We start from the raw sequence: 57,671 nt of genomic DNA, 5'->3' as shown, positions 1-57,671 counted from the left end.
ATATGAGTAGGATAGGAAGAAGGGTGCCGGTGAGAAGAGTGCGACGGACGCAAACTTCTCACCGGCTCTTTTGTACAGGAAAGATGGATAAAGGATGCTGATGCATCCGGAGCAGGGGGAAATAGTGACTAACATCGCTTAATTGTATTAGCAATGGTGTCTGCTGTTCTCGCAACACCGTGTTTTCTGAGAACTTAAGGCCCCGTATGGAGAGATGATGAGGGTTCCATTGATACGCTGATGATGCCGCTCAACAGCTCCGGCATAAGTCAATTGAATGGCTAGGTTGGTTTTTTGATACGGAAATTTCTGTTAAGCACAATCCAATTCTGAGGAAACGGCATGCCTAGCACCCAGTAGCTGATTCCCCTTAGCTTATATAATTTAACGATATTGTATTTGGCCTGCACGCTTCGTACATCCTCGTACCATACGCTATGCTCACGTCCCTGCTCATCATAATAGTGGAAGTAGGGAGACTGCGATTGACTGTCATATTGAATTTCCGCCCCATACCTGGCTGCAATCTGAAGCGCGTCCGTGGGACTAACTGTAGCCGCCCAGCTGTCCTCTTGACCGGTGGGAAGTGTCCAATCATAGCCGTATATCGGCATCCCCATCACAACCTTACTCGCTGGAATAACAGTAAGCGCATAATTGAGCACTTTGACGACTTCATTCAGTGGAGCTATGGCAAGCGGAGAACCACCAGGCCAGCCCCATTCATAGGTCATGAGAATGACAAAATCAACAATCCGCCCATGTGCAGCATAATCCAGCGCTTCATATAAAGTGCCCTGCTGATCCTCTGTCAGCTTAGGAGCTAGCGCTGATGATACGAGAAAGCCATAGGGGTGCAGAGTATGGACTAATTGTTGAAGAAATAGATTGTAGAGGTTCTTCTCAGCAGGATATATATATTCGAAATCAACGTTAAGAACGAGGTAGCCTTTGGCAAGCATGAGCGCCAGCAGATTGGCAATAAGCCGATTCCGCAGCTCCGCATCGGTTAGAATCGCATGCGCCAGCTCGGAGCTGAACCCATCGCTTTCGAAGTTCGTTATAACCATCATGGGTGCTGCATGCTTCTGATAGGCAGCTTGGATGAGCGCATGATCATCAAGGGCGGTCAGCGAGCCGTCTCTGCCGACTTGATAGCTGAATGGACTGAGGTAGGTTAAGGATCCGCCTATATCTGCGACTAGAGCTGCACCCTCGCGGCTGAACATCTCCGTATAGCCATTCACTTCAATGAATGGTTTGAAGGGCTGGGGGATCTGCAGGATTTGACCAGGTCTAATGAGAGCTGGATTGTGAATATGATTGACCCTAGCGAGCTCCTGCAGCGTAGCGCCATATCTCTGGGCGATGGAATATATGGTTTCTCCGGGAGCTACACTATGATGAACAGCTTGAATTGGAATGATGAGGGGCTGCCCGACAACCAGATTGCCGGTATGGACTGGAGCTATGCTGTTGGCGGCTAGAATAGGGTCTACCTCTATTTGATATTGCTGTGCCAGACGCCATATGGTGTCACCTCTTCGCACAGTATGGATTATCATCTTCGGACCACCCCTCTTTTTCCGTCCCTTACGATTAATCTATTCAGCATGTAGAGGGAACTTAACTCAAAGTGGTCCTATTATTCGGGTACTCCTGCTTTTGAGCGTAGGTCATGGCCTTAACCAACTAAGAAGGTAGGGAAAGATGGTTATTCACTTAAGCGATTAGAGGCAGATTTTTGAACTTGAACGATTACGTTAATCCGTTAAAGGAATACAGCAAGAATCTACATTTTTAAACGAGCTGAGGTGTTATTTGGTTACAGGATGGTGCAGAGACGAACTTTTTTCAAATGATGTCAATTAAATGTTCGTATTTTATTCTTCTTTCATTGACAGTTATGAGGGGATTGGATAAACTAGAATAGGTTAAGGCGGAAGCTTCCGCCGCAATAGCTTAACACTCGTATATCCTCGGGGTTGGCCCGAAAGTTTCTACCCGAAAACCATATTTTTCGGACTACGAGCAAGCATGATGGAATGATATGACAGGTTGCCCTTCGGGGCAGCCTTGTGTTGTCTTCACTTCTGCAATTCAGAGAAGCGAGGCTGCACGCATACTGGTACACATTCCATCTTATGCAACGCATTTGTTCGTCCGCTCTCTGGACAACAGTCTTGCGTTTCTGCTCGAGTCCGAAGCAATCGTATGATATCTCTTCTACGTTGCTACCCGGGCTTTTTTCTGTTGGAGGACAGGCGGGCTTGACCACCTAGAGGACATTCACATTTTATAGATGAAAGAAGGTTTGAGCGCATGTCTGCGAAAGTAGGCGTCATCATGGGCAGTAAGTCTGACTGGGATACAATGAAACTGGCCTGCGACGTATTGGAAGAGCTGCAAATTCCTTATGAGAAAAAGGTTGTCTCCGCTCACCGTACACCTGACTTAATGTTCGAATATGCGGAATCAGCGGCAGAGCGTGGACTTAAGGTCATTATCGCGGGGGCGGGCGGAGCTGCGCATCTTCCCGGCATGGTAGCTGCAAAGACGCTATTGCCGGTTATTGGCGTTCCTGTTAAGTCCTCGAGTCTCAGCGGTCTGGATTCACTCTTGTCTATTGTACAGATGCCAGGCGGCATTCCGGTTGCTACGGTTGCAATTGGCAATGCAGGAGGCACGAACGCTGGACTGCTTGCTGCGCAAATGCTCGGTGCGTTCGATCCTGAAGTGCAAGCCAGAGTAGAAGCTCGCAGGGAGCGGATTAAGCAGGAAGTGCTGGAAAGCAGTGAAACGTTATGACGGCTGAGTTGGACAAGCAGCTGCTTCCCGGCAGTACGATTGGTATTCTCGGAGGCGGACAGCTTGGCAGAATGATGGCACAGGCAGGCAGCGCGATGGGCTATCGCTTCGTGGCGCTCGACCCAACACCAGATGCGCCTTGTGGACAAGTGGCAGAGCAGATCGTAGCTGCTTATGACAATCATGATGCAGCTAGACAGCTCGCACAGCGTGCAGACGTTATCACGTACGAGTTCGAGAACGTGGATGCCGATGTAGCCGCTATGCTGATGGCGGAATCCTACGTTCCGCAAGGCAGCGAGCTGCTATATACGACGCAGCATCGGCTGCGCGAGAAGCGGGCGATTGAGGCGGCAGGCGTGAAGGTTGCTCCTTATAGCGAGATTCGCAGCAGCGACGAGCTTCGGGCAGCGGCAGAGCGATTCGGGCTGCCATGCGTGCTTAAGACGGCGACTGGCGGCTATGACGGCAAAGGCCAGTGGGTGCTTCGCAGCTTCGATGAGATTGATGAAGCTTATGATACCCTCAGCCGTGCTGGAACAGAGCTGGTGCTGGAGCAATTCATCAAGTTCGACAAAGAATTATCCATTATTGCAGCAAGAAGCCCTCAGGGGGAGATAAAAGCGTTCCCTGCTGCGGAAAATATTCATATCGATAACATTCTTCATCTATCGATCGTTCCTGCTCGTATCGCTGCAAGCGTACAGCGGGAGGCTGAGCAGCTCGCAATTCAAATTGCGGAAGGGCTTGGTGTAGTCGGCCTGATTGCAGTGGAGCTGTTCTTAACGGCGGATGGAGAGCTGTTCGTGAACGAGCTGGCTCCTCGTCCGCATAATAGCGGGCACTATACGATGGAGGCCTGCCGGACCTCGCAGTTCGAGCAGCATGTGAGAGCGATATGCAACCTGCCTCTTGGTAATACCGAGCTGCTGACGCCAGTCGTTATGGTTAATGTGCTGGGACAGCATGTCCAGCCGCTGCTGACTAGAATGGCAGTCCGTGATGAAGCCGCGGATCGTCTGGGTGCTGCGCCTAAGATTCACCTGTACGGCAAGAAGGACGCTGTACACAAACGGAAGATGGGGCATGTGAATGTGCTGGCTGACAATGTAGACGCTGCTCTGCAGTGGATAGAAGAAACAACTATTTGGAAGGTGTGAACAGAAGCATGTTAGAGCGTTACAGTAGACCCGAGATGAGAGCAATCTGGACGGAAGAGAATAAATTCAAAGCTTGGCTGGAGGTTGAGCTATGCTCCTGCGAGGCTTGGTCCGAGCTAGGCGTTATTCCGAAGGAAGACGTAGAGGAGCTGCGCAAGGGTGCAAGCTTCAACATCGACCGCATTTATGAAATCGAGCTGGAGACGCGTCATGACGTTATTGCTTTCACACGTGCGGTTTCCGAGACTGTAGGACCTGAGCGCAAATGGGTGCACTACGGCCTGACTTCAACTGACGTTGTAGATACAGCTACGGGCTACTTGCTGCTGCAAGCGAATGCCATTCTCAAAAAAGACATCGAGCGCTTCATCGCAATTCTTCGCGAGAAGGCGATTCAATATAAAGATACAGCTATGATGGGCCGTACGCATGGCGTTCATGCGGAGCCGACGACATTCGGTCTCAAGATGGCACTATGGCATGAAGAAATGAAGCGCAACCTCGAGAGATTCGAGCACGCTTCGAACAATGTACAATTCGGTAAAATTTCCGGTGCTGTCGGCACTTACGCGAACATCGATCCTTTCGTAGAGGAATTCGTATGCAAGAAGCTCGGCATTACGGCAGCTCCAATCTCGACACAAACGCTGCAGCGTGACCGTCACGCGGAATACATGGCGACTATTGCTCTGGTAGCATCCTCGCTTGATAAGTTCGCAACTGAAATTCGCGCTCTGCAGAAGAGTGAATTCCGTGAAGTGGAAGAGCCGTTCGCGAAGGGCCAGAAGGGTTCATCGGCTATGCCGCATAAGCGTAATCCGATTGGCTGCGAGAATATCTCCGGCTTGTCCCGCGTTATTCGCGGACATATGCTGACGGCTTACGAGAACGTTCCGCTGTGGCATGAGCGCGACATCAGCCATTCCTCCGCAGAACGTGTCATCCTGCCGGATGCAACGATGCTGCTGAACTACATGCTGAATCGCCTGGGCAACATCATCAACAACCTGCAAGTGTTCCCAGAGAATATGAAACGCAACATGCAGCGCACGTTCGGCGTACCGTTCTCCGGCCGCGTTCTGACGAAGCTGATTGATAAAGGGCTCAGCCGTGAGCAGGCGTACGATACGGTTCAACCACGTGCGATGCAGGCTTGGGAAGAGCAGCGCCAATTCCGTGATATTGTGGAGTCAACACCGGAAATTACGAGCCTGCTGTCGGCTGAAGAAATTGATGATTGCTTCAATCCATCATGGCATCTGAAGCATGTGGATACGATCTTCACGCGTCTTGGACTTAACTAAGGGGGATTGGAACTAGGATGACTGCACAATCGCAAGCTTTGTCCACAGCTGCCGAATATATCAAAGCGCCGCTGCTGTACAAAGGGAAAGTACGTGAGCTATACGATCTTGGCGAGCATTACCTGATCGTCGTAACGGACCGGATCTCGGCATTCGACTACGTCCTCGACCCAGCGGTGCCAGAGAAGGGCAATGTCCTCAACAGGCTGTCGGCCTACTGGTTCGAGATGACGGCTGCTCTTGGTCCTAACCATGTCGTGCATACCGATGTGGAGAAGCTCGGAGCTATCATTACTGCGCCGGAGCTGCTGAAGGATCGGATTATGGTGACACGCAAAGCGGAACGCATAGACATTGAATGCGTGGTGCGCGGCTATATCACTGGCGGCGGTTGGAGACAATATCAACAGACGTCTGCGATCAACGGCATTGAGCTGCCAGCTGGCATGCGCAAGAATGAGCGGTTCCCGGAGCCGATCTTCACGCCTGCGGCGAAGAACGATGTTGGTCATGATGAGGATATCCCGTTCGAGCGGATGCAGGAGCTGGTAGGCGCTGAGCTTGCGGAAGAGCTTCGCGATCGCAGTATTAAGCTGTATGAGTTCGCTCATGCTTATTGCGCAGAGCGCGGCATCATCCTAGCCGATTGCAAATTCGAATTCGGTCTGATTGACGGTAAGGTTATTCTGATCGACGAAATCTTCACCCCTGACTCCTCGCGCTTCTGGGCGGAGAGCAATTATGCGCTGGATATCGAGATCGACAGCATGGATAAAGAGCCGGTTCGCACTTATCTGCTTGGTTCCGACTGGGATCGTGACAGCAAGCCAGCACCGCTTCCTGAATCCGTCGTCGCTGAGACAACAGAGCGCTACCTTGATATATATCGCCGTTTAACCGGCGTATAGAGCTGCTAATCCGCTACGCTATAGGGCGAAAAACAGTCTTAAAGCGGACGGTATTGTAACCGTGAATGGGAATAAGGCGGAAAACAGCCTTAAGCATGCGGCTAAGACGCAGCAAGCGAAGGAAAAAGCCGCTATAAGGCGGATAACAGCCTTAAATTGTACGAAGTTGCTGCTGGAATTAAGAATAAGGCGAAAAAAAGCCTTATTCTTGGACTCCTAAGCAGCGAAAAAGGCAGCAAGGTGCTGCGAACGAAGTAAGCAAGCCATGGTTCACATGCTTCACCGCTCACCCGGGGAAGGCTTTTGAATAGAGGAAAATGGAAAGCAAGGGAGCAAGGGGTATCTGACGGAGAGCGTCAGCGCTCGCCTTTGATCCAGGGAAATCACCTTATGTAGGTGTAATCAGATTTCCCTGGATCAACAGCGACGGAGTCAGATACTCCTGCGACCAAGCGACCGAGACATTTTCCACCATTCAACTCTTATCCGGAAAACTCACATTCTCAGGAGGCCACTATGAAAGCAATCGTCTACGTCACTATTAAAGAAAATGTATTGGATCCACAAGGTACAGCCGTTCAAGGCGCACTGCACACCATGGGCTTTAACGAAGTGGATAAGCTTCGCATTGGCAAATACCTTGAGCTGCAGCTTGACACGACTGACCGCGCTGAAGCAGAAGCACGCGTCAAAGCGATGTGCGAGAAGCTTCTCGCGAATACGGTTGTTGAAGATTACCGTTTTGAGCTGGAGGGATAACCGATGAAATTTGCAGTAATTGTATTTCCCGGTTCCAACTGTGATATTGACTGCTACAAGGCGGTAGAAGATACGATTGGCGAGCAAGTCGATTATGTGTGGCATACGGCAACGGATCTGTCCGGCTATGATGCGATTCTAGTGCCAGGTGGCTTCTCTTATGGCGACTACCTGCGCTGCGGCGCTATTGCCCGGTTCGCTCCTGTTATGAATGAAGTGATCAAAGCGGCAAATGAAGGCAAGTTCGTGCTTGGCATTTGCAACGGGTTCCAAATCTTGACGGAAGCTGGCCTGCTGCCAGGTGCGCTTATCCGCAACAACAGCCTGAAGTTCCGTTGTCATCAATCCCCTCTTGAAGTGGTTAGCAACAAAACAGCGTTCACGAATCAATATACACCAGGCGAGATCATCAATATTCCTATCGCTCATGGCGAAGGCAACTACTATTGCGACGACGAGACGCTTGCGAAGCTTGAAGCGAATGATCAGATCGTATTCCGTTATGCAGGAGACTCGAACCCGAACGGTTCAGTAGGCAATATCGCGGGAATTACGAATGAGCTTGGCAATGTAGTAGGCATGATGCCGCATCCAGAGCGTGCGATTGATCAATTGCTTGGATCGGAAGACGGCAAACGGATGTTTACATCGATTTTGAATGCATGGAGGGAACAACATGGCGCAGCAGTTAACAGCTAAGGAACCAACAGCGGAGCAAATCGCGGATCAGCGCATTTACACGCAATTCGGTGTTACAGATTATGAATTTGAGCTTATTTGCGGACATCTCGGTCGTAAGCCTAATTACACTGAAATCGGTGTATTCAGCGTTATGTGGTCAGAGCACTGCTCATACAAAAACTCCAAGCCGATTCTTAAGAAGTTCCCTATTACAGGACCACGCGTTCTGATGGGACCTGGCGAAGGCGCAGGCATCGTGGATATCGGCGATAATCAAGCGGTTGTATTCAAAATCGAGTCCCATAACCATCCTTCCGCCGTTGAGCCTTACCAAGGCGCTGCAACTGGTGTAGGCGGCATTATCCGCGATATTTTCTCAATGGGAGCACGTCCAGTCGCACTGCTGAACAGCTTGCGCTTCGGCAACCTGGAGAATGACCGCGTCAAATATTTGTTCGAGCATGTCGTTAGCGGTATCGCAGGCTATGGTAACTGTATCGGCATTCCAACAGTTGCTGGTGAGGTAATGTTCGATGACAGCTATGAAGGCAATCCACTCGTTAATGCGATGTGCGTAGGCTTGATCGATCATGACAAAATCCAGCGCGGTGTAGCCAAAGGTGTTGGCAACCCGGTATTCTATGTGGGCCCAGCTACAGGTCGCGACGGTATTCACGGTGCGACGTTCGCATCGGTTGAGCTGTCCGAGGAATCGGAAGAGAACCGTACAGCGGTACAAGTAGGCGACCCATTCATGGAGAAGCTGGTTATGGAAGCAACGCTTGAGCTGATCGATTCCGGCATTGTGCTTGGTATTCAAGATATGGGCGCAGCTGGTCTTACATGCTCTAGTGCAGAGATGGCTTCCAAAGCAGGCAACGGCCTTGAGCTGTACCTGGATGAAGTGCCACAGCGTGAGACAGACATGACTCCTTATGAGATGATGCTGTCTGAGTCGCAAGAGCGTATGCTGTTCGTCGTTGAACCGCAGCATGAAGCGCAAGCGAAGGAGATTTTTGAACGTTGGGGCATTATCTGTGCGAAGGTCGGCAAAGTAACGGATGATGGACGTCTGCGCTTGTTCCACAAAGGCGAAGAAGTGGCTGACATGCCGGTTACAGCGCTTGTTGATGAGTGTCCAGTCTATGAGAAGCCATCGCAAGAGCCTGCTTACTATGGTGAGAATGCTGCTGTTGATACAGCGGCTTTCCCTGAGATCACAGATTTGACTGGCGCTTTGGAGAAAGTTCTGGCATCACCTACTGTGGCAAGCAAAGAGTGGGTCTACAACCAGTATGATTACATGGTTCGTACATCCACTGCTGTACAACCGGGCTCCGATGCTGCTGTCGTGACGATTCGCGGTACGCGCAAAGGTCTTGCGATGACCACGGATTGCAACGGTCGTTATGTATACCTCGATCCAGAAGTAGGCGGACGGATCGCTGTTGCTGAAGCGGCTCGCAATATCGTATGCTCCGGTGCTGAACCACTAGCGATTACAGATAACCTGAACTTCGGTAACCCAGAGAAGCCAGAAGTGTTCTGGCAGATCGAGAAAGCGGCTGACGGCATGTCAGAAGCCTGCCGTGTGCTTGATACACCGGTAATCGGCGGTAACGTAAGCTTGTACAATGAGAATGCCAAAGGCGCCATCTACCCAACGCCAGTAATCGGTATGGTTGGTTTGGTGCATGATATAGATCATATTACGACGCAAGGCTTCAAGTCAGAAGGAGACGTTATTATTCTAGTTGGCGAGACGAAGCCGGAGTTCGGCGGCAGCGAGCTGCTGTACGTATTGAATGGCTCAGCGACTGGTCGTCCTCCAGAGATTGATCTTGCAGTTGAGAAAAAAATGCTTGGAACTGTGCTGAGCGCTATTCAACAAGGATTGGTTGCATCTGCGCATGACTTGTCTGAAGGCGGCCTTGCGGTTGCTCTTGCAGAATCCAGCATTAGCGGCGGCGGCCTTGGTGCAGTAGTGAACGTGACTACGGACCTTCGTCCAGACCATGTATTGTTCAGTGAATCGCAATCGCGTATTCTGCTCTCCGCGAAGCCGGAGCAAGCAGCTGCGCTGCAAGCATTGCTGAGCGAGCAAGGTGTAGTGAATACGGTAATTGGTAAGGTAGAGGGCAGCAGCCTGACCGTTAACATTAATGGCAAAGCCGGTATTCAGGCGCCGGTACAACAACTGGAGAAGGTCTGGAAGGATGCGATTCCATGTCTGATGAAATAAACCATCTGCGACTGTGGACGGGTAGTCATTATAACGAAGGTATCGGCCGTGACGATATTTTTGATAAATTGCGTGAGGAGTGCGGTGTGTTCGGGGTCTTCAATGTCCCGAACGCTTCGTCTTTATCCTACTATGGCCTACATGCTCTGCAGCATAGAGGTGAGGAAAGCGCCGGAATTTGCACAGTTGATACGACTGAAGGCAACCGATTCGCTTATCACCGCGGCATGGGACTTGTGAAGGAAGTATTCGATAAAGATCGGATCTCTTCCTTGACGGGTGACCGCTCGATCGGACACGTCCGTTATTCCACCGCGGGGGAGAGCAAGCTTGCGAATGCGCAGCCGCTTATTTTCCGCTATCGGGATGGCGATCTGGCTGTGGCGACGAACGGTAACATTGTGAACGCTCCGGAAATTCGCAAAGAGCTGGAGAGCCAAGGCTCGATCTTCCAGACCTCCAGTGATACCGAGGTTATTGCGCATCTTATCGCTCGTTCTCCGAAGGATTTCGAGACAGCAGCGAAGGAAGCCTTGCAGCGCATTATTGGCGGCTTTGCCTTCCTCATTATGACGAATGACAAGCTGCTCGTTGCTTCAGATCCGAACGGACTACGTCCGCTTGTGATGGGCAAAATCGGCGACGGCTATGTGTTCTCCTCCGAGTCCTGCGCATTCGAATCGATCGGTGCAGAATATGTGCGCGATGTTCAGCCAGGCGAGCTGCTGTATCTCGACAAAGACGGCATGCGCGAGGATCGTTATGCAGAAGTGACGCGCCGGGCAACCTGTGCGATGGAATATATTTATTTTGCAAGACCAGACAGCGATATTAATACAATCAATATTCACTCTGCACGCAAACGGATGGGTAAGCAGCTGGCGATGGAATCCTTCGTCGATGCAGATATCGTAACGGGCGTACCGGATTCAAGTATCTCAGCAGCTATCGGCTATGCGGAGCAGACGGGAATTCCTTACGAGCTTGGCCTGATCAAAAATAAATATACCGGACGGACCTTCATCCAGCCTTCGCAGGAGCTTCGTGAGCAGGGCGTTAAGATGAAGCTGTCCGCCGTTCGCAAGGTCGTTGAAGGCAAGCGGGTCGTGATGATCGATGACTCCATTGTTCGCGGCACGACGTCGCGTAGGATCGTCAACATGCTGCGTGAAGCTGGAGCGACTGAGGTTCATGTGCGGATTACATCGCCGCCTTTCAAGAACCCTTGCTACTATGGTATCGATACCCCTGACCGTAAGGAGCTGATTGCTTCCTCCAGAACGGTTCAGGAAATATGCGATATGATTAATGCGGACTCTTTATTCTTCCTCAGCAATGATGGCTTCGTGGATTCAGTAGGCGGCAATGACGGGGCTTATAACCGCGGTATGTGTCTAGCTTGCTTCGACAACGATTACCCAACGCCTGTTGATGAAGAATCGGATAAGAGCTGCAGCTGTTAATAGAATGCCCGCTGACAGGAATACTAGCGGTAATGATAAAAAGGGGTTGACTGAAGTGGCAGAAGCGTATAAAAAGGCCGGTGTCGACATTGCAGCTGGCAATGAAGCGGTCGAGCGGATGAAGAAGCATGTCAAGAAAACGTTCCGTCCGGAAGTGTTGACGGATCTGGGTGGCTTCGGCGGCCTGTTCGGCCTCGATAAGAATAAATACGAAGAGCCTGTACTCGTGTCAGGAACAGATGGAGTCGGCACGAAGCTGAAGCTAGCTTTTGCAATGGACAAGCATGACACAATCGGTATCGACGCGGTTGCGATGTGCGTGAACGATATTATCGTTCAGGGCGCTGAACCTTTGTTCTTCCTCGATTATCTGGCATGCGGCAAAGTCGTTCCTGAGAAAATCGAAGACGTAGTCAAAGGAATCGCGGACGGCTGCGTACAAGCTGGCTGCGCGCTCATTGGCGGCGAGACAGCAGAGATGCCTGGTATGTACCAAGGCGATGAGTATGATATTGCTGGCTTCACGGTTGGCGTAGTGGACAAGAAGAAAATTATCGACGGCACGACGATTGCTGCTGGTGATGTTGTGCTTGGCTTCGCATCAAGCGGTATTCACAGCAATGGCTTCTCGCTCGTTCGTCGTCTCCTCCTTGAAGAGAGCGGCTATGCGCTGGACCAGAAGCTTCCTGAGCTGGGGGATGCGGTACTCGGCGACGTTCTAATCGAGCCAACTCGCATCTACGTGAAATCAGCGCTTAAGCTGATTGAGCAAGTGAATGTAAAAGGCATGGCGCATATTACAGGCGGCGGCTTTATCGAGAACATCCCTCGCGTACTGCCAGAGGGCGTTAACGTGGACATCGAATATGGCTCATGGCCGATTCTTCCTATTTTCCAGCTGATGCAGGACAAAGGTGAGATTACGAACCGTGACATGTTCACGACTTTTAATATGGGCATCGGACTAATCGTAGTAGTCTCAGCTGATCAAGCAGAAGAGGCGCTTCGCATTGCCGCTGAGCTTGGCGAGCAGGCTTACCGTATCGGAACTGTAACGGAAGGAAGCCGAATCGTTACGTTCACGGGGGCGGAAGTGTAATGAGACAATTGCGTTTAGCCGTCTTCGCATCAGGGCAAGGAACGAATTTCCAGGCCCTGATCGATGCGGTGCAACAAGGAAGGCTCGATGCAACCATCGAGCTTCTTGTTTGTGATAAGCCATCCGCTCCAGTAGTCGAGCGGGCAAGGAAGGCTGGCGTGAACCTATTCGTGTTCACGCCTAAGGAATATCCGTCTCGTGAGGCTTATGAGACGGATATCCTGGCAGAGCTAGAGCGGCGAGGCGTTGAGCTGGTTGTGCTCGCGGGCTATATGCGGATCATCACGCCGGTGTTGGTCGAGCCCTTCTATGGCCGGATGATTAACATTCATCCATCGCTCCTGCCGGCATTCCCCGGCGTGAACGGCATAGGGCAGGCGCTGGATTACGGCGTTAAGCTGACAGGCATCACCGTCCACTATGTGGACGGCGGCCTCGACAGCGGACCGATCATCGCGCAGCGCGTTATTGAAGTGCTGGCGGGCGACACGGAAGCGTCGCTCGGCGAGCGGATCCATGCGGCCGAGCAGCAGCTGTTGCCGCAGGTCGTGCAGCATATCGCACATGGCCGCGTCCAGCTGGACGGGCGCCATGTGACGGTGCAAGGCAGCTAAGGCGTCTGCTGGCTGCCTGCAGGGTTCGCGTGCGGCAGCTTCGCGCCGTCAGTGCGCGCCAAGCGGTGATCTAAGGTCGAAAACGACCTTAGATCGCGCTGGAGCGAGCGAAAAGCGTCAACTAAGTCCGAAAACGACCTTAGTTGCGGTGTAACGGCTGCGCCGCGTGCGCCAAGCGGTGATCTAAGGTCGAAAACGACCTTAGATCGTGCTCGAGCGAGCGAAAAGCGTCAACTAAGGCCGAAAACAGCCTTAGTTGCGCCTTAATGGGCCGCAGCATTATTTTACAAATAGCAATCCCATATTGGGGCTTGAATAGATAACAAACAGGATGCAATTATTTCGAGGAGGGTAACGACTGTGGCAATTCGTAGAGCGTTAATTAGTGTATCTGATAAAACCGGCATTGTAGAGTTTTCCCGTGAGCTTGCCAATCAAGGCGTGCAAATTATTTCGACGGGCGGTACGTTCAGTCTGCTTGAGAAAGAGGGCATTCCAGTCATTGGCATTTCCGATGTAACCGGATTCCCCGAAATTCTAGATGGCCGCGTGAAGACGCTTCATCCGGCTGTACACAGCGGACTGCTCGCTGTACGTGATGATGAAGAGCATCAGAAAGTCATGCAAGAGCTTGGTCTTGATTACATCGATCTCGTTATCGTTAACCTCTATCCTTTCAAGCAGACGATCTCGAATCCGGAGGTTGCTTATGCAGATGCAATCGAGAACATTGATATTGGCGGACCGACTATGCTTCGTTCTGCGGCGAAGAACCATGCTTTCGTTACTGTTGTCGTAGATGCTGCTGATTATGCTTCCGTCCTTGAAGAAGTGAAAGCTGGTGGCGACACGACGCTTGAGACTCGCAAACGCCTGACTGCCAAAGTATTCCGTCACACAGCTGCGTACGACTCCCTGATTGCTGATTACCTGTCGAAGCAGGTTGGAGAGCCGCTTCCTGAGAGCTATACGGTTACTTATGAGAAGGTACAGGACCTTCGTTACGGCGAGAATCCGCATCAAAAGGCTGCATTCTACAGCAAGCCGCTGGCTGCTGCAGGCAATATCACGACTGCTGAGCAGCTGCATGGCAAAGAGCTGTCTTACAATAACATTAACGACGCGAACGCTGCGCTTGCTATCGTGAAAGAATTCGATGAGCCGGCTGTCGTAGCCGTTAAACATATGAACCCTTGCGGCGTAGGTATCGGCGCTGACATCCATGAAGCGTATCAAAAAGCATACGCAGCTGACCCTACCTCGATCTTCGGCGGTATTGTTGCTGCTAACCGTACAATCGGGGCGGATACGGCTGAGCTGCTTAGCCAGATTTTCCTCGAGATCATCATTGCGCCAGACTTCACGCCAGAAGCGCTTGAAATTCTGACGAAGAAGAAAAACATTCGTCTGATGAAGCTCGGAGAGCTGTCAGCATCTGCTGCTGAGCGCAAGCCGGAGTGGCTGCTTACGACGGTTGACGGCGGCATGCTCGTACAAGAGAGCGATGTACGCAGCCTCACTGAAGCTGATCTGCAATTCGTAACGGATCGCAAGCCAACCGATGAAGAACTGAAGCAGCTGCTGTTCGGTTGGAAGGTTGTGAAGCATGTGAAGTCGAATGCGATTCTGCTAGCTAAGAACAACATGACTATCGGTGTTGGCGCAGGCCAAATGAACCGCGTTGGCGCAGCACGCATCGCTATAGAGCAAGCAGGCGAGCAGGCAGTAGGCTCCGTACTGGCATCAGATGCCTTTTTCCCAATGGGAGATACGGTTGAGCTTGCAGCCAAAGCTGGCATTACGGCGATTATTCAGACCGGCGGCTCCATCAAGGATGAAGAGTCGATTGCCGCAGCTAACGCTAACGGGATTGCTATGGTACTGACAGGCGTAAGACACTTTAAGCATTAAGACTTGTAATTTGTAGCAGGAGGGGTATTTCAAATCATGAGGATTTTAGTAGTAGGCGGAGGCGGACGCGAGCATGCAATCGTCTGGGCGCTGAAGAAAAGCGAGAAGGCTAAAGAGATTTTTTGTGCACCTGGTAATGCCGGCATCGCTCAGTTAGCAGAATGTGTTCCGATTGAAGTGAACCAATTCGATGAGCTCGTTCAGTTCGCGAAGGACGCAGCGATCGACCTCGTCATCATTGGTCCAGACGATCCTCTTGCTGAAGGCATTGTCGATGCATTCGAGGCGCATCACATTCCAGTATACGGTCCGAACAAAGCAGCGGCTGAAATTGAAGGCAGCAAAATCTTCATGAAGGACCTGCTCAGGAAATACAACATTCCGACGGCGAAGTACGAGACGTTCACTGAATACGAAGCGGCGCTTTCCTATCTGCGAGAGCAGGCTTTGCCAATTGTTATCAAAGCAGACGGATTAGCCGCAGGCAAAGGCGTCACGGTTGCTGCAACGCTTGAAGAAGCGGAGAAAGCGCTGAAGGATGCGATGCTCGATAAAGTGTTCGGAGACGCTGGCAACCAGATCGTTATCGAGGAATTCATGGTTGGCGAAGAAATGTCTATTCTTGCCTTCGTTGACGGTGAGACAGTGAAGGTTATGGTGCCTGCACAGGATCATAAGCCCGTATTCGACGGCGATAAAGGACCGAACACTGGCGGTATGGGCACGTATTCCCCGCTTCCGCATATTGCGCAGTCTATCGTCGATGAATCAATCGAGAACATCATCATACCTACTGCAAAAGCGATGGTTAGCGAAGGGCGTCCGTTCCGCGGCGTACTGTTCGCAGGTCTAATGATTACGAAGGATGGCCCAAGAACGATTGAATTCAATGCTCGTATGGGTGATCCAGAGACACAGGTTGTCCTGCCTCGATTGAAGACAGACTTTGTTGATATCGTATTGGCTTCCTTGAACGGCAGACTGGATCAGCTTGATCTGGAATGGAGTGGAGAAGCAGCAGTATGCGTCATCGTTGCATCTGAAGGCTACCCAGCAAGCTATCCGAAAGGCCGCGTCATTGAAGGGCTTGAAGCTGCTGAAGCGCAAGGGGCGCTAGTATTCCATGCGGGTACAGCACAGAAGGATGGACAGATCGTCACGAACGGTGGACGAGTTCTCGGTGTCGTTGGCCGCGGTCAAGATATCGCAGAAGCACGTGCTCGTGCCTATGAAGCGGTAAGTGTCATTCATTTTGATGGGATGCACAGCCGATCTGACATTGCTGCCAAAGCACTCAAGGGTTAACCATTATAGTAGAATGCAGCGGTGCTGATTCTGCTGACCATAGACATTCGAACTAGCTTTGCTAGTTTGGGTGTCTTTTTGTCTAATGGGAGGAGTGGTTATGATTCGGATCGTTAAATAACGCAGGCTAATAGATTTCGTCTACGCTGCTAACGATTACGGATGTCGCAGCTCATTGTCAATATAAGACGAATTTTGCAGCAGGTGTAACTTATTTGTAACTCACTAACTCTATCAATCCTGTAGGATGAATCTATCAGCAGGAAATAGAAAGGTGAGAGTGATGGATTGGAGAAAAAGGAAGCTTCGTCGTCGTCGTATGGTTGGGGTCATGGTTATGGTTGTTGCAGCTGCAGTATGGTTGGGAGGCTACAGCAGCGGTTATTCGTTCGGAATGTCTTCACTGCTTCCCATATCGATAGGGAATGGTAAGGCTGTCAGCGAGAAGCCCGTTGATGTAGAGATAGAGGAAGGTGTGCTGGTGGATTATCCACGGCCGCCGGATAAGACGATTATCGCAGTAGACGACACGAAGCAAGAGCCTGATTCCAATCATCCTGATGCGGTCTCGCCACAGCCGACGCAGAAGCCGGGACAGACGGTGAAGCCGCAGCCGACAGAAAAGCCGGCGATAGAGGAGAAAGTTGTCGCACTTACGTTCGATGATGGACCAGATGGCCGTTATACACCTGCAATATTGGATATATTGAAGGATAAGGATGTGCATGCGACATTTTTTGTCGTAGGCCAGCAAATTAAGAAGGATCCTGACGTTCTGAAGCGTATTGTAGAGGAAGGGCATGCTGTTGGCAATCATTCGGCTAATCATAAAAATCTAGCTAAGCTTACTAATGCTGAAGTGTTAGAAGAGATCACTGAAACAGATGAGATGATTCAAGAAGCAGTCGGCTTCACACCAGAGCTGTTCAGAGCTCCTTACGGCTCCGTGTCGGACACGTTGAGGAACGTTCTGGATAACCTAGACAGAGAGCTCATAGGGTGGGATGTGGATACGCGCGATTGGGCGGGAACATCGATAGCCGATATGAGAGCGAACATTAAGAAGAATACGAAGCCTGGCAGCATTATCCTCATGCATTCCTTCGGCAGCAAGAACATAGCGCATACCGTTCAGATGCTGCCAGACGTAATCGATGATTTGCGTAAAATGGGTTATACATTCGTTACAGCCGATCAATTACGATAGGAGGCTGACCTTTTGATCATATCAAGAATAAGCAGGGTGGCTCTCGCGGCCGCCTTGCTTTGTCTATTCGCGACTGGATGCCGATATACGGCTGCACCGAGCGATCTATTAATGAAGCCGACAATGTCGCCGGATAAGGAAGCACTCATGGAAGTGGTTAATCATTCACTGCCGCAGTATGGGAAGCTTACACTGCCGCTGCGTGAGGACAAGCAGGGTGCGGTACGCCAAGCAGATCTGAACGGTGATGGTGTTCAGGAAGCCATCGTATCCTATTACAATGAATATAGCTCGCCGGAGCTGATGGTATTAAGGTTCGTCTCGGGAGTGTGGAAGCCTTGGGTGTTCATTCAGCAAGCCATGGCCCGTCAGATAGACTGGATACAGCTGGGCGATTTCAATAAGGATGGACAGATAGAGCTTGCGATTGGGTGGATAGGCGCTTATGAGAGTCCGAATCAGGTGGACTATTATTCTTTTCAGACGAAGCCTGAGCGCAATGAATATGGGAAGCTTGCGCTGCAGCCGATGAAATCTCTTCCGTACGTATATGCCGATATGGGTGACATCAATGGAGATGGGGAAGTGGAGCTGGCTGTTATATCCTCGGATGGCATGATCCAGGATATCGAAGCGCCGCGCTATCGGCTTACACTCTATGACTGGGAAGACGGGGAGCTTAGTCAGCTTCAGGAGCTGGAGCTGTATTCTTACGTGGATGGATATGATCGGATGCTGATCGGCCAGGTATCGCCCCGCCAGCACGGCATTGTCGTGGAGGCCTCGCTGGGAGCACACTCGATGTATACAGCCATGTACGCGTGGGATAACGGGAAGCTTAGACTAGTCTACCCTACAGCCATACCTCAGAATGAGCAGGAGGACGTAGAAATTTCGATTACCCCAGTTAAGAGTGAGGATGTCAACGGTGATGGCATTATTGAGCTTATGAAACCGCGAGAGGCACCCGGATATTCGGACTTATCCTATGCAGAGACGATCTTTATTAACGATTGGGTGCAATGGGATGGAAAGGGTGGATTTAGAGCTGTCAAAGAAGAGTATAGCAACTACGCCCATCGACTGAGCTTCACTATTCCGAAGCAGTGGAGCGGGCATTATACGCTGCGTGCCCCTCAAGTGGAAGAAGGCGAAGAAGATTACGGGATTGTAACCGTCGAATATTGGAATGCAGAGACAAGCTTCAAGACCGAGCTGGCGACTCTGTACGGTGTGCCCCAGCAATTATGGGGAGAGGTTGAGGCGATGTGGAAGGAGCAGGGGCGCTCTATTCATGTGCTGAAGACGGGCGGCGGACTCGTCTACTCGGTGAATCTTATAGCGGAGCCCCCGTCAGGGCTGTCAGCGACGGATCAGCAAGCGTTCGAAGCGATGCTGCAGGAGAAAGATAAGCTGGACCAATTATTCCATCTCATTCAAGAGTAGCTTTACTTAACGGACTAACGGGATGAAGCGGGTGAACTATGCGTATTTTATTGTTAGAGGATGAAGAGTCCATTCGTGGATTTATAAGAATTAATCTTAAGCGCAACGACATGGAGGTCATCGAGGCTGATCATGGAGAGGCAGCGCTGCTGCTTGCTGAGACGGAGGGACCATTCGATATAGCACTGCTCGATGTGATGCTGCCAACGATTAGTGGATTTGAGGTATGCGAGCGTCTGAGGCAGCTCTACCCGAGCATGGGCATTATCATGCTCACCGCCAAGTCACAGGAAGAGGACAAAATCCATGGGCTTGAGCTTGGAGCTGACGATTACGTTCAGAAGCCCTTCAGTCCAGGTGAGCTGATTGCCCGAATTAAATCGCTCCATCGCAGAATGAAGTCGGCAGATTCTTCAGTGCTCTCGCCATCATCAGCTTCAACCTCGATCTCGACCAATGCGGCCCCACAGGAGACTCCTATTCCTCAGCAGCATGCTCAGCAGGATGAGGACGAGCTGCGAATCGGCAGATTCAGATTGTCTGTCTCTGAGCGCAAGCTATGGAAGGATAATGAGGAGATTGTCCTGACTCCAACCGAGTGGACGCTCGTTAGGCTGTTGATGGAGCGCGAAGGCAAGAATGTGAGCCGTGATGTCATATTGACCGAGGTATGGGGCCGTTATTATGTCGGGGATTTGAAGGTTGTTGACGTGAATATCCGGCGAATTCGGCAAAAAATCGAGAGTAATCCATCGGAGCCTGCTTTTATAGAGACAGTATGGGGACTTGGATATCGGTGGAAACGGAGCGAGGGCAGATGAAAAGTCTGAAAACGAGAATGGTATGGAGCTATCTGCTGCTGATTGTTCTTGTCGTAGCTGTACTTGGCGTCCTATTCGTATCGCTCATATGGAATTATTATTACGGCAGTGCTCAGAGCACGGTGAAGCAGCGTGCCGTATCGGCGCTTACCGTTCACAGCCGCTCGTTATCCTCGCTTAAAGTGCATGACCAAGCTGAATATATGCTTCAGTATATGGTAGAGCGTGATGTTCAATTGCAATTGCTCGATAATGCCGGAACAATCCGAATGGATTCTGACGGGTTCACAGAAAATACGAAGTATTCGACACCTGATGTGCGAATGGCGATCAGCGGAGCAGCAGGCACTTGGCAGGGAGATGATCCGTATTATGGGGAGCGGGTAACCTCGGTTACGATACCGGTTTTCAATGATACCAAGGTCGTCTCTTTGCTGCGCTACTCAGCATCCTTGAGTCAGATCGATGCAATGGTCAATCAGCTGCTCCAAATGACGGTCTTCGTGGGACTCGCTGTTATTCTGCTGTTCTTAGGCCTAAGTCTATGGCTGGCTACGAAAATTGTCGGCCCGATACAAGAGCTTACTCGTGCAGCGCGATATATGGCGGATGGAGATTGGACAAGGCGGGCAGTGAAACGGAGCAATGATGAAATCGGTCAGCTGTCGGAGACGTTCAATACGATGGTCGTTGAGCTCAATAAGCGGGAGAAGCTTAAGAATGACTTCATCTCCTCCATCTCTCATGAGCTGCGAACACCGCTCACCTCCATCAAAGGCTGGAGTGAAACGCTCAAGGAAGGCGACCCTGCCAATGATGAGGAGATGAAGCTTGGACTTCATATTATAAGCAATGAAACCGAGCGTCTGTCAGGCTTAGTCGAGGATCTGCTCGATTTCTCCAAGCTGTCTGCAGGCAGTATGGAGCTTCATCCGGAGCTGCTGGATCTGAACAGTCCGGTAAGGGAGACGGTCCATCAGCTCGCTGTTCGTGAACAAAAGACGGGTGTACGTCTGGTGGCATCGATAGGGAAAAGCCCTATATTCGTTGATGGGGATGCCAATAGGCTTAAGCAGGTTATTATCAATCTGATTGATAATGCCTTCAAGTTCACGCCAGTCGGAGGCACGATACACGTGAGCACCACCATAGAGCTAACCTACGCTCTGCTAACGGTAGCCGATACAGGCGTTGGTATTGCTGCGGAGGATTTGCCTCATGTGACAGAGAAATTCTATAAGGCAAATACGGCGCTTGGCGGCAGCGGAATCGGGCTTGCTCTCTGCAAGGAAATAACGGAGCTGCATGGTGGAGAGCTGACGGTAGACAGCGAGCCTGGAGCGGGAACCGTGATTAAGATTAAGCTTCCGATTAGCAATAGCAATAGCAATAGCAATAGTGCGGAGTAGTGCAGCCTCTGCTGCTCTCCACACTTCTGCTAATCCTTGGAGAACAGCATATCGCGGTTGAACAGCACATATAGTGCAGCGATGACAGCGCCGGCAATGATCATAACAGACAGCCAATGATCAACTAACCATTCAATCCATAATGGCATGAGACGTAAGCTCCTTCGTTATAGGGTCGATATAATATCCTCGCCATTAGGGTGTTCTTGAGCAGGCTTGACTATTCACTTTACGGCAATGGAATGATTAATAGGAAATGGTGTTGACACATGAGGGTTGTCGATGCTATTCTATTTTTAATATAATTCATAGTATTCGGGTAGGAATTAATAATTATAAGATGAGCTTTTTACTGCAGGAGGTCATGTCATTGGAAAAACATTTGGTGCTGCGTCATGAAGGACTTGAGCTTGCTGCTACACTTCATTATCCTACAGACCATGCAGGGCAGGATGATAATACGAAGCGACAAGCAATCATTATCTGCCACGGTTTTATTGGCAGCCGCATAGGCGTAGATCGGTTATTCGTTAAATCTGCTCGGGCGCTTGCAGAGCAAGGCTCTTATGTTCTTAGATTCGATTATGGCGGATGCGGTGAGAGCACAGGCGACTACGGAGCCCTTGGCTTCGACAGTATGGTCGACCAGACACGAGCCGCGATTGATTATATTTCGAGCATGGATTGCGTCGATCCACGGAGGATCGTATTGCTTGGCCATAGCCTTGGCGGAGCGGTAGCGATTATGACTGCCGTGAAGGATAAAAGGGTAAAAAGACTCATTCTGTGGTCAGCTGTGGCGTACCCGTTCAATGACATCGTTCGGATTGTAGGCCGCTCCAGCTACGACGAAGCCGTGAAGACAGGCACCTCTGATCACAGCGGATATTCGTTGCAGCCGGTATTCTTCGAATCGCTGCTGCAGCATCAGCCATTCCAAGCGGCAACTCGCTTCGGAGGAGAGGTGCTTATTGTCCATGGTACAAGTGATGAGTTGATTCCCGTCGACTACAGCTTCCTCTATCAGAAGGTGTTCTGGACACGCAGCGAAGGCTTATGCGACAAAGAAATAATTTTTCAAGCGAATCACACTTATTCCTCCAGACAGCACCAAGAAGAAGCGATTCGTGTCACAGCGGATTGGCTGACTGGACTGGATAAGAAACAGCAGGAGTGGCATAACTGGAGCATCTAGCAGGAGCCTAAGACAGCAGAGCAACAATGGGGCTGCTGTCTTAGGTTCTTCGTTTGAATTTGCCGTTGTACAAAATATTGAGATTGATGTCGAGCTTCTCGATCGATTGCTCATTGAGCAGCAGATGCTGGCCATTATTCGTCAGCTTCTTCCACAAGCTAGGGTTACGTTGATACAGTGTTTCCTCTAGTCCATAAATATCGACGCCAAGCTTCAGTCCTGCTTGATAAGACTCCATTATACGGCTCCTAATGCTATCTTCAGCGATCTTCGTCATCCCTTCGTTAGAGATAGGCTTCAAGTATTCATACATAGCGGATATGTATTTGACCTTAATCCGAAACCTGACATCCGAGCCTTGGATGACCGGCTTTATTTTAATTTTAGGCTCTCCTATCGAGATTTCTCCGTACATGACGCCATCGCGTTCGATTTCTAATGGAGAACGATGCATAGTTTCTTGCATGAGATGGTACCCTTGAAGCTTGCTTGCGGATAGAAATCCCTTGGTCTGATTATTCGCCTCAAAAAAAGCTCCATGAATCGTAAGCAGCGTATGGCTCTTGTCATTCTCCGACCATTGACTGGTGTTGAGTGTTAAGCTCGGCAGGTAGGCCGATCTAGCAGGCTCGTTGACATTAGCTAAGTATTGGAAGAAAAGAAGAGGCGGGAACATGGAATACTGCTCGTAATTGTCCTGCGGACTATGCAGGATGGAGACAAGGGGGGACAGCTGGAACATCGGTGTTGCGCTAAGCAGCTTCTCGATCGATCCTTTTGTCGCATACACCCATGCGTTATACCGAACCTCTGGATAACGGTTGAGCATCTCCCCGACATTGTTGTCTTGCATACGGAGTACATTCTCTGACAATACGATGGCTGTGATATGGCCCCAAGAAATAGGAAGCTGGACCGTTTTATAGAGATCATTGACTGCCATATTGAACGTTGCGCCTCTGCCCTTGCCTACCCACACAGAAGCCTCTCCGCTAGTTCCGCCGCTCTGCATCTTCGCAATGCTTTTGAAATCCAGCATTTGCACATACACGACGAACTCATTGTTCACATGATCAATTCCGACGGCCGTCCCATATGCTTGAATTTGAATCTCTTTGCTGCTCCAGCACCCGGATAAAGTTAACAGGATAAGGATCGCAGCTAGTAGGTTAAGTATTCGGACATGCAACCCAATCACTCCTTCTTTCCTTTCTTGACGGGCTGTTGGGTCTTCAGATAGGCTGGACGACGTTTATGCTGCATGTAAGGCAGCTTGAACATCGTGAACAGTGCTTCCTTCACCTTCAGGGGGGCGAGTGGAGCAAGATAGGGTACTCCGAATGAATGCAGACTGGTGATGTACACCACGAACAGAATAACAGACAGAATGAACCCATACATCCCCATAATAGACGCCATCAAGAATGAAGCGAAACGCAGCAGAATGATCGAGCTTGTCAGCACCTGATTAACCAAGGTCGAGCCCGCGACGATGGTTAAGGCAGTGATGACAATCATAGGAGGAGAGACTAGGCCTGCCCGAATGGCCGCATCACCAATGATGAGACCTCCAACGACGGTTAGTGTCTGACCAATCGTCGTCGGCAGCCGAACGCCAGCTTCACGGAACAGCTCCATGAGTGACATGATGAAGAACATCTCTAGACTGGATTCCATAGGCAGTCCTGCTCGACCGATAGAGATAGTAGCCAGCAGGGCGAAAGGTACCTGATCAAGATGAAACGCAGTCAATGCAATATAAAAGCCGGGTAAAAAAAGGGTCACGACTAGACCTAGCATGCGCAGCAATCTCCCGACATTGACCCCAAGAGATGAAAAGTGAGCATCCTCAGGTGATTTGAGCAGCAGGAATAGATTGATCGGTGCGATAATAACGGTTGGGTTGCCGTCGACCAGAATGATGAATCTGCCGTTCAGAAGGCAATCCACTGCGAAGTCAGGTCTGCTCGTGTAGCTGGTTACTGGGAAAAATCCGCTTCTGGTGGAGGTAATCAGCTCTTCCATCTGATTGGTGGAGCCCAAGGCCTCGATGTCCATATGGTTAAGCTTCCGCTGTATGCGTCTTATAAGCTTAAGATCAGCTATATCTTCAATATACAACAGAGCAACCTTCGTCATGGTTCTTGCTCCGATCACATAGTACTCGCAAGCAAGCTTAGGTGACCGAAGACGTTTGCGAATAAGCGCTACATTGATGGTAACGAGCTCAACGAAGCCATCCTTTGGGCCGCGAATGGCGATCTCACTCTCAGAGCCGCTTGGCTCTCGACTTGGGAACTTGGCAATATCAATGGAGCTTAGCAGCTGCAAGGAAGGGATACATAGCAGGAGATGACCTTCAAATACCCGCGCAGCAATGATGTCACGATCGTATGATTTGGTTAATGCCTCTAGCGAAATCCACTGTACTTCCGACTCTCGAATAAGCTCCTCCTTACGAAGGAATTGGGTTTTGCGGTACACATCCTTGAGATCAGGAAGAATAACATCGTTAATGGTCTTAGTCTCAGTCATACCGCTGCAATAGATCAAGATAGCCTGCACAGTAGCAGGCGGAGTCCCGAAGTAACAGCTCTGGACGATGACATCATTACAGGTGCCGAACCATTCCTTGAACTTACGCTCATCTACATGGGTCTGCTTCATCTCTTTATCCCTGCTGGGCATCTTCATGAGAGCTAGTCTCCTTTCTGGTTGAATGGCGATGTCGGCTAATCAGGACAGTTACAATGAGCAAGAGAGTAATGAAGATGATAAATCCGAATGTGACGGGAAACTGAATATGCTGTAAATACGCCAAGGCCTGTTCATCCGAAAGTCGTAAGAATGCCAACGTACACATGGAGGCCGTTATAATCGTGACCGCCCAATAACGCTTGACAGGCTTCCTGATGTTCAACAAATCGGGAATAAGGTAGAGAGACAGAGCTACCCGGGCAAATGACCCGGACAGCCACTGATAGATGGACATGAAGTCCACATGCTGGAACAATTGGCCCAGCCTTAATATTTTCCACTGCTCGAATGCGGTATCGCTCTGCTTGGCCGCTTCCTGAGGGCCGAATTCTGTAATCGCTCCAATCGTAGGTCCAAGGGTCATCACGATCAGCAGCAGGCCTAGAAGCATAAGCTGCCACCAGCGGATACGGCTATGAATTTTGTGTTGGAACAATAGCAGCACCCATATCTCCATTAAACCAGCCAATGCGTAAAAGGCACCATGAATGACAGGGGTCCAGCCATCCTCCAGAATGGGCAGCATGAGGCTGTAATCTTTATATTTGGTATTGGCAGACATGACAAAAAAACCGAGAGCGATGACAACAGGCAGCAGGATACTGCTTGTCATAGCAACTGAGACCAGCCCAAGGCCAGCCGAAAGAGCAGAGACTAATCCCCCGGCGGCAACGATGAGCAGATACGGAGTCTGCTGCATATACGTCGTGGCAGCCCAGGATGCGGTGTTCAGCAGCGTATAACAGCCTACCCCGTACAATATAATGCACGCGCTAATGCGGAATATCCACGCGACGACGACACCAAGCTCCTGCTCAATCCAGTCGTTTATTGACTTGCCTCTTATGTGCTTCAATACGCCACAGATCAGGGCAAGCCAGATTAGAAATACCGCCCCTGCAAGAACATCAGAGAACCAGGAGGAGCGCCCGGCAATGCCTAGTATAACCGGTATTGCCATGACATGACTGGCAAGACCGCCGCTCAGCAGCAGGATGGAGAAGGCAAGCCACAGGCTGATCTGTCTGCTTCTGCTCATATGCGGGGCTCCTTTTCGAAATAAATGATACGGATAGAATGTGCAATTATGGTGGTTTTAGTCAGGAATAAAAAAATATCATTGGAGATGCATTTGTGATTAAATGGTAGATAGATGGAGGAGGAAGATATGAATAGACGATTACAGATGATGATGGGATTATTATTGCTGGTGGTCTTAATGCTTGCAGCATGTAGCAGCGGCAGTGAAGGAGCAGCGAATGTGGCTGCAGAAGTAACGAATGAGCCGACGGAAGCCCAGACCCCTGAACCAACACCGCTGCCATACCTTACACCATTAACGGGGATAGCACAGGAGACGGAAGCTCTAGCTAGGCCCGTTGCCGTCATGATTAACAATCTGGCACCTGCAAGACCGCAATCAGGCTTAACCAATGCGGATGTTGTGTGGGAAGTACTGGCAGAAGGCGGAATAACACGATTGATCGCTATATTCCAAAGTACTGATGCTCTGAACGATCCGATTGGACCGATTCGCAGTATACGGCCTTATCTTATTGATATCGGGGAAAGCTACGGCGCTGTGCTGGCGCATGCGGGAGGAAGCAATGATGCGTATGCCATTCTGCAGCAGCAGAACAAGCCATATCTCGATGAAATCTCGAATGCGGGAAGCTTCTTCTGGCGGAGCAAAGAGCGTAAAGCCCCTCATAACCTATACTCCGATCTGGAGAAGCTGCGTGCAGGGGCAGAGAAGAGAGGCTATAGCACGGATGTTGTTGTACCCGTCTATCCTTTCTCAGAGACAGGTGCTGCAGCAAGTACAAGCCTGCCTGCTGCGAATGTGGAGATTAAGTTCACGCTAAAAAATTATGCAGTAGCTTATGAATATGATTCAATTAATAAGATGTACAAGCGCTCCATTAATGGAGAGCCTCATACCGATCTGAATAACAACGAGCAGCTTACAGCGACCAACCTGGTTGTTCTTGGTGCCAATCACAAGACGTTGGATGATGTTGGGCGATTGTCTGTTAATACGGAAGCGGGAGGCTCCTCCATCTTATTCCAGCAGGGCAAGGCCATCGAATGTGAGTGGGTTCGCAGCGGAGACAACATGATTCGGATAATGAAGGATGGGGCTGAGTTGCCATTCCTGCAAGGGAAGACTTACTTCCATATCGTTCCGAATTCACCTACTTTTGCGGAGCATATAACGTATGGGTAAAAATCGATATTAACGGAAACACTCTATCTAGGTGCAGAGTGAGTCGGCAATATCGACATAAAAGAGGCGACATGCTCCCTGCAGGGGGCATGTTTTTTGTTTTTTTTTGAAAAAAGATCATATTTTCAGCTTATTTTCATATTTCCTTTACATTACCTTAACAATTCTAAAGTAAACTGTGTTAAGATATTCTGGGCTCATTTGCATGGCGCCTAAACATCAAGTCGGGTAAAGGGGATTACGATGTTCAAGAAAAAAGATATTTTCTTTAAGACGTTTGAAGAAATGGCAGACACACTGGTCGAGGCAGTAGAATACTTTTCAAACGGTTTATCCGACTTGTCGGATGTTACAACGTTCGCAAAAGTGATGAAAGAGTACGAGAGCAAATGTGATGTGTACGTGCACACAATGTTGAAAGAATTAAACAAGACTTTCATTACCCCTATTGAGCGGGAAGATATTATGGCGCTGACTTCGTCCCTTGATGATGTTCTTGATGGTGTTGAAGCCTGTGCTTCACGCTTCGAGATGTACGACATTAAAGAGAAGGACGAGTACATAACGCTATTCGGCGATATCCTGCTTCGTTCGGCTAATCAAATCAAAAAAGCTATTTATTTGCTGACAGATAAGAAGCTGCTTGCCATTCGCGAGCCTAACATTGCGCTTAATGAGCTTGAGAACCAAGCCGATGATTTGCTGCGTGTATGTATTAAGAGCCTGTTCACGAATGTGAAGGACCCGATTGAGCTGATGAAACGCAAAGAAATCTACGAGATGCTGGAGCAAACGACCGATTATTGTGAAGATGTAGCTAATACACTTGAATCGATCATTATGCGTAACAGCTAAGCCAACACGGAGAGTAGGAGTCAATTCAAATGGATTCAATCATTCTATGGACTGTTGTATTTCTGGCGCTTAGTTTCGATTTCATTAATGGTTTTCATGATACAGCTAATGCGATAGCGACCTCGGTATCCACTCGTGCGCTTAAGCCGCGTGTTGCGATCTTGATGGCAGCGACGATGAACTTCGTCGGAGCTCTCACATTCACTGGTGTAGCGAAGACGATCGGCAGCGGGGTTGCGAACCCCGCTGATCTATCCAATGGGGTTGAGATCGTTATCGCAGCACTAATATCAGCCATTGTATGGAACCTTGTTACCTGGTGGTTCGGTATCCCTTCATCCTCATCCCACGCACTGATCGGCTCGCTTGCCGGTGCAGTTATCGCGGGAGCAGGAATGGGTGCAATCAATGGATCAGGCATGCTGGATATCGTTAAGGCGCTTATCCTGTCACCTATTATTGCGTTTGCAGCCGGCTTCATTATCATGTGGATTCTAAAACGGATCTTCGCCAATTCAAGTCCGCATCAGGTGAATAAAGGGTTCCGCTTCAGCCAGATCATAACGGCTGCATTCCAATCGTTCTCTCATGGTACGAATGACGCGCAGAAGGCAATGGGTATCATTACATTCGCACTCGTCGCAGCTAACGTGCAGGATACGATGGAAGTTCCGCTATGGGTTAAGCTGTCCGCAGCACTCGCAATGGCGCTCGGTACATCTGTTGGTGGTTGGAAAATCATCAAGACGATGGGAACCAAAATTTTCAAAATCGAACCAATCAACGGCTTTGCAGCTGATATCGGTTCGGCAGCGGTTATTCTAACGGCTACATTGATTCATCTGCCGGTTAGTACGACTCATGTTATTACATCCTCCATTCTCGGTGTAGGCAGCGCGAAGCGCTTCTCCAGTGTACGCTGGTCCGTAGCTGGTCGAATCTTTATAGCATGGATCATTACGATTCCAATTACAGTACTCATGGCAGCAGGTATTTTCTGGGTCATCGATGCTTTATTTATCAAATAGAAATGGCCAAGCAGCTCATCCATGATGGATGCAGCTGTTTTTTTTTTGTACGACAGCACAATCGACTAACAGGTATTTCCAAACCCGGTGTTGAAGGTATAGTGGAGAATGAGACCGAGAAGGAGTAGTCCACTATGCTGGTAAAAAATTGATTAGGAAACGCCCCTAATGTTTGGTTTAGACTTGAACTGACTCACTGTCAGCGTTGAGAACAAAAACATCGTCGTTCGCATACTGCGTGGAATAAAAAAGTGGTGACAGCTACGATCACTACTATGTTCCGCGTACGAACAATGATTTAGAGCAATTTTTTCGTCAGACCAAGGCGAACCACCACCGCATAACAGGTTTGCGCCTATATCAGCCTATTAGAGCAAAAGTGGGTTCAATTAAATTGCTAGTTAATTTTGCTGTCGTCGTTTTTTTTGCAGGATTTTCTTTACATCTAGATACCTCTATGATTAAGCATGAAAATACATTTAAAAGATGAATGTTGTGCGTGTCTAGTGTCAGAACGTGCTGCTGAATCGATTAAGGGAATAAAGGTGGGATTGCGTGAAATATTTGACAAAAGAATGGTACGATCTATGCCAACGGACAGGACTTTATTTTGGCATGAGGGCACATAAGGGAGCGTATGAACGTGACGGAGCACTCTATTTGCGGCTCTATAAAAGAAAGGAAAGGGAATTTGTTAAAATGCAGCGAGAGGTTTACGATGTTGATCCTCGGTTTATGCTGGAACAGGACGGCTCGCATTATGTGCCTCTTGATAAATGGATAAAGGGGGAAGAGATCAGCGAAGAAGATACTTTGGTTTACCATATGTCATCCGAACAAATCTCCCATATACAGCAATTGATCGCGACTTATGATGCCCGGCCTCCTTTTGACGAGGTGAAGTGTAAGGAAGAGTTCAGCATCAATCACGGGCATCGATCTAAGGAAGCGGCTCATCAACTGCCGGACGAGTTGTCTTCCCGCATTGCGGATATGCGGGTATTTTCACTAGGCTATTGTACGAAAGAAGTATTGCACGAGTTGAAGCAACTGAGCAAAGAAAATGAAAAGCGCATGATGCTAATCGCAGATGAGTATAGGCATGCACAACAAGCGGAGAACATTCCAGAACATATTCGTAACCATTTCCGTTTTCACGATTGCAGAGTAATGGAACTGACCTCCGGAAAGCAGATTATCATGCGAATGGACACAGAGGGCGGGTTCACTAATTTCAATAAGATCACATTTGATAAAGTTGAAATCATCAGGCAAGACGAGCATATTGTGGACAGTCACTGGATATATGAAGAACTGTATTGCATGGATGACGGCTATGAAGCCCATATCCTGTTTTCAGGAGTGGGAATGCCTGAACTCATTATTCGTTGCGCAGACATTATTATAGAACATGAATGAAGAGGACATAACCGTACTGCAGAAGCGAACTCACCTTAGAATCTGGAAAGAAGGGGTGCATAGATGATTTATTTAAGAAGTTTCAAGTTATCTTCTTATACTGATCGAAATCCGAATATTTACCCCGATCATATATTCAAGCATATGGCAGGGGAAGTCCTCCTGTTTGATCGGATCACCGTATTATACGGTAATAACCGCTCTGGTAAATCCACTCTGCTGAACGTGCTTGCGAATAAGTTGGGAATAGCAGCTCCGAGAGAATGGTAAGCTATGGTTCAAACCACTACGTTCAGAGTTTTCTTGATTTTTGCAGTTATCAATATGGAGATGATGATCGGGAGCACGAGATTAGACGTCTTCTCGAGGACAGTAGATACATTAAATCAGAGGATATTTTGTATGAGATAAAGAAGTTTCAGCAGTCCGCTGTGCTTCGTGAAGGAATACTGTATGAGTGATCGTTTTGATTACTAACTTGTACAATTTCACCAGTCTTATCATTTCGAACTACGTATCCCCCTCCAGAGTAGTAAAAGGCTGTTGCAGGATCGTCTAATCGTCCATCAGCCCCAGTTAACCATCTAGTGTCCCGAGTATCGACTGTCCTCGTAGGCACCGGAAGCTGATGCAGCTAATGACTGTAGAGTAAACAAAACTTCCGCATAGCTTTTTTTTTTATTGTACTCCTATTGAAATCAGAAGGTATATTTTTTAAAATGATTGAGGAAAGCGCTTACTTTTAAGGAGAAAGCTGGTATCGGCATGTGAAATATCACATAAAGACCGTGCAGCAAAGGATATGCACAGGTATCGCGGCCACAGCTCGGCGCACGAAGAAAATGATTGTAACGGTAGGGCTGGATGAGTACAAACGAGATGGATGCAGAAGGAGCGTAATCGTAGCCATGGACATGTATAAGAAGCTGGTTGCCATAAATGATGACTGGGTGAAGGACGGTATGATTCATCAGGTGTTAGACAGCAAGAGTCGTTATAACGGAGGGGTTGTAGATCCCTCGAATGGCATTGCGTGGCCTAGTCATGGGGGGACACCGATGGTTATGGCCATCTGGATCTCCGCACTCATCAATGAAGAGTCGAAGTATTACCATGATGAAGAATTGCTCGCGCGTCTGGAGCTGGCGGCTGCCTACATGCTGAGGTTCCAGCATGAAGACGGCACAATCTCACCGGGCTGGACGAATGTACATTCTCCGCCGGATACCGGATTCGTTGTTGTCGGGCTTGCTCAAGTATATGAGCTTCTGGCTTCCCAGCAATGGGAGCCGCTGGAGAAGGCTGCAGAAGCGATTAAGCTGTTCTTGGATAGGACGATCCCGGCCCTCTTAACCGGAGGCTGCCATACGCCGAATCATCGATGGGTGATGACCGCGGCGCTAGGCTTCATGTATAAGCTGACCGGCAGGCAGGAGCTGTGGGACAGAGCACAGAGCTGGCTCGCGGAAGGGTTGGACATTACAGAGGATGGCGAATGGACGGAGCGGAGCAACGGGATCTATAACGCAGTCAGTGATGTCATGCTGTATCATGCGGCGAAGCTGTTCAAGCGTCCAGAGCTGCTAGAGCCAGTCCGAGCGAATCTTCGTATGATGGCTTATCTCGTTCATCCGAATGGAGAAGTGGTGACTGACTACTCCGGTCGTCAGGACTTCGGCCACAGCTATGATATGGCGAGCTATTTGCTCGTTGCATCTCTAATGGCTGTAGAGGATCAGGAGCCGCTGTTCGCAGCTATGGCTGGGCTTGCCGGTGAGGCAGCGAAGCATCCGGGCGCATTGCCCAATAATGCCCTAGTCGGTTATTTGCTGTATCCACAGCTGGGAGAGTCTAAAGTGCAGGCGGGAGAGCTTCCAGACAGCTACCGAGTTATTATTAACGGAGAGTTCGAGCGTGAGCGATATGTGAGCCAGATGGATACTGCCGGACATGGCGGACGTATCTACCACAGCCGATTGCATTCCGATTTCGGCGCACCTGTCGCGCGTCAGCGTGAAGGAGATACGAGTGTCACTGTTATTACAGAGACGAACTCATTCTTCGCCCTGCGTCATGGTGTGGCACGACTGTTGGCGGTACAAGTTGGTACTTCTTTCGAACCCGGCTTCGTTAAGATGCAGCAGATGGAGGTGCGTGATGACGGGTATTCGTTATCCGGCTCGGAAGCGAAGGGCTATTATGGTCCGATTCCGACGGAAAGCTTGCCAGCTAGCAGCGCTGGAAGCGTCAGCCCTTGGTATTTGCTCCCGCATCATTTGCGGGAGATGACCCATGAGCAGAAGCATACTGTTCAGGTTGAATTGACCGAGCAAGCGGATGGCTGGAGGCTGCAGCTGCGCTGTGAAGAGCCGGCTGATATGATGGCTCAGGTTACCTTCGTGTTTGGAGGAGAAGGAGCCTTCTCAGGGGTCAGCTCAGCTAGAGCCCGTAGTGGATGGGGCTCAGTTCTGAACAGAAGGCACGGTGCGGTATGAATGCGCCGGGGACTGGATTGAGCTTGACGGAGGAGCGCAGGAGCATACAGCCAGGGAGCTCCGCAACACTAGCTTCGCAGCGGGCTGCCAGACGCTCATCGTGAATGTGATGACGCCTTATGATAAGACGTTCAACCTTCGGCTGTCGCCGAAGGGCTAGTGCAGACGGATGCGAGCTGAGTGGCAGGGGAAATGGTAAAAGTGGCAGTGAATAAGACCCTGCGAGGCCTTTAAGTAGCTGAAATGATGATGCGTGGACGAGGATAAGACCCTGCGAGGCCTTATAGTGACGGATGCGAGCTGAGTGGATAGGAAATGGTAGAAGTGAGAGCGAATAAGGCCCTGCGGGGCTCTTATAGTGACGGATGCGAGCCTAATGGAAGGGGAAATGGTAGAAGTGGCAGTGAATAAGACCCTGAGGGGCCTTTAAGTAGCTGAAATGTTAATACGTGGACGAGGATAAGACCCTGCGAGGCTCTTATAGTGACGGATGCGAGCCGAATGGCAGGGGGAATGGTAGAAGTGTCAGTGAATAAGACCCTGCGAGTCCGTTAAGTAGCTGAAATGGTGATGTGTGGACGAGGATAAGACCCTGCGAGGCTCTTAAAGTGAGGGATGCGGACTAAATGGGAGGGGGAAATGACGGAAATAGTAGAAGTAGCGATGTATAAGGCCCTGCGAGTCCTTTAAGTAGCTGAAATGATGATGCATGGACGAGGATAAGATCCTGTGAGGCTCTTATAGTGACGGATGCGAGCTGAATGGTGGGGGAAATGGTAGAAGTGGCAGTGAATAAGACCCTGCGAGGCCTTTAAGTAGCTGAAATGGTGACGCGTGGACGAGGATAAGACCCTGAGAGGCTCTAAAAGTGACGGATGCGAGCCGAATGGCAGGGGAAATGGTAGAAGTGGCAGTGAATAAGACCCTGCGAGGCCTTTAAGTAGCTGAAATGATGATGCGTGGAGGAGGATAAGACCCTGGGAGGCTCTTATAGTGACGGATACGAGCTGAATGGTGGGGGAAATGGTGGAAGTGGCGATGAATAAGACCCTGCGAGTCTCTTACAGTGACGGATGCGAGCTGAGTGGCCGGGGAAATGGATAGCAAACTGATCAGCCAGCAGTCGTGAGCGTATTCGCGGGATCAGGCAGACGATGGAGGAAACAGGTGCCAGTTGGTGGATGAGGATATCCTGTTCTGCCAATCCCGTGGTGAGGATGGCAAGCGCCTTACAGCGGAGCTGCTCAGGCGTCCTGACCGGCCAACAGCGCTGTTCTGCTGCAATGATCTTCTTGCGGTAGGTGCGCTCCAAGCGGCGAAGGAGACGGGCGTGCAGGTGCCCTCAGAGCTGTCGACACGATATTGGCTCAGGTGACAGACCGCCGCTTACCTCCGTTGCACAGCCAATGGAGCAGCTAGGCGCGGTAGCCGTCGATCTGCTGCTCAAGCAGAGGGTAATGTTACAGACGGAGCTTATTATTCGCGCTTCGACTGCGACAGTAAGCGTTGGGAGTGCTGCTGGAGCAAGCCTTGTGTAGAGTGGGAGCTTCCTATGATTCTTCCGTGGCGGCATGAAAGGGCAAATAGGAAGTGAATCGAGCATCATTAGATAACTCCAAGCTCAAAAGAGACGTGAGCTGCCGAGGCAGTCACGTCTCTAGGACGAGCGGTGCGGATTAACGCTGCCGCTTTCTTTTGCGTCTTCGGGATGTTGGACTTGATCCCGTCTTCTTCTTGCGGCGCTTCCGCCGCTTAGGCACGAATTCTTCTACTTCTTCCGCTGCATTGCTCTTCTTGAAGGAGCCCATGAGCACCTTCACGAGCGGCGCCATCTGAGATACGCTGGACACGACCTTCTGTACCTTCGTCATCGTGCTCAGGATGCCGTCGATACCGCCCATGCGGTCTACGAAGCCCTTAATCTCGCCGAGATTCGGCATAGTGAAGCCTCCGGCCTTGGCAGGTGCAGTTGTCGTCTCCACCAGTTCAGCTGCAGTCGCAGGAACAACGACAGGGAGCATTTCTTCTATCTGAACCGGCACAGGCAGAGCGGCTGGAGGAACAACTCCTCCGTTTCCTATGCTAAAGGCGCCTCCGAGCCCTTGGTTTGACTGGCTATTCGCTTGGCGGTGGTGGCCGCCGTGCGGTGAGTGCGGCGGGTACTGGTGTTGGTGCGGATAGCCGCCGCCACCAGGTGTATTGCGGTAGTTCACGCGGATCACAACCTTTTTTGGCAATTTGTAAGGAAGTACACTTGGTATTAGTCTATGGACTAGGCGAACATGCGGATTGGACGAATGCCCGGTTCAGGAAGAAAAAATGAGGATAATCGCCTTGCTGACTCTTCCACTCAGTGAAGCGTGAATACGGTAATTGTTGAAATACGGAGTCAAAACCTTTACAATGTGATAGTTAGAAAATATAAGAAGGTACAGGCATTACCATTATCGCCTTGCTTATTTTTCGCCCGAAACGTCAGCATCTCTAGTTGGGATAGCACATGGCGTTTACTTGAGGAGTGATTACGATGCAGCTCAAAAAGCTGAATGATAAAGCTATAGACCAATTATTCGAAGCCGTACTGACGTTGAAGTCAGTAGAGGAATGTTATGTTTTTTTCGACGATCTGTGTACCGTTAACGAGATTCAGTCGCTGTCGCAGCGGCTTGAGGTAGCCCGTATGCTAGGGAAGGGCAGTACATACAATCAGATTGAAGCTGAGACTGGTGCAAGTACAGCTACAATCTCTAGAGTTAAGCGCTGTTTGAATTACGGGAATGATGGGTATAAAATGACATTAGAACGTCTAGGACGATAGGATGGTGCCAGTGGCTATGCAACCCGGAATTCTTATCATTAGCCACGGCTCTAGAGAAGAGAATTGGGTAAGACTCGTAGATAACGCGGTTGCGGCTGCTGTTGCCTCATCTGGACTGGCCAACGTGCCGGTCTTCTCTTCGTTTCTGGAGATTGTGGATGGACGACTCATACAAGATGGCATAGATGCACTTGAGCAGCAGGGCGTAACAGACATGTACGTGCTGCCTCTTTTCATTTCCTCGGGAAGTACGCATATTGATGAGATCGGGCAGGCCTTCGGGCTGCCGCCGATTGCAGACTTCGAGGGTGATCTGGGCACATTCCGTGTGGAAGCGAAGGTTCATGTAGGTGAGCCAATCAACGATGATCCGGAAATCGCTGAGGTGCTGCTGTCGAACATTAAGCCGTTGATTGTTGATCCAGCGCAGGAAGCTGTACTGCTCGTTGCCCATGGCAGCAAGGAGAATGTGTTCCATGAGCGCTGGCAGGAAGGTCTGGATTTATTAGCTGAGCGCCTCAGAGTGCTTGGCGGCTTCGCGCATGCAGGGACAGCGATGCTGCTTCCTGATCAAGCTGCGACTAAGCTGCTCGCGATGCAGCAGGAGCATCCAGAGGAAGCGGTTATTGTCGTTCCGCTATTCTTAAGTCAGGGGTATTTCACGAGCAAGGTGATTCCAACGAGATTGTCAGGGCTTGACTATCGTTACAATGGTCAGTCGATCCTGCCGCATCCGGCAATTGAGAGATGGATCTCACGGCATATGATCGCATGGCTGGAGCAGGTGCGCAGCTAACGGCCGCATACAGGTTGAAAAATATGAAAAATAAGCTACAGAACAATCATACGGTATCTTTCCATCCGGCAGCAGCGTTAATGGGCAGGCACAGAGGCAATGGATGGCAGCTAACCGATGTGGGGGCAGATGGAGATGTCATTAGTAAAAAGGGCAAGGCTAATCTATAACCCGACGTCCGGGCGGGAAGAAATGAAGCGAAGGCTTCCGGATATTCTGCAAAGGCTGGATCAAGCTGGTATTGAGACTAGCTGCCATGCGACAATTGGCGAGGGCGATGCAACGCTCGCTGCGGCAGAAGCGGCAGATCGCGATTATGATCTTATCATTGCAGCAGGCGGAGACGGTACGCTGTATGAGGTTATCAACGGGCTGGCGGAGAAGCCGAACAGGCCTCCTCTTGGCATTCTGCCTCTAGGCACAACGAATGACTTCGCTAGAGCGATGGGCATTCCGAAGCATTGGGAGTATGCGGTGGATCTGATTATTCAGCAGTATACGCGGCCGATTGATGTGGGTAAGGCGAATGAGCGTTACTTCATTAATATAGCTGGCGGCGGCTCGCTTACGGAGCTGACCTATGACGTGCCGAGCAAATTGAAGACGATGATCGGGCAGCTGGCCTATTATATGAAGGGCATGGAGAAGATGACTAGGCTCAGTCCGACGGAGCTCAGCTTCCATGCAGCAGGAGTCGGCGAGTTCCACGATGAATTCATGCTGTTCCTCATCTGCAACAGCAACTCGGTTGGCGGATTCGAGAAGCTGGCACCGGAGTCGAAGGTCGACGATGGGCTGTTCGATGTTATTTTGCTCAAGAAATGCAATCTGGCTGAGTTCATCCGGCTCGTCACACTCGCGCTGCGCGGGGAGCATCTGAACGATCCTCATGTCATTCATTTCCGGACGAATAATCTGAAGGTAACCACTCCGGACTATGTCCAAATCAATCTGGATGGCGAATATGGCGGCAAGCTGCCGTTCGAGTTCTCTGTACTGCCCTCGCATATTCGCATCTTCGCGGATGAAGCGGGCGAGTCGACTTATAAGTAGGTTGGGCAGTCTGGACATGGCAGGTCAGGATAGGTTAGGCCAAGGCTAGGCCAGGCTAGGGATCATAAACCTTTATATGCAGGCCGCACGTATGCGGTATACTGCTGTAGAGGTTTATTTTGTTTGGAAGATGGCTTACACTGATGGATAGATGATTAGCGTACAAGTTGGTACGAGCGCGATAGTATGGGTGGACAGGCTCGAGTGATTATGAAGGATTGTTCGGGCAGAAGACTCGCGTTGGGGTTAGCACGATGAAGGTTGTTTTTAGTACAAGGAAAAGGCTCAATGAAGGGGAAAGCAGCTGTTAGAGTGTATTTGATACAATGAAATTAGTAGGTTCTGGATATTCCGGGCTATAGGGTGATATTTGATTGTATAGAATACAACGTAGATCTATTGGATCGGCTGGAACGGTCAATTCTATTGTATGAAATACAATCTAGCAGCAAGGCTGCGGAGTAAAGTGTGTGCTTGTGCTGCGCGTAATGAGATGAATGCTGGTGAAAGGCGTCGAATCGTCCCTTTCCATGTGTGTATATATGCAAATAAAGATTCTAGTCTAGTATTAGGAAGAAGCGGAGAGAACGATGAGCAGAAGAAGCAGCAATAGCAGAGGCGGCAATGGACGGGGACGTGGGAATTCAGGTGGTGGTGCGGGTTCTCAGGTGAAGCCTCGGGTAGATGCTCCTTACCAGAAAAATGATGAGGTCGTGGTCGATATTATCGGCTTGACCAATGATGGTGAAGGAGTTGGCCGTGCAGAGGGCTTCACCTTGTTCATTCAGGGTGCGCTTCCCGGTGAGCGTGTGCGCGCGAAGGTCATGAAGGTGAAGAGCAAGTACGGCTATGCGCGCTTGGTCGAGCTGCTTGTAACAAGCGAGGATCGTGTGGAGCCGCCTTGTGATATTTTTGATAAATGCGGCGGCTGCCAGCTGCAGCATATGAGCTATGAGTCGCAGCTGAGCTGGAAGCGGCAGCATGTGATCGATTCGTTGGAGCGAATCGGGAAGCTGCAGGTTGCAGGCAGTACGAGCGGAAGAGCGGCATTTGCGGGAGCAGATGGCAGTGGAGCTGCTGAAGCTCAAGCTGCAGATGGTGAATCGACAGGGATTGTCGTGCATCCAACGATTGGGATGGAAGGGCCATGGCGTTACCGGAATAAGGCACAGGTGCCGGTTGGAGCAAGCGGCGGTGCTGGCGGTGAGCTTATTGCTGGCTTTTATGCTATGAACAGTCACCGGATTATCGATATGGACGATTGTCTCATTCAGGATGAGCATAATGATGAGATTCTTCGTGTGGTGAAGACGATCGGCCGCGAGCTTGGCATCTCGTCTTATGATGAAGAATCTGGGACTGGCTTGCTTCGTCATGTGATGGCAAGAACGGGTTTCGTGACGGGCGAGATGATGGTCGTACTGGTGACGAACGGCAGGAAGCTGCCGCAAGCGGAGCAATGGATTGAGCGGATTCGTGCGGCTCTGCCGAATGTGAAGAGTATCGTACAGAACGTGAATACGCGGGATACGAATGTTGTATTTGGCGACGAGACGCGAGTACTGTGGGGCAGTGAGGTCATCTATGATGAGCTCGACGGCATCCGCTTCGCTATCTCAGCAAGATCGTTCTATCAGGTTAACCCGGTTCAGACGGTTGAGCTCTACCGCAAGGCGGTTGAGTATGCGGGGCTGACCGGAACAGAGTCAGTCATCGATGCCTATTGCGGGATCGGCTCGATCTCGCTGTTCTTAGCGCGGCAAGCAGGCCGCGTGTATGGGGTCGAGATCGTACCAGAGGCGATCGAGGACGCGAAGCGCAACGCGGAGCTGAATGCGATCAGCAACGCCACCTTCGAGGCAGGCCCAGCCGAGGTCGTTATCCCGCGCTGGCGCAAGGAAGGTATTGTCGCCGACGTTATCGTCGTCGATCCCCCGCGCAAAGGCTGCGACCCAGCGCTGCTGGACACGATCCTGGCGATGAAGCCAGAGCGGGTCGTGTACGTGAGCTGTAATCCATCGACTCTGGCGAGGGATTTGCGCGTGCTGGAGGATGGCGGGTACAAGACGGTGGAAGTGACACCGGTGGATATGTTCCCGCATACGGTTCATGTGGAGTCGGTGGCTTTGTTGGTGAGGAATGGTACAGATTATTAGAATCATTATATTTACTGAGTTTTTAGATGTGATACAGAGTTTAAATGTTATTGGTACAGAGGACGAAAATCAGAATTGATGTAAAATTGATGTAAAATCGATCGGAAATAAAATTCAATCGTGTCATTATCAAGCTGTATGATTTTGGAGTTGTAGATATAAAAACGCCTGCTGGTGATACTGCTAGGACCTATAACATGGAAAGGAAATTATTCGCTATCTTGCGAAAGCATAATAAAACGAATATACAGATCATCACAGATGCCTTTAAACGCTACGATAGAAGAAAAGACAAGAACATTGCATTGCTGTGTGAATATGTAAGAAACTAAAGGTGGAAGGAAAACTTCAAACCTATTTAGAATTGCTTCTATAATCAATGTATAAGAAGAAAAATTGGAGGTACACAAATGTCAAGTGCAGCACAACGTGGTGAATTACAATCTCAAATCTGGAAAATAGCCAATGATGTCCGTGGCTCAGTAGATGGATGGGATTTTAAACAATATGTTTTAGGGACGCTATTTTATCGTTTCATAAGCGAGAACTTTTCTAGTTATATTGAAGCGGGAGACGAGAGCGTCAATTATGCAGATCTGCCTGATGATATTATAACGAAAGAAATCAAAGAGGATGCCATTAAAACAAAAGGTTATTTCATATATCCGAAGCAGTTATTTGCTAATATTGCGAAAACAGCCAACACAAATGAAAGCTTGAATACAGATTTAGCTGATATATTTTCTGCTATTGAAAGCTCAGCAAATGGTTATCCATCTGAACTAGATATTAAAGGATTATTCGCTGATTTTGACACCACAAGCAATAGACTAGGAAATACTGTAAAGGACAAAAACAGTCGTTTAGCTGCTGTCATTAAAGGCGTTGAAGGGCTTAATTTTGGTGATTTTGAAGATAGTCACATTGACCTTTTTGGTGATGCTTATGAGTATTTAATCTCTAATTATGCTGCCAATGCAGGAAAATCTGGAGGAGAATTCTTCACACCGCAGTGTGTGTCTAAACTTATTGCTCAATTAGCAATACACAAGCAAACAACCATTAACAAAATTTATGACCCGGCAGCTGGCTCTGGTTCACTTCTATTACAAGCAAAAAAACAGTTTGATGCTCATATTATTGAAGATGGTTTTTATGGACAGGAGATTAACCATACAACTTATAACCTTGCTCGTATGAATATGTTTTTACACAATATAAACTACGATAAGTTTAATATTGCATTAGGAAACACGCTTTTAGATCCTCACTTTTCTGACGAAAAGCCTTTTGATGCCATTGTATCTAATCCACCTTATTCCGTAAATTGGATTGGTAGTGATGACCCAACGCTTATTAATGATGAAAGGTTTGCTCCTGCAGGCGTATTAGCCCCAAAATCTAAAGCTGATTTTGCCTTTGTACTTCATACGCTTAGTTACCTTTCAAGTAAAGGTCGTGCTGCTATCGTTTGTTTTCCTGGTATTTTTTACCGGGGTGGTGCAGAGCAAAAAATTAGAAAGTATCTGATTGATAATAACTTTGTTGAAACGGTTATTTCACTAGCACCTAACCTTTTTTACGGGACCTCAATAGCGGTTAATATCTTGGTTCTTTCTAAGCATAAAACCGAAAATAAAACTCAATTTATTGATGCAAGTGGCGTAGATTTCTATAAAAAAGCAACCAATAATAACATACTTACAGATGAACACACTGAGCAAATTATGAAAATATTTGACAGAAAAGAAGATGTTGACTATGTTGCAAAATCCGTTGAATATGATGCAATCGTTAAAGAAGATTACAATCTTTCTGTAAGTTCTTATATAAAAGCAAAAGACATAAGGGAAAACATTGATATAAATGAGCTGAATACAGAGATAAAAACGACTGTAGCAAAGATAGACCAACTTCGTGCTGAAATTGATGACATTATTGAGGGGATTGAATCATGAGTAAGTCGAATTCTTTGGAGAAACTCCTCGAGGGAGTTGAAGTTGAATGGAAATCGTTGGGGCAAATAGGAGAGTTTGTTCGAGGCAGTGGACTGCAAAAAAGTGATTTTACAGAAAATGGTGTAGGATGTATCCACTATGGTCAAATTTATACTTACTATGGAAATTTTGCATATGAAACAAAATCTTTTGTTTCACCAACACTGGCAACCAAGTTGAGAAAAGCTCAGAAAGACGATTTGATTATTGCAACTACAAGCGAAACTATTGAAGATGTTTGTAAGCCTCTAGTTTGGCTGGGTGAGGATGAGGTCTGTGTCAGCGGAGAGACTTACATTTTTAAGCATAATCAAAATCCAAAGTATTTAGCTTATTATCTGCAAACCCCTATGTTTTTTGATTATAAAAAGCAAAATAGAACAGGAACAAAGGTTATTCGAGTACATGGAGATAAGTTGGAAAAATTTAAGCTCCCCATTCCCCCCCTTAAAGTACAAGAAGAAATCGTCCGTATATTGGACGCCTTCACAGAGCTTAAATCAGAGCTTAAATCAGAGCTTGCAGCAGAGCTTACAGCTCGTAAAAAGCAATATACCTATTACCGTGATAAGTTGTTGACTTTTGACGAGGGTGAAGTTGAGTGGAAGACGTTGGGGGAGCTTGCCGAAAATCTTGACTCAATGCGTAAACCGATTACTAGTGGTTTAAGAGTGTTTGGGAATATTCCATATTATGGCGCATCTGGTATTGTTGATTATGTAAAAGATTATATTTTTGAAGGGGATTTTTTGCTTATTTCGGAAGATGGGGCAAACCTACTTGCTAGAAATACACCAATTGCATTTAGCACAAATGGAAAAATATGGGTAAATAATCATGCTCATGTACTTAAATTTAAGACTTATGAAGAACGAAGATTTGTTGAGTTTTATTTAAATCATATTGATTTAACTCCCTATATATCGGGGGCGGCTCAACCCAAATTAAATCAGAAAAATTTGAATAGCATCATGGTTCCAAATCCTTTGCCTTTACAAAAAAAGCGTATAGTATCTATTTTAGACAAATTCGATGCTTTGATATCCTCAATTACCGAGGGTTTACCACGAGAAATAGAGTTGCGTCAAAAGCAATATGAATATTACCGTAATGCGCTACTTTCATTTCCGGAAAGTGAGGTAGAAGCATAGTATGGGAAAGAGTTTGAATGAAATTTCACTACAGTTAAAAGATAATAATAAAAAAGTTCAGCTGATTTACGCTTTTAATGGAACTGGTAAAACTAGGCTTTCGCGGGAATTCAAATCGTTAGTGGCACCGAAAGTAGATGGTGATACGGACCTAGAGGAATCAGAGGTAGTTAGTAAAAATATCCTTTACTATAATGCGTTTACGGAAGATTTATTTTATTGGGATAATGATTTAGAGTTTGATGCGGAACCAAAACTTAAAATCCACCCTAACGCATTTACAAAATGGATTTTTGAAGATCAGGGACAAGATAGAAATATTATTTCTAATTTTCAACATTATACCGATGAAAAATTAACTCCACGTTTTAATGAAGAATATATTAAAAATGAGGATGGGAATAATGTAACAGTAGGAGCTTTTACAGAAATAACTTTTTCGTATGAGCGTGGTAATGATGATCGATCAGATAACATTAAAATCTCAAAAGGAGAAGAAAGTAACTTTGTATGGTGTGTTTTTTATTCTCTACTTGAACAAGTTATTGATGTATTAAATGTAGCTGAACCAAGTGATAGAGAAACAAATCAGTTTGACCAGCTGGAATATGTATTTATAGATGATCCTGTAAGTTCATTAGATGATAACAACTTGATTGAATTAGCAGTAAATTTAGCACAATTAATAAAATCAAATGAATCAGACCTTAAATTTATTATAACCACACATAATCCTCTTTTTTATAATGTGCTGTGTAGTGAGTTTAACAATTCTAATAAAAGCACAGGTTACAGCGACAAGAAACATTTTAAAAAGCACAGGTTAGAAAAGAAAGAAGAGGGCACTTACGAACTAATAGATCAGCCTAATGATTCGCCGTTTTCTTATCATCTTTTTCTAATGAATGAAATCGAAAAGGCTATTGAATCTAAGCAAATATATAAATTTCATTTTAACTTTCTTCGAAATGTATTAGAGAAAACTTCCACATTCTTAGGTTATTCTAATTGGAAAGATTTGTTATTACCTATTGAAGGAAGTCGTGTTGCATATGAAAACAGGATTCTAAACTTATCCAGTCATTCAAAGCATTCAGGTGAAGAAATTGTTGAGCTCACAAATGATGACAAAAATGTATTAAGACATCTTCTTAGTGAAATTAGTAAAATATATAGGTTCAAAAAAATTAATTAAGGGGGAGTTTAATGAGCGACTACAAACCCATTGCAGAATCAAACAACTTTATTGTTCTAGATAAATATACCAAGATAGATCAACAAGGCAGTGGCTATCAAACAGAAGCTGATTTAGAACGAGAACTTATTCAAGATTTAGTAAATCAAGGATATGAACATCTACCAAGCGTAACTACTCCTGAAAAAATGCTTGCTAATGTTCGTGTGCAACTGCAAAATCTTAATAATGTGCAATTTTCAGAAGCTGAATGGATTAGATTTTGTGAGCAGTTTTTAGATAAACCCAGTGACAATCATATTGATAAAACCCGTAAAATCCATAATGATTATATTTATGACTTTGTTTTTGATGATGGACATATTCAAAACATTTACCTAGTGGACAAAAATAAAGAGAATATTTCCAACAATAAAGTGCAGGTAATATCCCAATTTGAACAGAAAGGAACGCAAGCCAATCGATATGATGTTACCATTTTAGTAAATGGCCTACCTTTAGTACAAGTAGAGCTCAAAAAGCGGGGGATTGCCATTCGTGAAGCCTTTAATCAGGTGCATCGATATAGTAAAGAGAGTTTTAATTCAGAATACTCTCTGTTTAAATATTTACAGATTTTCGTAATTTCTAATGGGACAGATAGCCGTTATTTTGCTAATACGACTAAACGTGATAAGAACAGTTTTGATTTTACTATGAATTGGGCTACATCAAAAAATAAGTTGATTAAAGATCTAAAAGATTTCACAGCTACATTTTTTCAAAAGAATACACTATTGGATATACTACTAAAATACTCTGTTTTTGATGTGAGCGATAACCTGCTGATTATGCGACCTTATCAAATCGCTGCCACTGAAAGGATTTTATGGAAAATTAAAAGTTCGAATTTAGCTAAACAGTGGAAAAAAACAGAAAACGGAGGATATATTTGGCATACGACAGGCTCGGGGAAAACGCTCACGAGTTTTAAAGCAGCTCGCTTGGCAACCGAACTGGATTTTATAGATAAAGTATTTTTTGTTGTAGATCGGAAAGATCTAGATTTTCAGACGATGAAAGAGTATCAGCGGTTTTCTCCTGATAGTGTTAATGGTTCAGAAAGTACCGCAGGATTAAAGCGTAACATTGAAAAAGATGATAATAAAATTATAGTGACGACGATTCAAAAACTGAATAACTTAATTAAAAGTGAAACAGAGTTACCTATATATAATAAGCAAGTGGTATTTATATTTGACGAAGCGCACCGTTCACAATTTGGTCAAGCTCAAAAAAATATCAATAAAAAATTTAAGAAGTACTATCAATTTGGATTTACAGGAACACCTATTTTCCTGGAAAATGCGTTAGGTTCTGAAACGACTGCTTCAGTCTTTGGTAGAGAGTTACACTCTTATGTAATTACGGATGCCATTAGAGATGAGAAAGTATTAAAGTTCAAAGTAGATTATAACGATGTACGTCCCAAGTTCAAAACGATTGAAACAGAAAAGGACGAGAAAAAGCTATCGGCAGCTGAGAATAAAGAAGCATTACTACATCCTGAACGGATTAAGGAAATTTCGCAGTATATTCTTAATAATTTTAGAATTAAAACGCATCGATTAAATGCGAATGGAAAAGGATTTAACGCTATGTTTGCTGTGAGCCGTGTTGACGCAGCCAAACTCTACTATGAATCATTAAATAACTTACAAAAGGGAAGCAGTAACCCCCTCAAGATTGCAACAATTTTCTCTTTTGCTGCTAATGAAGAGCAAAATGCTATTGGTGAAATTGTTGATGAAACTTTTGAACCTTCAGCAATGGATAGTAGTGCAAAAGAGTTTTTAGGTTTAGCTATTAAAGATTACAACGGTATGTTTAAAACTAATTATGGCCTAGAAAGTAAGGAATTTCAAAATTATTATCGTGACCTTGCTAAACGAGTAAAAACCAAAGAGATTGATTTGTTAATTGTTGTAGGGATGTTTTTAACTGGGTTTGATGCACCTACATTAAATACTTTATTTGTTGATAAAAATCTTAGGTATCATGGATTAATGCAAGCTTTTTCGAGAACAAATCGTATTTATGATTCAACTAAAACCTTTGGGAATATTGTTACTTTTCGGGATTTAGAACAAGCTACAATTGATGCGATTAAATGTTTTGGGGATGAAAAAACTAAAAATGTAGTGCTGGAAAAAAGCTACAAAGAGTATATGCAAGGATTCATTGATGTGGCAACGGGTGAAGCCCGCCGTGGATATATGGAAGTAGTAAGAGAGCTACAAGAGCGTTTTCCTGATGTTGATGATATTGCTACTGAAAAGGGTAAAAAGGAATTTGCAAAACTTTTTGGTGAATATTTACGTATTGAAAATATTTTGCAGAATTATGATGAGTTTTCAGGCTTAAAAGCTTTACAAGAAGTAGATGTGACTGATTCTAAAGCTTTAGAAGAGTTTAAGTCTACTCACTATGTAACAGATGAAGATATAGCTGTTATGCAAGAAATTCATGTGCTAGAAGAAAGAGCTATTCAAGATTATCGTTCTTCATATAATGATATTCGTGATTGGCTTCGTCGTGAAAAAACTGGAAAAGGGAAAGATAATACCTCTATTAATTGGGATGATGTTGTCTTTGAAGTAGATCTTTTAAAATCTCAAGAGATCAATTTAGATTTCATTCTTGAACTTATTTTTGAAAAAAACAAAAAGGTAGTAGATAAGGTTTTATTAATTGAAGAAGTTCGTCGCTTAATTCGTTCAAGTGTAGGGAACCGTGCGAAAGAAAGTTTAGTAGTCGATTTTATCAATCAAACAGATTTAGACAATATCCAAGATAAAGCAAGTATTATTGATGCATTTTTCTCTTTTGCTCAAACTGAACAAAAACGTGAAGCAGAAGAATTGATTAGTACTGAAATTCTTAATGAAGAAGCTGCAAAAAGATATATTTTAACCTCATTAAAAAGAGAATTTGCCAGTGAAAATGGAACGGAGCTTAATGAGATTCTTCCTAAAATGAGTCCTCTTAATCCTCAATATTTGACAAAAAAACAGAGCGTTTTTCAGAAAATCTCTGCTTTTGTAGATAAGTTTAAGGGAGTAGGTGGAAAGATTTAATAAATCAAAAATAGAAAGTGAAATGTGAAGAAAGATTCTTCAAAGGGTTGGACAAAGGAACTGAGAAGTATAAGCTGGAACGATAAAGAAGCTAAGTAAGATATCCGTGAAAGGTCGCTAGATCAGTGTAATGGAAAAAGCCTAAGAAAACGGGCTGAATCCGTTTAAATATCTGGTGTATTTGTTCGAGCAGCTTCCGCAGCTATCTGATCCGAAAGATCCAGAAGCGCTAGATAAACTATGGCCATGGTCGACATTACTACTGTCTTGCAGACTTCTTCTTGACGGTATAAGTCAAACCAGCATTCCGTCCAAGGAGCAATTTCAGTTCTTCTCATATGAACACCTCATTGTGACCAGTAATTGGAAGTGACGTAGTGTTATTCTATGTGACAGCTCCAATTCCTCTTTAAATGAATTAAGCATGTAGTATGTTTAGTGAATACAAACATCTTAGGTTTTTATATAACAGACTGCTAGATAGAAAGCTGCTGTAAATTTGCCATAAGGCTCTAAGCAAAAGCAGACTAACCTATTACAAAGAAATGAAAGACGCTGGGAAGAAATTTACCCAGCGTCTTTTTTGTCAGTTGGCTTCTTATTCTTAATAGATTCTCAAGTTTATCTGCGGCGGCCTAATCAGGGAAGGAAGAGCATTACGTACCACTATCATATTTCATATTTATCTGAAAAAAACGAGGATTCACCTTTAATTTGGAGTAAGATTTCTTTTTCGTGAAGTGGTATTATCTGGGGTGAAAGGAGGCTTGTTACAGCAAATTATGTAAGCGCTTCACGTTTTGTAAAAAAATTTGTTATGGGGGAATGCTTCAAAATGAGGAAATCATTTAAGCAGGTCGTTTCCGGGTTACTCGCAGCGGCGCTGCTCATTCCGGTCAGCCTGATTGCTCCGGCAGTTAACGCTGCGGATCTAGTAGCAACTAATTCACAAATTGTATATCAAGAAAAATTCCAGAATGGTCAAGGCAAGGCAACTCAATCAGGCGGTGCCCAGCTGAGCGCTGTAACAGGCAAGCAGTTTGAAGGCAATGATGATGGAGCAGCTTTAGAAGTTAGTAACCGATCCAATAACTGGGACGGCGTGGACCTCGCATTCGGTGACCTTGGTTTGGCGGCAGACCAAGAGTATTTTGTAACCGCTTCAATTTATGTCGATACTGATTCTAACACACCTGCAGCTGGGAAAGCCGTCCTGGAAGTTGTAACTAATAAGGGCGTTACTGGCTCAGAGGGATACACTGGAATTAGCTCTTCTGACTTCATTGCAGGTCAAGGCATTTCGTTATCTTCCGCTCTCTCCGTTACCAGTGTGGACAAGACAGCTCTGCGGATTAAATCTGATGATGCCGGAAAAGATGTTCAATTCTATATCGGGGATATCACGATCACCCAAGCAGAAGCACCTGTCCAACCTACTGTAGTCATTAACCAAAGCTTTGAAGACGGGAATTCCGGTGGATGGAGCAAGCTGTCTTGGGGGTCCAACGGGGATACTGTGGTCGTTGATGGCATAGCCTCCGAAGGTACGAAATCTCTGAAGTTCTTCAACCGGGTCGATGAGAAGGCAGTTCCTGCTCTCGGACTTACTGGCAAGATGAAATCCGACCGTAAATATGATATTTCTCTCAAGGTTAGACTCGGTTCAGGTGAAGGCGAGTTTCATCTGGCTTCCAAGGTGGATTCTGAAATATTAGCCGATGATCAGAAGTATCCTTGGCTTATAGGCAACAAACTTGTAACCGCTTCCGAATGGACTCTATTTGAAACCAAAGGCTATGAGGTTCCTTCTAGAACGAATGAGGTCATTATCTTTGTTGAACCATCAGGCAATACTTTAGCCTCGGATATTTACATTGATGAAGTCATCATTACCGATGTGACCCCTGATCAAACTTCACCGGAGGTTGTAGATACAACAGGCATCTCTGCCGACTTTGAGAATGGTCTGGATGGATTCAAAGCACGAAACGGCCGTGAAACGGTAGTCCTTTCCCAAGACGATAATCACACACCCGGCGGCACGCAAAGCTTGCTGGTTACGACTACAACACAATATGATGCGGCCTTAGTGGATGCTGCTGGAAAAATGGCAAAGAATCACGAATATGAGCTGTCTGCTTGGGTGAAAATGGCACCTGGTGAAGCGCCTACAGCACTTCGTATTAGTGTTCAATATGCTGACAGCGGCTTTGCAAACGTGTCATCGAATGCAACCGTGACAGATCAAGAATGGGTACACTTAACAGGTAAGTATACGCTCACCACTACTCCAAGCGTACTCAGTGCTTATATTGAAACGGCAAATAACGACGGCGGCAACCGTACCTTCTTCTTAGATGACTTTGTTCTAAAATATTTGGGACCTGTAGCTGCCGCGCCTCCGATCCAAGAAAATCTTCCTAACATCAAGGATATTTACAAAGATGAATTCCTGATAGGCAACATTGTGAATCCGTCTACCTTTGACGAGACTCGGCTCAAGCTTCTGACGAAGCATAACAATGTCGTCACGTTCGAGAATGATATGAAGCCGGATTATGCATATAACACTGACAGAGAATTTGATTTCACCGCAGAAGATACCCTTGTCCAAAGAGTACAAGATGCAGGCCTTGATTTGCACGGTCACGTGCTCGTATGGCATGCGCAGTCACCTACATGGCTTCATACGGCAGCGAATGGTGAACCATTGAGCCGTGATGAAGCTCTGACTAATCTAAGAACACATGTTAAAACGGTCGTTGAGCACTTTGGTGACCAGGTCATTTCCTGGGACGTTGTTAATGAAGCGATGAACGATAACCCGGCTAATCCAGAAGACTGGACAAACGCATTGCGTAATTCAGGCTGGTTACAAGCCATCGGCCCTGAATTTATTGAGGAGGCATTCCGTGCGGCCCAAGAAGTCGTTGACGAAAACGGCTGGGATATCAAGCTTTACTACAATGACTACAACGATGACAACCAGAATAAAGCTACAGCCATCTACAGCATGGTTAAAGAGATCAATGAGAAGTACGCCGCGGATCACCCTGGTGAGACACTGATTGACGGCATCGGCATGCAAGCCCACTACAATTTGGGCACTAGATTGGACAATGTCAAGATGTCGCTCGAGCGTTTCATTTCCTTGGGTGTAGAAGTCAGTGTCACCGAGTTGGACATTATGGCAGGCACCAACTCTACAATGACTGAAAAAGAAGCGAAGCAGCAGGCCTATCTTTATGCCCAATTGATGGATCTCTACAAGAACAACAGCGAGCATATTCCGCGTGTCACCTTCTGGGGATTAAATGACAGCACCAGTTGGAGAGCTGAGCAGAACCCAACCTTGTTCGACAAGGATTTTCAAGCAAAAGAGGCATTCTACGCGGCAATTGATCCTGAAACGTACATGCTGGAAAATCAGCCTGAGGAGCTTGAAGCCAAGCACTCAAGCGCTAATTACGGGACACCAGCTATTGATGGCTCCGTAGACAGTGTATGGAGTAATGCTCCTGAAATGAAACTGGATACGAAGCAAATGGCATGGTCAGGTGCTACAGGAACAGCAAAAGCACTGTGGGATGACAACAATCTGTATGTGCTGGTTCAAGTGAGAGACGATCAACTGAACAAGACCAACCCGAATGCATGGGAGCAGGATTCCGTCGAAGTATTCGTCGATGAGAATAACGGAAAGACAGCTGCTTTCCAAGACGATGATGGACAATACAGAGTGAACTTCGAGAATGAGGCTTCCTTCACTTCTGAGGCTATCGCCGCAGGCTTTGAATCCCAAGTCTCTGTCTCCGGTACAAATTACACGATCGAAATGAAAATTCCGTTCAAAAAGGTTAAGCCTGCGAACAATGCCAAAGTTGGCTTTGATGCGCAGATCAATGATGCCAAAGATGGCAACAGAATCAGCGTGAACGCATGGAACGATCCATCCGGTCAAGGTTACCAGGATACTTCCGTATTCGGTGAATTGACACTGACTGGCAAACCTTCCTCCGGCGGCGATGATGGAGGAGGCAACGGTGGAGGCAGCCCTGGTACTACTCCGCAGCCTCAACCACAGCTTCCAGGCAACGACGCGATCATTGTACCGATAGTAAAAGTCGACAATGGAACAGCCACAGCAACAGTTTCGAGCGACAGCCTGAATAAAGCCATTGAACAAGCTTCTCCAGGTGCAAATGGCAAGAAGCAGGTTACCATCGAGGTACCGAAGCAAGCAGATGTACAATCCTATGTTGTGCAATTACCAGCTTCAATCCTGAACAGCAACAATAATGTAGAGTTTGTGCTTAAGACGGACAATGCAATCCTTCAAATTCCGTCCAATATGCTTTCTAATATCACGGAACAAGCAGACCAAGTCTCTATTCAGATTAACAAAGTCTCAGCAGATCGCTTGAGTACAGATGTTAGCGCTAATGCGGGCAGCCGTCCGGTGATCGATCTAAGCGTAAAAGCTGGTGACCGTGTCCTTGCCTGGAACAATCCTGAGGCGCCTATAACAGTATCTGTTCCGTACACACCTACTGCACAGGAACTTGTTAATGCACATCAAATCGTGATTCTTTCTATTGACAATCAAGGACAGGCAACAGCAAACCCAAGCGGACGCTATGATGCTAAATCCGGCTCGGTTGTGTTCCAAACAACGGAGTTCAACACCTATGCTGTAGCCTACGTAACCAAGTCTTTTGCCGATGTGCAAAATGTCCTGTGGGCAAAACAAGCAGTCGAAGCGATGGCTGCACGCGATATTATTAAAGGAATTCCTGATGACAGCTTCGCTCCTGCTGCTCCTATCACGAGAGCAGACTTTATCACCTTGCTTGTTAGAGTACTTGAATTGAAGGGCACGAACACGAACACGGCAGCCTTCAGCGATATACAGCCAACCGCTTATTATGCGCAGGCCGTGGCTATTGCCAAAGAACTTGGTATCGCTTCTGGATTCGAAGATAACACATTCAAACCAGGCAACAGCATTTCTCGTCAAGATATGATGGTTCTTACGGCGAAAGCTCTGAAAGCTGCTGGCAAGCAATCTGCTGGCAACGGAGATCTAGCTCCTTACTCCGATGCAGCAAGCATTTCCACTTACGCCATGGATAGTGTAGTTTCCCTCGTAGGAAGCGGTATTGTCAACGGCAAAGATGGCAAACTTGCACCAGACGATGCATTAACCCGCGCTGAAGCAGCAATGATTCTGTACCGAATCTGGGAAATGTAAATGTAAGGTGTGATTGAAACAGCTGATTGAAGAAAAAGACTTCCCCCGTATATAACCAGACGGGGGAAGTTCTTCTATTAGCAAGTGCTTTCGGTTCGTGGTCTGATGTTTCTGCAGCTATGACTCTAAAGGAGGGCAACAAAGCAATGTCTGTTGGAGAAACCTATTCGTCTGATCACAACAAGAACGGATTCGATCCTAACGGAAGGATGGTCGCTAATTTTGGATCGCCTGTTATCGACGGCAATATGGATAAAGTATGGAGCAAAGCAATAGCGGTTACACCCAAGCATGTGTCAGACAACCTCGACACTTCTGCCGTATTTAAGGCATTATGGGATGATCATGCGCTGTATATTCTTGCAGAGATTAAAGATAAAGACTTATCGGTACAATCCGAAACACCGCATATGCAGGACTCGGTAGAAGTATTCCTTGATGAGTACAATAATAAGTCACAAGAATATGGTGTAGACGATTTGCATTATCGGGTGAATTATGAAAACTTCCAGTCTATCGATAACGGTTATCCCGAGCAGATTTATTCATCTGCGAGAAAGGTGCAGGGCGGATACCTAGTTGAAACAAGGATCGCACTCAAATCGAAGCCAGAAAATGGAAAAGTTATGGGCATTGAACTACAAGTGAACGATGCTAGAGGATCGGAACGAATCGGCAGCATGAATGTCTTCGATTCATCAGGCAACGCTTGGAATGATACAGGAAAGTTTGGAGAGGTTGTGCTTACTGGCAAGACCAAGGGGGATGTCAGCAGCGTGAACCCTTATGACCTTTTAAATTTGATTAAGAGTACAATCAAGATGGATTTTAAACTTTATAAGAATGCAAGTGTCGTACAAGATGCGATTATGACAGTCGTCTCCGTAAATGTTCTAGACAATAATAAGGTCACTCAAGAGCAAATAGATAATCAGTATGCTGCAATAAAGAATGCAATTAGTACATTGGAAATGACAGAAGAAGCGGCAAACGAGAAATATTTTGAAGCAATCCCAGATGAATATCGGGTGCAGAGTGAAAAACCGGGGACGATCCAAAGTTTAACGTACAAAGCACCTAATTCAGAGAACGGAACAGACGACAAGAGAGTGAATGTGTATCTTCCTTATGGATATAACTCCTCGAATACGACTAAGAAATATAATGTTTTGTATCTCATGCACGGCGGCGGGGAGAATGTGGATACGATCTTCGGCGGGCCTGGCCAGAGTAAAGAGCTGAAGATCGTTATAGATAATATGATTGCAAAAGGGGATATTGAGCCTCTTATTGTGGTGACGCCTTCCTTCTATGGCGGAACCAATGACGCTGCTACATTCCACGAGGAGCTAATTCATATTGTACTTCCTATCGTAGAAACCGAATTTAACACCTATGAAGAATCATCAAGTCTGGACGACTTAAAAGCAGCCAGAGCGCATCGGGCATTCGGCGGATTCTCCATGGGCTCCGTAACGACCTGGAATACTTTTGTACATGGGCTTGATTATTTCAAGTACTTTATGCCATTAAGTGGTGATAGCTGGGTGGTGGAGCAGAGAGGTGGAGGTATTAAACCAGTGGAGACGGCAGAATATCTCGCCAAGGCTGCGAAGGATGCCGGATATGGGCCGAAGGATTTCTATATATTCAGCGCTACAGGCAGTGCGGACACGGCTTATCCTAACTTGAAACCTCAGATCGATGCCATGAAGCAACTAACAGATATCTTCGTCTATTCATCGGATATGAAAAAAGGAAATTTCTACTTTATCGCAGCTGACGGCGGCGTACATGCTTGGTATTGGGTAAACCAGTATATCTATGACATCTTACCGGATTTGTTTGAACAGGTTAGCAAGCGTCGTATTGGAGTCACTAGCTTTATTAAGTGAGAAGTTAATGCTGGACTGCCCTCTCTTCCTTGAGAGGGTATTTTTGTTGATAAAAACATAGATGCTTTTTAAGAGCAATCCCTGTACTTTGGAACATTGCACGAAAGTTGCTCTTAACAATCAAATAACATTCATACTTAACAATGAAATAACATTCAAAAGGTACAATATATTTTAGAGTATACAAAGTGAAGTTATTATGATGAAAGAGGAGAGGTTTGGTTGGAAGCCACAGTGAATCGCTCTGAAGTGTTGGAAAGCATATTTCAAGCCGCACCGTTTTTTGCCCAGCTTTGCCGGGAGGAAGATATTGCGCTGGCTATCGCTGACAAAGAGAAATTGATATTTTATTCGCCAGACCGCAGTGATCCGCGGGATGTAAAGCCCGGTTCGCCGATCTCGAAAGGTCAAGGTATCGAAGTGGCGATGACAACCAGACAGATGGTCATCAGGTCGATTCCGAAGGAAGTGTTCGGAGTCCCATCGCGTACGATTGCCATTCCTATAATTGATGAGAACGCTGAGGTGGTCGGCGCGATTGCATTCGGAGTGAGCTTGGCTAGACAGTCCAAGCTGTCCGACCTGGCAGAGCTACTCGTCTCGGCCAATACCCAAATTACAGAAAGCATGAGCAATTTGCTGGAAACGTCCAAAGAGCTTCGGGAAGCGCAGGAATCTATGAGCAAGTCAGCGGATCAAACGAAGCAGGAAGTTCTTGAGACGACGAAAATTACCGATTCGGTAAAGAGGATTGCCTCGCAGACGAACATCCTTGGACTTAATGCTGGTATTGAAGCGACACGCGCTGGCAGCTCAGGCAGAGCGTTCCAGGTCGTAGCCAACGAAGTGCGCAAGCTGGCCGGAGATAGTGTGAACGCAGTAAAGCAAGCTGAAGAGCGTATCGGCCGCATGAGGGAGAAGGTAGAGACAATTCTCTCCAAGACTTTAACGGTCGATGCCACGGTGCTGCGTCAGTCTGCGGAATTCAAGGAAATTGAAGAGACGCTAGCCAGTCTGAATGACTTGTCGAATCGCTTGCTGGAAGCTTCGAGAAATTTTTAAGTTAGTATTAATACTAATAACCCCGATACTGATGGAGAGTTCGTACAGGACCTGATGGTCCGAAATAGTGAATTTGTTAGAGGGCATGCATATTCAGCTGTAGATGATATAAAGATGTTTTGTAAGTAATCACACTTCAGGAAGTATCTCTGAGGTGTTTTTTTATTAGGATGATCTTTTCCACGTATTGACAATGGTTTGTGAAGTTATATAATAACATTTAGATATTAACAAAATGTTATTAACAAAATAATAAAAACAGGTGATCAGGATGACGGAACCAATCATGCGAGACCGCAACGGGCTGACGGAGCAGGAATTTTTGCAAAGATATGATGCCAGCATATATGAACGTCCTTCGGTTACTGTAGATATGCTTATATTTACTGTTTTTGATAAAGAACAAGATAATTACCGGAAGCTGCCCGAAAAATCCTTGCAGTTATTGCTCATTAAGAGGGGTGAGCACCCTTATTTGGGTCAATGGGCTCTGCCAGGAGGATTCGTGTCTGTACATGAAAGCATTGAAGAAGCGGCGCAGAGAGAATTGAAAAGTGAAGCCAATATCGAGAACCTCTATATGGAGCAGTTATTTACATGGGGTGACGTGGGGCGCGACCCAAGAACACGGATAATCAGCTCCTCTTATATGGCACTTGTGGACCGGACGTCTCTAGATGTTAAGGCGGGTGACGATGCAGATGATGCGCGCTGGTTTGAAGTGAAACATCACGTTTTCCAAGAGAACAAGACGATTCTAGAAGATGGTTACGAGCTAGAGCGTTTCATAAAAATAACTCTGAGTCATGAAGCGGAGCTTTTAACCGCAACAGTGAAGATAACGAAGATGATTACTAGCCGGACAAGGAGAGTCAGCCATGAGATTATCGAGTCACAGGGGCTCGCATTCGATCATGCCAAGATTATTGAATACGCCATAGAGAGGTTGCGTAATAAAATCGAATACACGGACATTGCGTTCCATCTCATGCCTGCTTTATTCACGCTGTCAGAGCTTCAACAGGTTTACGAAGTCCTTCTTGGAAAAGAGCTTCTTGCTGCAGCATTTAGAAGAAAGATTGCACCGATGGTCACAGAGACCAATGAATCTACGAAGGATGCTGGGCATCGCCCCTCCAAGCTTTATCGATTTAATCCCAATTGGGAGAACAACTAACAATGTGAGGACGGATTTAATTTGGAAAAGTTCACTTTTTTCTACAGGACAGAATCGCCATTCTCACAATGGCATCCTGCTTCCTTTGAAATAGATGGGATAACCTTTAATTGTGCAGAACAGTACATGATGTATTGCAAAGCTAAGCTGTTTAACGACGAGAGAATCGCAGTGAAAATCTTATCCGCCCGAACTCCGCGTGAGCAGAAAGAGCTTGGACGATCGGTACGTAACTTTGATCATGACAAATGGAATATTCACTGCAAACCATTCGTGTACGAGGCAAATTATGCAAAATTCACCCAGAACCACTTACTTCTTGAGGTGTTGTTCGCAACACGAGGTACCACTCTGGTGGAGGCAAGTCCGACAGATCGCATATGGGGTGTAGGGCTACTAGAAAATGATCCCCGAATCTTGAAGCGAGTAACATGGAGAGGGACTAACTGGCTTGGTGAAGTGCTTACGAAGTTAAGAGAGGACCTGCTCAATTCATGATATTTTCACTACTGTGGACATTACATTATTTGGTTAAGAGAGAAGATATGTAACAGAAGTTCATGTAATGGAGTGAGTTAAATGAATATACAAAAAAGCAGTAGAGAGATAAGATCACAAATAGCTAAAGAAACGTTGGATATTCTTGAAAAAGGCTTCTATAACACAGAGGGAAACACGATTGCAATACAGCAAGAGGTAGAGATGGCTATTCGTAACTCGAAGCTATATTCGCCAATCGGACTGCCGGTAATTAAGCAGGAAGCTGTATCCCGAATAAGAGATAACCGGGGAGCTCAACCCAAAATTGAAGTGACGGATGAATCTACCCTAGCTGCCACGCGAAGACTTGTGGTACAGGAAGGCTTGCAGAACGCATTGTGTCTTAATTTT

Annotated in this window: 46 protein-coding genes, 1 pseudogene and 1 riboswitch (1 of these 48 only partly in view); of the genes and pseudogenes, 41 read left to right on the top strand and 6 right to left on the bottom strand. The window is 47.1% G+C overall.

The window, feature by feature from the left end; all coding sequences use genetic code 11:
- Positions 1–281: 281 nt before the first annotated feature.
- Positions 282–1,565 carry a glycoside hydrolase family 18 protein gene (locus AC6ESP_RS11515; RefSeq protein ID WP_497096867.1) on the bottom strand — a complete coding sequence of 428 codons (1,284 nt, stop codon included), beginning with the start codon at positions 1,563–1,565 and terminating at the stop codon, positions 282–284.
- A 384-nt stretch (positions 1,566–1,949) separates the two neighbouring features.
- Positions 1,950–2,048, top strand: a riboswitch (purine riboswitch).
- 274 nt (positions 2,049–2,322) lie between these two features.
- On the opposite strand from AC6ESP_RS11515, the gene purE reads away from it, so the two are divergent.
- The 17 genes from purE to AC6ESP_RS11430 all read left to right on the top strand — a co-directional run bounded on the left by purE (position 2,323) and on the right by AC6ESP_RS11430 (position 22,332).
- Entirely contained in the window at positions 2,323–2,808 is a 486-nt protein-coding gene (purE, locus tag AC6ESP_RS11510) for a 5-(carboxyamino)imidazole ribonucleotide mutase (RefSeq protein ID WP_497096866.1), read from the top strand.
- Positions 2,805–3,968, top strand: a complete 1,164-nt coding sequence (gene purK, locus AC6ESP_RS11505; protein WP_497096865.1) for a 5-(carboxyamino)imidazole ribonucleotide synthase — start codon at positions 2,805–2,807, stop codon at positions 3,966–3,968. The genes purE and purK overlap by 4 nt, the downstream gene beginning before the upstream one ends.
- 8 nt (positions 3,969–3,976) lie before the next feature.
- Entirely contained in the window at positions 3,977–5,272 is a 1,296-nt protein-coding gene (gene purB / locus AC6ESP_RS11500; protein WP_497096864.1) for an adenylosuccinate lyase, read from the top strand.
- Between the two features lie 17 nt (positions 5,273–5,289).
- Entirely contained in the window at positions 5,290–6,180 is an 891-nt protein-coding gene (locus AC6ESP_RS11495; RefSeq protein WP_497096863.1) for a phosphoribosylaminoimidazolesuccinocarboxamide synthase, read from the top strand.
- 516 nt (positions 6,181–6,696) lie between these two features.
- Positions 6,697–6,939 carry a phosphoribosylformylglycinamidine synthase subunit PurS gene (gene purS / locus AC6ESP_RS11490; protein ID WP_497096862.1) on the top strand — a complete coding sequence of 81 codons (243 nt, stop codon included), beginning with the start codon at positions 6,697–6,699 and terminating at the stop codon, positions 6,937–6,939.
- 3 nt (positions 6,940–6,942) lie between these two features.
- Complete coding sequence (gene purQ / locus AC6ESP_RS11485; protein ID WP_497096861.1) at positions 6,943–7,638, top strand: phosphoribosylformylglycinamidine synthase subunit PurQ; 696 nt, start codon at positions 6,943–6,945, stop codon at positions 7,636–7,638.
- The gene (gene purL, locus AC6ESP_RS11480; RefSeq protein WP_497096860.1) at positions 7,616–9,862 is read left to right on the top strand and encodes a phosphoribosylformylglycinamidine synthase subunit PurL; all 2,247 of its coding nucleotides are present in this window, start codon (positions 7,616–7,618) and stop codon (positions 9,860–9,862) included. Before purQ ends, purL begins: the two co-directional genes overlap by 23 nt.
- Positions 9,847–11,325 (top strand): amidophosphoribosyltransferase, encoded by a 1,479-nt coding sequence (gene purF, locus AC6ESP_RS11475; RefSeq protein ID WP_497096859.1) that lies wholly within the window; start codon positions 9,847–9,849, stop codon positions 11,323–11,325. The genes purL and purF overlap by 16 nt, the downstream gene beginning before the upstream one ends.
- A gap of 55 nt (positions 11,326–11,380) precedes the next feature.
- Positions 11,381–12,424, top strand: a complete 1,044-nt coding sequence (gene purM / locus AC6ESP_RS11470; RefSeq protein WP_497096905.1) for a phosphoribosylformylglycinamidine cyclo-ligase — start codon at positions 11,381–11,383, stop codon at positions 12,422–12,424.
- The gene (gene purN / locus AC6ESP_RS11465) at positions 12,424–13,038 is read left to right on the top strand and encodes a phosphoribosylglycinamide formyltransferase (protein ID WP_497096858.1); all 615 of its coding nucleotides are present in this window, start codon (positions 12,424–12,426) and stop codon (positions 13,036–13,038) included. Before purM ends, purN begins: the two co-directional genes overlap by 1 nt.
- A gap of 360 nt (positions 13,039–13,398) precedes the next feature.
- Positions 13,399–14,949 (top strand): bifunctional phosphoribosylaminoimidazolecarboxamide formyltransferase/IMP cyclohydrolase, encoded by a 1,551-nt coding sequence (gene purH, locus AC6ESP_RS11460; RefSeq protein ID WP_497096857.1) that lies wholly within the window; start codon positions 13,399–13,401, stop codon positions 14,947–14,949.
- 36 nt (positions 14,950–14,985) lie between these two features.
- Positions 14,986–16,254, top strand: coding sequence for a phosphoribosylamine--glycine ligase (gene purD / locus AC6ESP_RS11455; protein ID WP_497096856.1), 1,269 nt, complete (start codon positions 14,986–14,988; stop codon positions 16,252–16,254).
- A gap of 283 nt (positions 16,255–16,537) precedes the next feature.
- Positions 16,538–17,461 (top strand): polysaccharide deacetylase family protein, encoded by a 924-nt coding sequence (locus AC6ESP_RS11450; protein WP_497096855.1) that lies wholly within the window; start codon positions 16,538–16,540, stop codon positions 17,459–17,461.
- Positions 17,462–17,473: 12 nt separating this feature from the next.
- The gene (locus tag AC6ESP_RS11445; protein ID WP_497096854.1) at positions 17,474–18,907 is read left to right on the top strand and encodes an FG-GAP repeat domain-containing protein; all 1,434 of its coding nucleotides are present in this window, start codon (positions 17,474–17,476) and stop codon (positions 18,905–18,907) included.
- A gap of 38 nt (positions 18,908–18,945) precedes the next feature.
- A complete protein-coding gene (locus AC6ESP_RS11440) occupies positions 18,946–19,728 on the top strand; it encodes a response regulator transcription factor (protein ID WP_497096853.1) in 783 nt (260 codons plus the stop codon).
- Entirely contained in the window at positions 19,725–21,137 is a 1,413-nt protein-coding gene (locus AC6ESP_RS11435; RefSeq protein WP_497096852.1) for a sensor histidine kinase, read from the top strand. Before AC6ESP_RS11440 ends, AC6ESP_RS11435 begins: the two co-directional genes overlap by 4 nt.
- A gap of 370 nt (positions 21,138–21,507) precedes the next feature.
- On the top strand, positions 21,508–22,332 hold the full coding sequence (locus AC6ESP_RS11430) for an alpha/beta hydrolase (RefSeq protein ID WP_497096851.1): 825 nt from the start codon (positions 21,508–21,510) through the stop codon (positions 22,330–22,332).
- 40 nt (positions 22,333–22,372) lie between these two features.
- Here the strand turns inward: AC6ESP_RS11430 and AC6ESP_RS11425 are convergent, their stop codons facing one another.
- From AC6ESP_RS11425 to AC6ESP_RS11415, 3 genes are read right to left on the bottom strand one after another with little or no spacing between them, the layout of a single operon-like run.
- On the bottom strand, positions 22,373–23,521 hold the full coding sequence (locus tag AC6ESP_RS11425) for a Ger(x)C family spore germination protein (protein ID WP_497096850.1): 1,149 nt from the start codon (positions 23,519–23,521) through the stop codon (positions 22,373–22,375).
- A 5-nt stretch (positions 23,522–23,526) separates the two neighbouring features.
- On the bottom strand, positions 23,527–25,026 hold the full coding sequence (locus AC6ESP_RS11420; protein WP_497096849.1) for a spore germination protein: 1,500 nt from the start codon (positions 25,024–25,026) through the stop codon (positions 23,527–23,529).
- Complete coding sequence (locus AC6ESP_RS11415) at positions 25,004–26,128, bottom strand: endospore germination permease (RefSeq protein ID WP_497096848.1); 1,125 nt, start codon at positions 26,126–26,128, stop codon at positions 25,004–25,006. Before AC6ESP_RS11415 ends, AC6ESP_RS11420 begins: the two co-directional genes overlap by 23 nt.
- Before the next feature lie 129 nt (positions 26,129–26,257).
- Between AC6ESP_RS11415 and AC6ESP_RS11410 the strand changes: the two genes are divergently transcribed.
- From AC6ESP_RS11410 to AC6ESP_RS11395, 4 genes are all read left to right on the top strand, one after another.
- A complete protein-coding gene (locus tag AC6ESP_RS11410; RefSeq protein WP_497096847.1) occupies positions 26,258–27,316 on the top strand; it encodes a DUF3048 domain-containing protein in 1,059 nt (352 codons plus the stop codon).
- A 243-nt stretch (positions 27,317–27,559) separates the two neighbouring features.
- Complete coding sequence (locus AC6ESP_RS11405; RefSeq protein WP_497096846.1) at positions 27,560–28,171, top strand: DUF47 domain-containing protein; 612 nt, start codon at positions 27,560–27,562, stop codon at positions 28,169–28,171.
- Between the two features lie 29 nt (positions 28,172–28,200).
- The gene (locus AC6ESP_RS11400) at positions 28,201–29,199 is read left to right on the top strand and encodes an inorganic phosphate transporter (protein ID WP_497096845.1); all 999 of its coding nucleotides are present in this window, start codon (positions 28,201–28,203) and stop codon (positions 29,197–29,199) included.
- Positions 29,200–29,754: 555 nt separating this feature from the next.
- Positions 29,755–30,618: a DUF4085 family protein gene (locus AC6ESP_RS11395; RefSeq protein WP_497096844.1), complete on the top strand. Its 864-nt coding sequence runs from the start codon at positions 29,755–29,757 to the stop codon at positions 30,616–30,618.
- A gap of 418 nt (positions 30,619–31,036) precedes the next feature.
- On the opposite strand, the gene AC6ESP_RS11390 is transcribed toward AC6ESP_RS11395, so the two are convergent.
- Entirely contained in the window at positions 31,037–31,237 is a 201-nt protein-coding gene (locus AC6ESP_RS11390; protein WP_497096843.1) for a colicin E5-related ribonuclease, read from the bottom strand.
- A 148-nt stretch (positions 31,238–31,385) separates the two neighbouring features.
- Here AC6ESP_RS11390 and AC6ESP_RS11385 point away from each other — a divergent pair, with 148 nt between their 5' ends.
- The 4 genes from AC6ESP_RS11385 to AC6ESP_RS11370 all read left to right on the top strand — a co-directional run bounded on the left by AC6ESP_RS11385 (position 31,386) and on the right by AC6ESP_RS11370 (position 34,651).
- Positions 31,386–33,113, top strand: coding sequence for a hypothetical protein (locus AC6ESP_RS11385; protein ID WP_497096842.1), 1,728 nt, complete (start codon positions 31,386–31,388; stop codon positions 33,111–33,113).
- Complete coding sequence (locus AC6ESP_RS11380) at positions 33,103–33,273, top strand: hypothetical protein (RefSeq protein WP_497096841.1); 171 nt, start codon at positions 33,103–33,105, stop codon at positions 33,271–33,273. The genes AC6ESP_RS11385 and AC6ESP_RS11380 overlap by 11 nt, the downstream gene beginning before the upstream one ends.
- A gap of 1,017 nt (positions 33,274–34,290) precedes the next feature.
- Entirely contained in the window at positions 34,291–34,488 is a 198-nt protein-coding gene (locus tag AC6ESP_RS11375; protein WP_497096840.1) for a substrate-binding domain-containing protein, read from the top strand.
- A 31-nt stretch (positions 34,489–34,519) separates the two neighbouring features.
- A complete protein-coding gene (locus AC6ESP_RS11370; RefSeq protein WP_497096839.1) occupies positions 34,520–34,651 on the top strand; it encodes a hypothetical protein in 132 nt (43 codons plus the stop codon).
- A gap of 138 nt (positions 34,652–34,789) precedes the next feature.
- Here AC6ESP_RS11370 and AC6ESP_RS11365 read toward each other — a convergent pair whose 3' ends face one another.
- Entirely contained in the window at positions 34,790–35,326 is a 537-nt protein-coding gene (locus AC6ESP_RS11365; RefSeq protein ID WP_497096838.1) for a hypothetical protein, read from the bottom strand.
- Positions 35,327–35,640: 314 nt separating this feature from the next.
- Here AC6ESP_RS11365 and AC6ESP_RS11360 point away from each other — a divergent pair, with 314 nt between their 5' ends.
- From AC6ESP_RS11360 to AC6ESP_RS11285, 16 genes and pseudogenes are all read left to right on the top strand, one after another.
- Entirely contained in the window at positions 35,641–35,931 is a 291-nt protein-coding gene (locus AC6ESP_RS11360) for a YerC/YecD family TrpR-related protein (protein ID WP_497096837.1), read from the top strand.
- A 16-nt stretch (positions 35,932–35,947) separates the two neighbouring features.
- Positions 35,948–36,727, top strand: a complete 780-nt coding sequence (locus AC6ESP_RS11355) for a sirohydrochlorin chelatase (RefSeq protein WP_497096904.1) — start codon at positions 35,948–35,950, stop codon at positions 36,725–36,727.
- Between the two features lie 23 nt (positions 36,728–36,750).
- A complete protein-coding gene (locus AC6ESP_RS11350) occupies positions 36,751–36,897 on the top strand; it encodes a hypothetical protein (protein ID WP_497096836.1) in 147 nt (48 codons plus the stop codon).
- Positions 36,857–37,780 carry a diacylglycerol kinase gene (locus AC6ESP_RS11345; RefSeq protein ID WP_497096835.1) on the top strand — a complete coding sequence of 308 codons (924 nt, stop codon included), beginning with the start codon at positions 36,857–36,859 and terminating at the stop codon, positions 37,778–37,780. Before AC6ESP_RS11350 ends, AC6ESP_RS11345 begins: the two co-directional genes overlap by 41 nt.
- A 590-nt stretch (positions 37,781–38,370) precedes the next feature.
- Positions 38,371–39,936, top strand: a complete 1,566-nt coding sequence (rlmD, locus tag AC6ESP_RS11340) for a 23S rRNA (uracil(1939)-C(5))-methyltransferase RlmD (protein ID WP_497096834.1) — start codon at positions 38,371–38,373, stop codon at positions 39,934–39,936.
- A gap of 410 nt (positions 39,937–40,346) precedes the next feature.
- Entirely contained in the window at positions 40,347–41,894 is a 1,548-nt protein-coding gene (locus AC6ESP_RS11335) for a type I restriction-modification system subunit M (protein WP_497096833.1), read from the top strand.
- Positions 41,891–43,084: a restriction endonuclease subunit S gene (locus AC6ESP_RS11330; RefSeq protein WP_497096832.1), complete on the top strand. Its 1,194-nt coding sequence runs from the start codon at positions 41,891–41,893 to the stop codon at positions 43,082–43,084. The genes AC6ESP_RS11335 and AC6ESP_RS11330 overlap by 4 nt, the downstream gene beginning before the upstream one ends.
- Before the next feature lie 13 nt (positions 43,085–43,097).
- Positions 43,098–44,279 carry an AAA family ATPase gene (locus AC6ESP_RS11325; RefSeq protein WP_497096831.1) on the top strand — a complete coding sequence of 394 codons (1,182 nt, stop codon included), beginning with the start codon at positions 43,098–43,100 and terminating at the stop codon, positions 44,277–44,279.
- Between the two features lie 11 nt (positions 44,280–44,290).
- Positions 44,291–47,395, top strand: a complete 3,105-nt coding sequence (locus AC6ESP_RS11320) for a type I restriction endonuclease subunit R (RefSeq protein ID WP_497096830.1) — start codon at positions 44,291–44,293, stop codon at positions 47,393–47,395.
- A gap of 145 nt (positions 47,396–47,540) precedes the next feature.
- A pseudogene (locus AC6ESP_RS11315) lies at positions 47,541–47,672 on the top strand (transposase domain-containing protein); the annotation flags it as partial.
- Between the two features lie 558 nt (positions 47,673–48,230).
- Positions 48,231–52,646: an endo-1,4-beta-xylanase gene (locus tag AC6ESP_RS11310; RefSeq protein WP_497096829.1), complete on the top strand. Its 4,416-nt coding sequence runs from the start codon at positions 48,231–48,233 to the stop codon at positions 52,644–52,646.
- 146 nt (positions 52,647–52,792) lie between these two features.
- A complete protein-coding gene (locus AC6ESP_RS11305; RefSeq protein ID WP_497096828.1) occupies positions 52,793–54,541 on the top strand; it encodes a sugar-binding protein in 1,749 nt (582 codons plus the stop codon).
- 222 nt (positions 54,542–54,763) lie between these two features.
- A complete protein-coding gene (locus AC6ESP_RS11300; protein WP_497096827.1) occupies positions 54,764–55,603 on the top strand; it encodes a methyl-accepting chemotaxis protein in 840 nt (279 codons plus the stop codon).
- A gap of 271 nt (positions 55,604–55,874) precedes the next feature.
- Positions 55,875–56,780, top strand: coding sequence for an NUDIX hydrolase (locus AC6ESP_RS11295; RefSeq protein WP_497096826.1), 906 nt, complete (start codon positions 55,875–55,877; stop codon positions 56,778–56,780).
- Between the two features lie 21 nt (positions 56,781–56,801).
- On the top strand, positions 56,802–57,278 hold the full coding sequence (gene ybiA, locus AC6ESP_RS11290) for a riboflavin biosynthesis intermediates N-glycosidase (RefSeq protein ID WP_497096825.1): 477 nt from the start codon (positions 56,802–56,804) through the stop codon (positions 57,276–57,278).
- A gap of 81 nt (positions 57,279–57,359) precedes the next feature.
- Positions 57,360–57,671, top strand: partial view of a TIGR02452 family protein gene (locus tag AC6ESP_RS11285; protein WP_497096824.1) — the 5' portion only. 549 nt of this gene lie beyond the right edge of the window; 312 of the gene's 861 nt are visible here — the first part of the coding sequence; the start codon lies at positions 57,360–57,362; its stop codon lies off the right edge, out of view.

This window comes from Paenibacillus xinjiangensis, from assembly GCF_059686975.1.
The sequence above is the reverse complement of the archived record's forward strand: the minus strand, read 5'-3'. Positions and strand labels throughout refer to the sequence as shown.

What these genes read in the sequence shown, in the direction of transcription:
- AC6ESP_RS11370 (WP_497096839.1), top strand. Translation starts at nt 34,520, where the DNA reads ATGGAGCAGCTAGGCGCGGTAGCCGTCGATCTGCTGCTCAAGCAGAGG.
- purE (WP_497096866.1), top strand. Translation starts at nt 2,323, where the DNA reads ATGTCTGCGAAAGTAGGCGTCATCATGGGCAGTAAGTCTGACTGGGAT.
- AC6ESP_RS11420 (WP_497096849.1), bottom strand. Translation starts at nt 25,026, where the DNA reads ATGAAGATGCCCAGCAGGGATAAAGAGATGAAGCAGACCCATGTAGAT.
- rlmD (WP_497096834.1), top strand. Translation starts at nt 38,371, where the DNA reads ATGAGCAGAAGAAGCAGCAATAGCAGAGGCGGCAATGGACGGGGACGT.
- purS (WP_497096862.1), top strand. Translation starts at nt 6,697, where the DNA reads ATGAAAGCAATCGTCTACGTCACTATTAAAGAAAATGTATTGGATCCA.
- purD (WP_497096856.1), top strand. Translation starts at nt 14,986, where the DNA reads ATGAGGATTTTAGTAGTAGGCGGAGGCGGACGCGAGCATGCAATCGTC.
- AC6ESP_RS11330 (WP_497096832.1), top strand. Translation starts at nt 41,891, where the DNA reads ATGAGTAAGTCGAATTCTTTGGAGAAACTCCTCGAGGGAGTTGAAGTT.
- AC6ESP_RS11310 (WP_497096829.1), top strand. Translation starts at nt 48,231, where the DNA reads ATGAGGAAATCATTTAAGCAGGTCGTTTCCGGGTTACTCGCAGCGGCG.
- AC6ESP_RS11495 (WP_497096863.1), top strand. Translation starts at nt 5,290, where the DNA reads ATGACTGCACAATCGCAAGCTTTGTCCACAGCTGCCGAATATATCAAA.
- purF (WP_497096859.1), top strand. Translation starts at nt 9,847, where the DNA reads ATGTCTGATGAAATAAACCATCTGCGACTGTGGACGGGTAGTCATTAT.
- AC6ESP_RS11335 (WP_497096833.1), top strand. Translation starts at nt 40,347, where the DNA reads ATGTCAAGTGCAGCACAACGTGGTGAATTACAATCTCAAATCTGGAAA.
- purL (WP_497096860.1), top strand. Translation starts at nt 7,616, where the DNA reads ATGGCGCAGCAGTTAACAGCTAAGGAACCAACAGCGGAGCAAATCGCG.
- purK (WP_497096865.1), top strand. Translation starts at nt 2,805, where the DNA reads ATGACGGCTGAGTTGGACAAGCAGCTGCTTCCCGGCAGTACGATTGGT.
- purN (WP_497096858.1), top strand. Translation starts at nt 12,424, where the DNA reads ATGAGACAATTGCGTTTAGCCGTCTTCGCATCAGGGCAAGGAACGAAT.
- AC6ESP_RS11305 (WP_497096828.1), top strand. Translation starts at nt 52,793, where the DNA reads ATGTCTGTTGGAGAAACCTATTCGTCTGATCACAACAAGAACGGATTC.
- AC6ESP_RS11450 (WP_497096855.1), top strand. Translation starts at nt 16,538, where the DNA reads ATGGATTGGAGAAAAAGGAAGCTTCGTCGTCGTCGTATGGTTGGGGTC.
- AC6ESP_RS11415 (WP_497096848.1), bottom strand. Translation starts at nt 26,128, where the DNA reads ATGAGCAGAAGCAGACAGATCAGCCTGTGGCTTGCCTTCTCCATCCTG.
- AC6ESP_RS11320 (WP_497096830.1), top strand. Translation starts at nt 44,291, where the DNA reads ATGAGCGACTACAAACCCATTGCAGAATCAAACAACTTTATTGTTCTA.
- AC6ESP_RS11410 (WP_497096847.1), top strand. Translation starts at nt 26,258, where the DNA reads ATGAATAGACGATTACAGATGATGATGGGATTATTATTGCTGGTGGTC.
- AC6ESP_RS11295 (WP_497096826.1), top strand. Translation starts at nt 55,875, where the DNA reads ATGACGGAACCAATCATGCGAGACCGCAACGGGCTGACGGAGCAGGAA.
- AC6ESP_RS11360 (WP_497096837.1), top strand. Translation starts at nt 35,641, where the DNA reads ATGCAGCTCAAAAAGCTGAATGATAAAGCTATAGACCAATTATTCGAA.
- purQ (WP_497096861.1), top strand. Translation starts at nt 6,943, where the DNA reads ATGAAATTTGCAGTAATTGTATTTCCCGGTTCCAACTGTGATATTGAC.
- AC6ESP_RS11435 (WP_497096852.1), top strand. Translation starts at nt 19,725, where the DNA reads ATGAAAAGTCTGAAAACGAGAATGGTATGGAGCTATCTGCTGCTGATT.
- purB (WP_497096864.1), top strand. Translation starts at nt 3,977, where the DNA reads ATGTTAGAGCGTTACAGTAGACCCGAGATGAGAGCAATCTGGACGGAA.
- AC6ESP_RS11440 (WP_497096853.1), top strand. Translation starts at nt 18,946, where the DNA reads ATGCGTATTTTATTGTTAGAGGATGAAGAGTCCATTCGTGGATTTATA.
- AC6ESP_RS11515 (WP_497096867.1), bottom strand. Translation starts at nt 1,565, where the DNA reads ATGATAATCCATACTGTGCGAAGAGGTGACACCATATGGCGTCTGGCA.
- AC6ESP_RS11355 (WP_497096904.1), top strand. Translation starts at nt 35,948, where the DNA reads ATGCAACCCGGAATTCTTATCATTAGCCACGGCTCTAGAGAAGAGAAT.
- AC6ESP_RS11400 (WP_497096845.1), top strand. Translation starts at nt 28,201, where the DNA reads ATGGATTCAATCATTCTATGGACTGTTGTATTTCTGGCGCTTAGTTTC.
- AC6ESP_RS11350 (WP_497096836.1), top strand. Translation starts at nt 36,751, where the DNA reads ATGAAAAATAAGCTACAGAACAATCATACGGTATCTTTCCATCCGGCA.
- AC6ESP_RS11405 (WP_497096846.1), top strand. Translation starts at nt 27,560, where the DNA reads ATGTTCAAGAAAAAAGATATTTTCTTTAAGACGTTTGAAGAAATGGCA.
- AC6ESP_RS11345 (WP_497096835.1), top strand. Translation starts at nt 36,857, where the DNA reads ATGGAGATGTCATTAGTAAAAAGGGCAAGGCTAATCTATAACCCGACG.